We start from the raw sequence: 56,474 nt of genomic DNA on the forward strand, positions 1-56,474 counted from the left end.
GGAACCGGACGGCCGTCGTCCACCGGGCAGGAGCCGGAGGCGGTGCCCTCCCTCCCCGCGCCGGAGAAGGTAGTTGCCGGTGGCCGCTGACACCCTCACCGCCGACATCCTCGGCTCCGAAGCCTCCGAAGGCGCGGGAGTCCCCGGAGCCCCCGAAACCGCCGGCGCCCTCACCGCGGACCGGGCGCGACCGTCCCGGCGCGCCGCGCGCCTGCGTCTCCTCCTCACCCCCGCCGCCGTGTGCGCCGTACTGGCCGCCCTGTACGCCTGGGTGAGCGCCCAGGACCTCGACTCCATCGAACAGCGCAGCCTCAACCCGTCGGTGATCCTCACCAAGGCCGCGGAGCACCTGGAGATGACCCTCGCCGCGACGGCGCTCGTGGTGGTCATCGCGATCCCGCTGGGCATCGTCGCCTCCCGCTCCCGCAACCGGATCGCCACGCCGGTCATCCTCACCGCCGCCAACCTCGGCCAGGCGGTGCCGTGCATCGGGCTCCTCGTCCTGTGCACCTTCCTGATGGGGGTGGGCTTCCAGACCGCGCTGGTCGGGCTGGTGGCGTACTCCGTCCTGCCGGTCCTGCGCAACACGATGGTCGGGGTCCAGCAGGTGGACCCGGCGCTCGTCGAGGCCGCCCGCGGGATGGGCATGACCAGGGGCCAGGTGCTACGCCGGGTGGAGCTCAGGCTCGCCGTGCCCGCGATCCTCGCCGGGTTGCGCACCGCGCTCGTACTGACCGTCGGCGTCGCCACGCTCGGCGCGTTCGTCGCCGCGGGCGGCTTCGGCGAGCTGATCATCAACGGCCTCAAGCTGAACCGCATGCCCGTGACCGTGGTCGGCGGTGTGCTGACCGCGTGCATCGCCTTCCTCATCGACTGGCTCGGCGCGCTCGCCGAGAACGTGCTCAGGCCCCGGGGCCTCTGACCCGGGCTCCGACCTGAGCTCCGACCCGGGCCGCCGCGCGTCCCGCCCCCGGCTCGCCGGGCGGCCCGAACCCTGAACGCCGTGCCGCCCCTGATCATCGGGCGGCCCGGACCACCGTGCCGCCCGTGGCCCCGGGCGGCGGGCCCCCGATCCCTCCTGGCATCCCCGACACGAGACCGAAGAGGTGTCCTTTCCGTGCGTTCCCATTCCCTCCGCAAGACGGTTCCCCTCCGCAGGACGGCCGCCGCGCTCGCCGCCGCGGCGCTGGCCCTCACCGCCGTGAGCGGCTGCGGCTCCGCCGAGGCCGTCGAGACCGCCAGCGCGGGCGACGAGCTCGCCGGAGCGAAGTTCGTCGTCGGCTCCAAGGACTTCACCGAGAACATCGTCCTCGGCAAGATCGCGGTGCAGGTGCTGAAGGCGCACGGGGCCGAGATCGTCGACAAGACCAACCTCGGCGGCACCGTCCCCAACCGCAAGGCCCTGGAGTCCAAGGCGATCGACATGTACTGGGACTACTCCGGCACCGGGTGGATCGAGCACCTGAGGAACGCCGAGCCCATCCAGGACTCGGCCGAGCAGTTCAAGGCCACCGCGGCCGCCGATCTCGCCAAGAACGGGATCCACTGGATCGGCCCGACCCCGCTGAACAACACCTACGCCCTGGCGATCCGCTCGGAGAAGGCCCAGGAGCTGGGCGTCAAGACGCTCTCCGACGTTGCCGAGCTGGCGAAGACCAAGCCGGAGGAGGTCACGCTGTGCATCGAGACGGAGTTCTCCACCCGCGACGACGGCCTGCCGGGGCTGTCCAAGGCCTACGGCATGGACATCCCGAAGAACCGGGTCAGCCTGCTGGACACCGGCGTCGTCTACACCGAGACGGACAAGGGCCAGACCTGCAACTTCGGTGAGGTGTTCACCACCGACGGGCGCATCGCCTCGCTCGGCCTCACCGTGCTGGAGGACGACAAGAAGTTCTTCCCGGTCTACAACGCCGCCGTGACGCTGCGGGAGGACACCTACAAGAAGTACCCGGCGCTGGAGAAGGTGCTCCAGCCGGTGATCGACAAGCTGGACGACGCCACGATGCAGCAGCTCAACGCCAAGGTCGACGTCGAGGGCCAGGAGCCCGGCAAGGTCTCCGCCGACTGGCTCGACCAGCAGGGCTTCCTCGGCAGCAAGGCCTGACGGCGCGGGGCCCCGGCGCGGGCCCGGCGGCACGGCCCGGCGGGCCCGCGCCGCGGGCCGTGACGACGTCGGCGGTACGGCGGGCCGCCCCGCCGTACCGGCAGGCCCGCCGTACCGGCACGGCCGCCCCTCAGCAGGTGTGGTGGCCCGAGATGATGTCGCGCAGCGCGCGGATCGCGTCGTCCAGCCGTTCCGGGGTGCCCTCGGCGGCGGGCTCCGGCTCGGCGGGGACGCGCCGCCGGCGGATGGCCTCGGCGATCTCCTCCAGGGAGTCGGCCAGGGCCCGTACCGCCTCCGGGGGCGGCGGGGGCGCGCCGTGCTCGGCGCGCGCCACGGTGGCGGCCGTGGTGTCGGCCACCTTCTCCAGCGCGGTCATCGCGGGCATCCAGGTGGTGATCCGCCTGCTGACCGTGGGCGGCTCGGTCACCGCGCGCTGGAAGACGACCCGCAGGTCCGACATGGCCTCGTACGCCTTGCGGCGGTACACCGGCCGGTCGGGGTTGCCGGGGTCGAAGGCGCCGCGCAGGTAGCGCGCGGTGGCCGACACCGCGTCGGCGAAGGGCCCCCGGACCGGGGCGTGCCAGCTTCCCGGCCACGGCAGGTAGCCCAGCAGCAGCACGATCACGCACCCGGCGACGGTGTCCACCAGGCGGACCTCCGCCAGCCGCGGGCCGCCCCGGGTCAGCAGGTCCACCAGGAGCAGCACCAGCGGCGCCTGGAAGGTCGACATCAGCCCCCAGTTGCGCTGCAGGCCGTACGGTATGAGCGCGGCGAACACCGCGATCGGGACGAGGATCAGCGGGCCGTACGGGACCACCAGGAGCACCGCGACGCCGACGAAGGTGCCGGCGAACGTGCCGAGAGCCCGCTGCAGTGCCCGCGCGAACACCGACCCGAAGTCGGGCTTGAGGACCAGCGCGACGGTCAGCACCATCCAGTAGGACCGCTCGAACAGGCCGAACTCGCTGATCGCGGTGGCCACGCCCATGCACAGGGCGAGCCGGACGGCGTACTTGCGGGTGAAGTGGCCGTACCACATCTTCGCCCAGGCGTTGCGGAACCGCTCGCCGTAGCCGACCGGCCGGTACGGCAACTGCTCGGTCTCGACGTCACCGCCGGAGGCCAGCTCCACGGCCCCGTCCACGGCGGAGTTCAGCGCCCGCAGCGCGGGGGACTCGCCGGGGAGACGCGGCGGCGGGTGCGGCGCGCGTCCCTCGTCCAGCGCCGCGGTGATCTCCTCGACGGCGGCGGCCGTCCCCTCCGGCGGATCGCGTCCCTCCTGGCCGAGGGAGATCAGCGCGTTGCGGATCAGCGACGCCTGGTTCAGCAGCGCGATCAGCCGGGTCTGCCCGGGGTCCTGGCCGGCGGAGGCGGAGCGGGCGCCGAAGACGGCGTCGTAGCCGCTCTCCAGCGCGGTGTCGAACGCGGCCAGGGCGTCGGCGTCGCGGTCGTCGATCAGCCGGTCGAGCGACCGGTAGACCGTGACGGTCGCGCTCTCCTCCGGGTTCCGGGAACGCAGCGGCCAGTCGGCCACGCCGAGCACGGTCACCCAGGCCACGCCGAGCAGGAACTGCGCGGCCCCGAGGAGGGGACCGCCGGGCAGCGGGATACCGGTGCTGATCACTGCCATCACCACGAGTTGCAGTCCCGCCAGCGACCCCTTGGCCCCGATCGTGCTGATCAGCGCCGAGACCACCGAGACCACCACGATCACCGGGACCGTCCACCAGCCGTGGCCGCGCACCATCGCGCCGATGGCGTAGCCCGCCGCCCCGCCGAGGCCGACCAGGCCGATCCGGGCGACCCTCTCCCGGTACGGCCCGCCCCGGTTGGCCAGGCCCGGCCCCATGGCCCCCATGGAGGGCAGCAGGCCCAGCGTGAGATTCCCGGCGACGAGGGCCACGAGGAGCGGGACGGTCACCGCGAGGGCCATGCGGACCATCGGCCACCAGGCGGGTTTCGCCGGGGCGGGCCGTACGGTCTCCACCAGCCAGCCCGGCGCCGCGTCGGCCAGCCGGTCGGCGGCGGAGCGGAACGGGCTGGGCATCGTCGGCAACCGTCGGCGGCCGGGCTCGCGGCGCGCTCAGCGCACCAGCTTGTCGAGCCGGATCGGCAGGTCGCGGACCCGGACGCCGGTGGCGTGGTGGACGGCGTTGGCGACGGCGGCGGCGGTGCCGACGATGCCGATCTCCCCGATGCCCTTGGCGCCCAGCGGGTTGAGGTGCGGGTCGTCCTCCTCTATCCAGTACGCCTGGACGTCGGGCAGGTCCATGGCGGTCGGGACGTGGTACTGGGCGAGGTCGTGGTTGAGGTAGTCGCCGAACTCGCGGTCCATGACGCTCTCCTCCAGCAGGGCCATCGACATGCCCATGGTCATGCCGCCGACGAACTGTGAGCGCGCGGTGACGGGGTTGACGATCCGGCCGGCGGCGAACACCCCGAGCAGCCGCAGCACCCGTGCCTCCCCGGTGTCGAGGTCCACGCCCACCTCGGCGAACTGGGCGCCGAAGGCGTGCCGGGCGTACTCCGGCTGCTCGCCCACCTCCTCCGCGGTGTCGGCGGTCGCCTCCAGTCCTTCGGCGGGCACGTCGCCGCCGCGCAGGTCGAGCTCCTCCAGCAGGGCCTCGCAGGCCCGCACCACGGCCGTCCCCCAGGAGGCGGTGCCCGCCGAGCCGCCGGCCAGCGAGGCGGCGGGCAGCGCGGTGTCGCCGACCTCCACCCGTACCCGGTCCGGGGTGACGCGCAGCGCGTCGGCGGCGACCTGCGTCAGGATCGTCCGGGCGCCGGTGCCGATGTCGGCGGCGGCGATCCGCACGGAGAACCGGCCGTCCGGCTCGCACCGGGCACTCGCCCGCGAGGGGCGCCGGTAGACCGGGTAGGTGGACGCCGCCACGCCGGTGCCGACGAGCATCCGGCCGCGGGTCCGGGCCGCGGGCGTGGGGTCGCGGTCGGCCCAGCCGAACCGGCGGGCGCCCTCGCGCAGGCAGCCCACCAGGTTGCGGGAGCTGAACGGCAGGCCGCTCTCCGGCTCGGCGGCGGGCTCGTTGCGGATCCGCAGCTCGACCGGGTCGATCCCGCAGGCGACGGCCAGCTCGTCCATGGCCGACTCCAGCGCGAACATGCCCGGCGCCTCGCCGGGGGCGCGCATCCAGGCCGGGGTCGGCACGTCGAGCCGGACCAGGCGGTGCGCGGTGCGCCGGTCGGGCGCGGCGTACATCACGCGGGTCGGGGTGGTGGTCTGCTCGGCGAACTCGCGGAGCCGGGAGCTCTGCTCGAACGCCTCGTGCACGATCACGGTCAGCCGCCCGCCGGTGTCCGCGCCGAGCCGTACCCGCTGGATCGTCGGGGTGCGGTAGCCGGTCACCGCGAACATCTGCTGCCGGGTCACCGCGAGCTTGACCGGGCGGCCGGTGTGCTTGGCGGCGAGCGCGGCGAGCACCACGGGCGGCAGCGCGGCGCCCTTGGAGCCGAAGCCGCCGCCCACGTGCGGGGAGATGACGCGGACGTTCTCCGGCGGCATGCCGAACAGCGGGGCGATCGTCTCGCGCAGCGCGGACACCCCCTGCGTGGAGTCGTGGAGGGTGAGGCCGTCACCGCTCCAGACGGCGACCGTGGCGTGCGGCTCCATCGGGTTGTTGTGCTCGGCCGGGGTGCGGTACGTCGCGTCGACGAGGACCGGCGCCGCGGCGAGCGCCGCGTCCGGGTCGCCCAGCTCGGTGTCGGCGGGGTAGCCGGCGTTGACGCGGTCGGGCCGGTACATCTCCGGGTGGTCGGCGCGCAGCTCGACGTCGTGCGGCTCGGCGTCGTAGTCGATCCGCAGCAGCCGGGCCGCCTCCCGGGCGCACTGGAGCGTCTCGGCCACCACGACCGCGACGTACTGGCCGCGGTAGGCCACCCGGTCCGACTGCAGCACCGCCAGCTCGGCGTTGTCGGCCGGGGCCAGGCGGGGGGCGTTGCCGTGCCAGATGGCGGCGATCACCCCGGGGAGCCGGACGACGGCGTCGACGTCGGCCGCGAGGACCGTGCCGCGGGCGACGCTCGCCTGCACCGGCACGGCGTAGGCGAGGTCGTCCGGGAAGTTCTCGTAGGCGTATCGGGCCAGGCCCGTCACCTTCTCGACGCCCTCGACGCGTTCCAGCGCCGCGCCGACGTACGGCCTGGCCTCGGTCTTCACGGCGTCTCCAGGGGTCGCGGCGCGCCGGCCGCGCCGGTCGCGGCGGCCGGGGCGTCTCCGGGGCGTACGGCGGTCACGGTGTCTCCACGGGCTCGGACTCCGCGAACCCCGCGGGCTCAGCGGGCTCCGCGAGGTCGGCGAGGGTGCGGACCAGGACGTTGCGCAGCAGCGGCGCCTTGAAGGCGTTGCCCGGCAGCGGGCTGGAGCGGGCCAGCTCGGCGTCGGCCGCCCGGGCGAACTCCTCCGGGGTGGCCGCCGCGCCGCGCAGCGCCGCCTCGGCGGCCTCGGCCCGCCACGGCACGTGGGCCACGCCGCCCAGCGCGATGCGGCAGTCGCGCACCACCCCGCCGGCCACGTCCAGCGCGGCCGCCACCGACACCACCGCGAACGCGAAGGACGCCCGGTCGCGCACCTTGCGGTAGCGCGAGCGCGCCGCGAACGGCAGGTGGGGCACCTCGACCGCGGTGATCAGTTCGCCGGGCGCCAGGACGGTGTCGCGGTCCGGCTCGTCGCCGGGCAGCCGGTGCAGGCCCGGCATCGGCACCGTACGGGCGCCGTCGGGGCCCTCCACGTGGACGAGGGCGTCCAGCGCGGCCAGCGCGACGGCCATGTCGGAGGGGTGGGTGGCCACGCAGTGCTCCGAGTGGCCGAGGATCGCGAGGTTGCGGTGGTCGCCCGTGCGGGCCGGGCACCCGGAGCCGGGCAGCCGCTTGTTGCAGGGCTTGGTCACGTCCTGGAAGTAGGGGCAGCGGGTGCGCTGCAACAGGTTGCCGGCGACCGTGGCCATGTTGCGGATCTGCCCGGAGGCCCCCTCCAGCACGGCGCGGGCGAGCAGCGGCTGGGCCCGCCGGACGAGCGGGTCGGCGGCGAGGTCGCCGTTGCGCACTCCCGCGCCGATCAGCAGGCCGCCGCCGGTCTCCTCGATCGCGCGGGAGGAGATCCGGGTGACGTCCACCAGGGTCCGCGGCGTGGCGACGCCGAGCCGCATCAGGTCCACCAGGTTCGTTCCGCCGCCGAGGTAGACGGCGTCCGGCCGCCCGGCGGCGGCCACCGCGGACCGCACGTCGGCGGGCCGCTCGTAGGTGAAAGGTCTCACCGCGCCACCCGCTCCGCCGCGCCGTACGGCGGCGCCACCCGCGCCGTCCGGTCCGTCACCGCGCCACCTGGCCGACGGCCGCGACGATGCCGGGGTAGGCGCCGCACCGGCACAGGTTGCCGCTCATCCGCTCGCGGATCTCCGTCTCGTCCAGCCGCGGCGGGGCCGACAGGCCGGGGGTGACCGCGCTCGGCCACCCTTCGGCGGCCTCGGCCAGCGCGCCGACCGCCGAGCAGAGCTGCCCGGGGGTGCAGTAGCCGCACTGGAAGGCGTCGTTCTCGACGAAGGCGGCCTGCAGCGGGTGCAGGGCGTCGCCGTCGGCGAGCCCCTCCACCGTGACGATCTCCACGTCGTCCGCGGTCACCGTGAGCGTCAGGCACGACAGCGCGCGCCGGCCGTCCACCAGCACCGTGCAGGCGCCGCACTGGCCGTGGTCGCAGCCCTTCTTCGCGCCGGTCAGCCCGAGGCTCTCGCGCAGCGTGTCCAGCAGCGTCTCGCGGGTGTCCACGGTGACCGGGCGGGGGACGCCGTTCACCGACAGGCGGAGGTCGGCCGTGACGGGGTCGGGCACCCCGCCCGCCCCCGTGATGTCTGTTTCGCCGTTCACGGGCGCTCCCCTACCCCGTCGCTCGTCGGCCATATCTCCCGGGCGGACGCTTGACGGTTCCTTGACCGTTCCGCCCCTCCCCCGCCGTGGATCCCGGTCCGGGAGGCGGATGCCGGGGTGCTCCGCCGAGGTCGTCGCGTTCCACGTACCCCGGCGGCCTCGCGGGCCGTGGGATTCCAGGAGGGTCTCGCACCCGGCTTCCCCGATCCGTCCGCGCGGTTTCCCGGAATGATCGCCTGGGCGCTCCACGGAGCGGGCGCCCGGATCGTCGCCGGGAAGAGCGCCGCGAATCCCCTCCGGAGATATTCGCCATCTTGAAGCTTTTTACCCCGCCTTTTGAGTTAATTACCGACATCATGCTTGTTTCTACCCTGTTCCCTAATGACGCGCGTTTAGCGTGATCGTCAGGGGGGCGAAGAAAAACGGTGAGATTTGGACACATCTGGTCATTGCGCGTCCGGATGACGCTGCTGGCGAGCGTCATCATGACAGCGCTGTGCGGGGGAATCTGCGCGCTGATCCTGATCGGTGTGCACGACCGCGTCGTCAACGACCTGTCCGACCGGCTCCTCCTGTACAACATGCGGGTGGTCCGCCTCGTCGAGAAGGGCCAGGTTCCCCCGGTGCTCTCCAGCCGGAAGTCCATTTTCCTCCAGGTGGTCGACCCCGGCGGCCGGGTCACGGCGGCCAGCCCGCAGCTGGCCGGCAGGCCCAGGCTGACCGACCTCGTACCCCCGGACGACAGCTCGCGGGTGGAACGGAAGATCTGCGACGCCCCCGGGTTCCCGGACACCTGCCTGCGCGTCGTGGCCGTCCGGATCGCCGCCGCCGGCGGCGAATGGATCGTCTACGGCGCCGGCCCCACCACCCCGTGGTACGTCAGCCGCTCGCTGCTGCTCAGCCTCCTGGCCGGGTCGGGACTGGTGGTCGGGGCCACGATCGTCGGGGCCTACCGCACCGTCAGCAAGACCCTCCTCCCGGTGGAGGACATCTGCACCGAGCTGGCCGAGATCACCTCCTCCGACCTGGGACGCCGGGTGCCCGTGCCCCCGCACCGGGACGAGATCCACAAGCTGGCGGTGACGGTGAACCAGACCCTGGACCGGCTGGAGGCCGCCGTCGAGCGGGAGCGGCGGTTCGCCTCCGACGCCTCGCACGACCTGCGCAGCCCCATCACCGCGATGCGCACGCAGGTGGAGGAGGCGCTGCTGCACCCGGAGGAGAGCGACTGGCCCTCCGTGGCCGGGGCGGTGCTGGCCAGCCTCGGGCGGCTGCAGGCGATCGTCACCGACCTGCTGGTGCTCTCCCGCCTCGAAGCGGGCGCGGGCGGCCCCCACGCGCGCGTCGACCTGGGAGAGCTGGTCGGCTCCGAGCTGGCGCGCCATGTCCACCGGACGCCCGTCGAGACGCGCCTGGAGCCGGGTGTGCTGGTCGACGCCGACCGCATGCAGCTCGTCCGGCTGCTCACCAACCTCGTGGACAACGCCGACCGGCACGCCGAGTCGGCGATCGTCGTGACGGTGCGGTCCGAGGACGGGCGGAGCGTGCTGGAGGTGCTCGACGACGGCCCCGGGATCCCGCCGGAGCAGCGGGAGTACGTGTTCCGGCGCTTCGCCCGGCTCGACGCCGCGCGCAGCAAGGACAAGGGCGGGACCGGGCTCGGCCTGGCGATCTGCCGGGAGATCGCCGAACGGCACGGCGGGACGCTGACGATCCGCGACTCCGGGAAGGGCGCGCGGTTCGTGGCGAGCTTCCCCGCCTGCCCCGCCGGTCAGTAGACCGAGACGTGGACGTGGTCGAAGTGGTTGGCGGTGACGCCGCCGCGGTTGGACATCGCGCGCCAGCTCCCGGTCCGGGTCTGCCAGATGCGCTGCCGGTAGATGATGTACATGATGCCGAGCCGCCGGGCGTTCTTGATCGCCCAGGCGGCGATCTCGTCGCCGCGCCCGGCCTCGGCCGCCGACGGCATGGCGCCCCCGCCGCTGAGCATGAAGTCGCAGGCGCGGCCGAGGGGGTGCTCGCCGCCGCCCGCGATGCCGCCGTCGACCCGGAAGCAGCCGATCCCGAAGCGCGAGCCGAACCGCTGGGCCACGAGCTGCCGGGTCAGCCGCATCCGCGGGGTGATGTTGTCGGGGCCCGACGGGAGCTGGGGGACCCACGTGCCGTCGGCCCGGCGGACGCCCGGGGTGGGGTAGAGCAGGTCGATCCGGTCCTTGATCTTCTCGATCAGCTTCTCCGCCCGGTCCTTCTCGTCGTCGAGCTTGGCCATGCTCGCCTTCAGCTCGGCCCCGCGGGTCTTGGCCTCGTCCCGGGCCCGGCGGTGGTCGTCGCGGACCTGGACGAACACCCGGAGTTTGGCGTCCTGCTCGGCGACGATCTGCTCGACGAGCGTCAGGCGGTTCAGCATGGCGGCGGGGTCGCCCGAGCCCATCATCGCGGAGACGCCCTCCGTCCCGCTGCTCCGGTACCGCGCGGCGGCCAGCAGGCGGATCTCCCGCGCGGCCCGGTCGAGGTCGCCCTGTGCCCGGCCCAGGCGGTCCCGGGCCGCCTTCTCGGTCTTCTGGACCTTCTGCAGCTCGACGCGGGAGTCGTAGTAACGGGCGATCAGGGACTCGGACTGCTTCTGCATGTCCGCCAGCTCCTTGCGGAGCTGCTTGGCGGTCGGCTTGGGCTCGGCGAGGCCGGCTCCGGCCGGGCCGAGGCACAGCGTCGCGGCGGTGATCGAAGCGACCAGGCCCCGGACCGCGCCCCGCCGCCGGACATCGCGGGACACAGCCGCCACCTCGCTCCCCTTCCCTGAACCCCCGGGCATCGGCCACGGCCCGGCGGCCGGGCGACACCCCCACGCCCGGCGGGCGATCGGAAAGGATGCTCCCGCAATTACGGTGCTTGCGGCAAATCTTGCATTACGGTCGTCCGTTGCGGGGGCCGGGAACGCCAGGTCACTCGGGCGCGGGCACCACGACGACCGGGCAGCGGGCGTGGTGCAGCGCCCCGTGGCCGACCGAGCCGAGCACCGCCGACCCCAGCCTTCCCAGCCCGCGCGAGCCGACCACCAGCAGGTCGGCCGTCTCCGACGCCTCCCGCAACGCGACGACCGGATGCTCGCACACGACCGACCTGATCACCGGGACGTGCGGGTACCGCTCCAGCCACGGGGCGAGCGCCCGCTCCGCCGTCTTCTCCGCCCCGGCGGAGACCTCCTCCAGCAACGGCGTGTAGACCATCGTGTACGGTCCCATCACCGGTGCCTCCCAGGCGTGCACCGCGCGCACCCGGGCCCCGCGCCGCGCCGCCTCCTCGAAGGCGTACTCCAGCGCCGCCTGCGAGGGCGGGGACCCGTCGAAGCCGACCGCGACCTCGCCGCTCCCGCGCTCCGTCTCGCCCTGGACGACCACGACCGGCACGGCCACGCGGCCCGCCAGCCGCTGCGGGACGGACCCCAGCAGCAGCTCGCGGAAGCCGCCCCGCCCGCGTTGGCCGAGCACGAGCTGCGCCGCGTCCCCGGACGCGCGGCGCAGCACCTCGGCCGCGGGCCCGCCCTCCAGCCTCTCCTCCACCTCCAGCCCCGGGACGCGGTCACGCGCCAGGTCGACCGCGTCCGCCAGCACCCGGCGGCACTGCTCCGACACCGCCGCGCCGTACTGGGACTCGGAGAACACCGGGAGGTCGTAATCCATCCCCTCGCAGGCGTGCACGACCCGCAGGACGGCGCCGCGCCGTACCGCGTCGTCGGCGGCCCACCCGACCGCCGCCTGGGACGGGGACGAGCCGTCGGTCCCCACCACGACCACGTCCGTCGCCATGTCACCCCTCCTCGCGACCGTCCTCACCTCGTCTTGTGCCCGCCGACCGTCACCCCGGCCCAAAGAGCCGGTCATCGATCATCTCCGGGACGGATTCCCCGGCCCGCCGCGCGGGGAATGACGGGGAGGACGCGGCGCGCGGGCGCCCGCCGCATGCTCGCCGGTCCCGCGCGGAGGGACGGAAGGACGCGAACGGAGGGCACCATGGCCGGGCACGTGACGGTTCCGGAGGAGATGGACGCCTGGGTGGTCGCCAGGCCCGGGCCGATCGCCTCGGGCCCCCTGGAGCGGGTCCGCCTGCCGGTCCCCCGGCCGGGGCCGGGCGAGGTGCTGGTCGAGGTGGAGGCGTGCGCCGTCTGCCGCACCGACCTGCACCTCGCCGAGGGCGACCTGCCCCCGCGGCGCCCGCGGACCGTCCCCGGCCACGAGGTGGTGGGCCGGGTGGCGGCCCGGGGTCCGGGCACCGTACGGCTCGCCGCCGGGGAGCGGGTGGGCGTGGCCTGGCTCCGCTCGACCTGCGGGCGCTGCCGCCACTGCCTGCGCGGCGCGGAGAACCTGTGCCCGTACTCCGCCTACACCGGCTGGGACGCCGACGGCGGCTACGCCCGCTACCTGACCGTCCCGGAGGACTACGCCTACCGGCTGCCCGAGGACGGCGCGGCCGAGAAGCTGGCGCCGCTGCTGTGCGCCGGGATCATCGGCTACCGCGCCCTGGCCCGCAGCGAGCTGCCGCGCGGCGGGCGCCTGGGCGTCTACGGCTTCGGCGCCTCGGCCCACCTGACCGCGCAGATCGCCATCGCCCAGGGGGCCACCGTGCACGTCCTGACCCGCTCGGCCAGGGCCCGGGAGCTGGCCCTGGAGCTGGGGGCGGCCTCCGCGGGCGGCGCGGCGGACGCCCCGCCCGAACCGCTGGACGCCGCGATCCTGTTCGCCCCGGCGGGCGAGCTGGTGCCCGTCGCCCTGGAGGCCCTGGACCGGGGCGGCACCCTGGCCGTGGCGGGCATCCACCTCAGCGACGTGCCGGTGCTCGACTACCGGCGGCACCTGTTCCAGGAGCGGACGCTGCGCAGCGTCACCGCCAACACCCGGGCCGACGGCCGGGCGTTCCTGGAGATCGCCGTGGCCCATCCGCCGAAGGTGACGACCGTGCCCTACCCGTTCGGCGCGGCCGGCCGGGCGCTGGCCGACCTGGCCGCCGACCGCGTCGAGGGCGCCGCCGTACTGCTGATGTGACCGGCACGCGCCCGGCATCCGGCGGGCACCGCCCGCCGTGCCCCGTCCGGGAGTACGGCGGGAGCATGACGGGAGTACGGCGGGCCGCGCGGCGGGTCCCTCAGCCGGCCTGCGGGGCGGCCGACAGCTCGGTGAACAGGTCCTCCCACATCGGCATGATCACCTCGGGGACGTAGTCGCGGGCCGTGCGGGCGGCCTCGGCGCCCAGCCGCAGGCGCAGCTCCCGGTCCCCGATGACGCGGATCAGCGTCCCGGCCAGCGCGTCGACGTCCTTGGGCGGGACCAGCAGCCCGTCCACCCCGTCGGTCAGCACGTCGCGCGGACCGGTCGGGCAGTCGAACGCGACGACCGGCAGCGCGTGGGACATCGCCTCGATCATCACCATCGGCAGGCCCTCGAACCGGGAGCTGAGCGCGTACACCGAGGCTTGAGCCAGTTTCTCGTCCAGCCTGGGGGTGCGGCCCATCAGCTCGACGTTGCCGTCGAGGCCGAGCTCGCCGATGAGCGCGCTCAGCTCGGTCTTCTTCGGGCCGGTGCCGTAGATGTGCAGCCGCCAGCCGGGGAAGCGCCGCACGACCTGGGCGAACGCCGGGATGAGCAGGTCGAGGCCCTTCTGCTTGACGAGCCGGCCGGCCGCGACCACGATCGGGTTCTCCTGGGCGGAGGGCGTCCGGCGCAGGGTGTGGATCGCGTTGGGGATGCGGACGACCGGCGTGCCGGGCAGCAGGCGCCGGTAGGTGTCGCGGTCGGTGCCGGTGAGCACCGCGACCGCGTCCAGCCCGCCGTAGTGGCGGGCGATCTGCCGGCGCACGCTCTCGCGGTAGGTGGCGAAGTTCATGTGCTCCTGGGCGACGCGGACCACGCCGCTCGGGCCGCGCCGGGCGGAGATGAGGTTCAGCGCCGGGCGGGTGGTGACCAGGACGCCGCCGTCGAGGGCGGAGACGTAGTCGATGACGGCCTTCTCCACGCGCTCGGTGAAGTAGCCCGCGGCGAACTCCCCGCGCGGGACGACCTTGCCGCGCACCCTCCGCCAGATCCGGCGGCCCACCGAGTCGGCGTGCACGCCGCCGCGCTGGTCGACCAGCGTGGTGACCTCCACGCGCCGGTCGATGGGGAACTGGTGCGTGGCGCGGCGCCGTACCACGCTGACGATCTCGACGTCGTGGCCGGCCGCGGCCATGGCGTTGGCCTGGTTGACCACCGTCCGGATCGTGCCGCCCATGCCGTAGGCGTGCAGGAGCATGTAGCGGATCCTCACCGGCTCTCGTCCCCGCCGAGGTAACCCCAGGTGCGGCACATCGGGCGGAGTTCCTCGGGGATCTCCTCCGCCCGGGGCAGGGCGCGTCCCTCCTGGACCTTCCCGGACCGGATCTTGTCCTTCCAGTCGCCGAGCCCCTTCTGGACGACCGCCTGCTCGCCGTAGGCGAGCATTCCCGGCTCCCACGGGAGGCCCAGGAAGTCGCAGATCCGGCGGGTCTCGGCCTCGGGGCCGGCGGTCAGGTCCTCGTAGCGGACGGTCAGGCCGGTCAGGTCTCCTCTGGCACGTTCCACGGCCTTCATGTAGCGCAGCGCGTCGAGCGCGGCATCGTGCGGGGTGCGCCGGTCGGGGCTCGCCTCGTGCCAGGAGGTCGCGATGGAGGCGGGGTGGCGCAGCAGGAAGACGAACCGGGCGTCGGGCCAGCAGGTGGCGATGCGCCGGTGGGCGAAGGCGTTGGCCGGGGTCTTGTCCACGATGTGGGCCTTGCCGCTGCGGACCAGCTCGCGGTGGAGGACCCGGTCCCACAGCAGGTGCTCCAGGTCGGCCTGGTTGTGGCCGAGGGCCTCCATCGCGCGTGTGGCGAGCGGGGTGGTGAGCCCGACGGACAGCCGCCGCACGTGCAGCTCGTGCGGGGCGTGCAGCATCGGGTGGGCGTTGAGCATCGCGCGCAGCAGGGTGGAGCCCGACCGGACCGGCGAGAGGATGAAGATCGGGGCGGTGAGCAGCCGGTCGGTCTCCGGGTCGGCGGGGGGCCGGACGAGGTCGGCCGCCGCCACGGCGGGCGCCCGTCCCGTGCCCTTCGCCACCGGCCCGGCCCCGGATTTCGCTCCGGGTCCCGTCTTCGCGACGCGAGTGATCTGGAACCCGGTCAGCTCCCTCACCGCGGCGTTGGCCTTGCGTTTCCAGTTCATGTCATGGAAACTACCGAGCTTTCCTGGCAGTGACCTGGGATTTCCTGACGGTTACCTGGGAGTCCCCTGAGAGTGTCCGGGCCTTCCGCCGGGCGGAGGCGGCCCCTTCCGCCGGGTGGGGACGGCCCCATCCGCCGGCCCGAGGACGGGCCAGAGCGAGCCGGGGACGGGCGGGCGGAGGCCGGTCGGCGGGCGGCGGGCGGCGGCCGGACGGGGGCGGGCATGCGGCGGCGGCCCCGCTCCCCGCCCGGATGGGCGTGGGGAGCGGGGCCGCCGGCGGTTCTCACCGTCCCGCACCGTTGCGGGGGTGGAGGCGTTTACCGGACGCCGCGCCTGCGGTACAGGCTGACGGTCAGGATGACGCCGATCGCCGCGACGGCCACCTGGAGGAGCAGCTCGATCCAGTCGACGCCCGAGGTGTGGGCGACGCCGAGGGCTCCGGCGATGGCGGTACCGATGAAGGCGGCGACGATGCCGATCACGATGGTCAGCCAGATCGGGATGTGCTGCTTGCCCGGAACGGCGAGACGGCCGAGAGCACCGACGATGGCCCCGATGACGATGGCGGTGATGATTCCAGTAACAGTCATGTTCGCACTTCCTTTTGCTCGGCTGCCGATCGTCTGCCCCGGCGCGGGAGGACAACACATAACAGAACAATTACGGTGCGATGGGACGGGGGAACGTCCAGCTCAGGACCCATTTCGGCGATCACGGAAAAGGCCGTGGAGGCCCGGGACGGCCTTCGTCAGAGGGCCCCGGGCGAGTGACGGAAGGGCCGGGAGAAGCCAGGGGGAAGGCCGTGAAAGGCCGCGGGAAGGCCGCGGTAAGGCGCGGGGAGAACGCCCGGAGAGCGCGAGGAGAACGCGGGCCGAACCGGGGTGACGCCCGGCGGACGGCCTCACCGAGGCCCTCCCCATGGATAAGCGTGAACCTTTATTGACGGATAAAGCCGTGTGACAAGTGGTTCAGGCGGATATTCCGTTACTTATCGGGCAAGACTGCTCGGTTTCGGAGCGGGAGGGCGGGCCGTACGGCTTCGAGAAGGGGCGTGCATGGCGGACCCGAGGAGGCTCCCCGGTCTCACCGCCGAGCTGGCCGCGGAGTTCGCCGGCACGGCGATCCTGATCCTGTTCGGGGTGGGCGTCGTGGCGCAGGTCGTCGCCGCCGACATCGGAAACCACGACAGCATCTCCTGGGCGTGGGGCCTGGGCGTCACCTTCGGCGTCTACACCGCCGGCCGGATCAGCGGCGCGCACCTCAACCCGGCCGTCACCGTCGCGCTCGCCGCGTTCAAGGGCTTCTCCTGGCGCAAGGTGCTGCCGTACTGCGTGGCGCAGATCGCCGGGGCGTTCGTCGCCGCGCTGGTCGTGCGGTGGAACTACACCGAGTTGCTGCACGCCGCCGACCCGGGACTGACCATCAAGACGCAGGGCGTCTTCTCCACCCTGCCCGGCAACGGCTCGCTGCCCGTCGGCCTCTGGGGCGCCTTCCGCGACCAGGTGATCGGCACCGCGATCCTGCTGTTCCTCATCTTCGCCGTCATCGACGAGCTGAACACCCCGCCCGGCGCGAACCTGGCCCCCCTCGTCATCGGGCTGATCGTGGTGGCGATCGGCATGGCCTGGGGCGCCGACGCCGGCTACGCCATCAACCCCGCCCGCGACTTCGGACCGCGCCTGGCCTCCTTCCTCACCGGCTACGGGACCGCCTGGCAGGACCAGTACGGCCGGCTCTACTTCTGGGTGCCGATCGTGGGCCCGCTGATCGGCGGCGTCCTGGGCGGCGCCCTGTACGAGGTCCTCGTCGGCCGGTTCCTGCGGGCCGGGGAGAAACCGGAACCCGGCAGGCTGCCTCCCGAACCACCCTCCCCCGGAGAGAGGTCACCGGCACCGTGAAGGAGGGACACCCATGGCGGACTTCGTCGGAGCAGTCGACCAGGGGACCACGAGCACCCGATTCATGATCTTCGACCACGGCGGCAACGAGATCGCCCGCCACCAGCTCGAACACGAGCAGATCCTGCCCCGCGCGGGCTGGGTCGAGCACAATCCGGTGGAGATCTGGGAACGCACCCGCTCGGTGATCGAGACCACGCTGTCCAGATCCCTCGTGACCGCCTCCGACCTCGTCGCCCTGGGGATCACCAACCAGCGCGAGACCACGGTGGTGTGGAACCGGCGCACCGGCCGGCCGTACCACAACGCGATCGTCTGGCAGGACACCCGCACCGACCGCATCGCCTCGGCCCTGGACCGCGACGGCCGCGGCGACGTCATCCGCCGCAAGGCCGGCCTGCCCCCGGCCACCTACTTCTCCGGCGGGAAGATCCAGTGGATCCTGGAGAACGTCGACGGGGTCCGCCGGGCAGCCGAGGACGGCGAGGCGATCTTCGGCAACACCGACACCTGGCTGCTGTGGAACCTCACCGGCGGAAGGGACGGCGGCGTCCACGTCACCGACCCCACCAACGCCAGCCGCACCATGCTCATGGACCTCGAAACGCTGGAGTGGGACGACGAACTGCTGTCGTTCTTCGGCATCCCCCGCGCCATGCTGCCCGCCATCCGGCCCTCCTCCGACCCCACCCTGTACGGCGTCACCCGGCCGACCGGTCCCCTCGGCCGCGAGGTGCCCCTGTCCGGTGACCTCGGCGACCAGCAGGCCGCGACCGTCGGCCAGGTCTGCTTCTCCCCGGGGGAGGCCAAGAACACCTACGGCACCGGCAACTTCCTGCTGCTCAACACCGGCCACGAACCGGTCCGCTCCAAGAACGGCCTGCTGACCACCGTCTGCTACCGCTTCGGGGCGGACCGGCCGGTGTACGCGCTGGAGGGGTCGATCGCGGTGACCGGCTCGGCGGTGCAGTGGCTGCGCGACCAGCTCGGCATCATCTCCGGGGCCGCCGAGAGCGAGGCGCTGGCCCGCCAGGTGCCGGACAACGGCGGCATCTACTTCGTGCCGGCGTTCTCCGGCCTGTTCGCCCCCTACTGGCGCTCCGACGCCCGCGGCGCGATCGTCGGGCTGTCGCGGTACAACACCAACGCCCACCTGGCCCGGGCCACACTGGAGGCGATCTGCTACCAGAGCCGCGACGTGGTCGAGGCGATGCGGCAGGACTCCGGCGTCACCCTGGACGTGCTGCGGGTCGACGGCGGCGTCACCGCCAACGACCTGTGCATGCAGATCCAGGCCGACGTGCTCGGCGTGCCCGTCTCCAAGCCGGTCGTCGCCGAGACCACCGCCCTGGGCGCCGCCTACGCCGCCGGCCTGGCGATGGGCTTCTGGAAGTCCACCGACGGGCTGCGGCAGAACTGGAACGAGGAGCGGCGCTGGGAGCCGAGATGGAGCGACGAGCAGCGCGAGCACGGATACACGTGCTGGAAGAAGGCCGTGGAGCGCACGTTCGGCTGGGTGGACGTCGACTGACCGCGCGCCCCGCCGTACCCCGGCCGGGCACGCCGCCGGACGCGCCGCCCGCCACGGCCGGACCACCCGGTCCGGGAGGTCCGGGAGGTCCGGGAACAACGCCCGCCCCGCGCAGGCGGGGCGACGACACGGGAGGTGCCCGTTGAACGAGCCGGCATTGGGACCGCTGTACCGGGAGTCGGCGCTGCGGCGGATGGGTGAGAAAGAGTACGACGTGCTGGTCATCGGCGGTGGGATCGTCGGCGCGGGAACCGCGCTCGACGCCGCGTCGCGTGGCCTGACGGTCGCGCTGATCGAGGCGGACGACTGGGCGGCCGGCAGCTCCAGCAGGTCCAGCAAGCTGATCCACGGGGGCCTGCGCTACCTGGAGCAGTTCGAGTTCGGGCTGGTGCGGGAGGCGCTGAAGGAACGCCACCTGCTGCTGACCCGGCTGGCGCCGCACCTCGTCTGGCCGGTGCCGTTCCTCTACCCGCTCACGCACCGCCTCTGGGAGCGGTTCTACGTCGGCGCGGGCATGACCCTCTACGACTTCCTGGGCGGGCTGCGCACCGTCATGCCCCGGCACCGGCACCTGACCCGCCGCGGCGCCCTGCGGGAGGCCCCTGCCCTGCGCCCCGACTCGCTGGTCGGGGCCCTGCAGTACTTCGACGCCCACACCGACGACGCGCGGCTGGCGGTGGCGATCGTGCGGACGGCCGCCCGGTACGGCGCCGCCGTCGCCAACCGGGTGCGCGCCACCGGTCTGCTCCGCGACGGCGAACGCGTCGTGGGAGCGCACGTGACGGACCTGGAGAGCGGCTCGGGGATGGACATCCGCGCCCGCGTGGTGATCGGCGCCACCGGGGTCTGGACCGACGAGATGCTGCGGCTGGCCGGGGCCGGGAAGAGCGCCACCGTGCGGCCGTCGAAGGGGGTCCACCTGGTGGTCCGCCGCGACCGGCTCGACCTGCGCACGGCGCTGATCCTGCGGACCGAGAAGAGCGTGCTGTTCGTGATCCCCTGGGACGACTACTGGATCATCGGCACCACCGACACGCCGTGGACCTTGGCCCGGGACCACCCGGTGGCCAACCATGCCGACATCGACTACATCCTCGACCACGTCAACGCGGTGCTGACCACCCCCCTGGGCCACGACGACGTCGAGGGCGTCTACGCCGGGCTGCGGCCGCTGATCTCCGGCGCCGCGACCGGCACGGAGAAGCTCTCGCGCGAGCACCTGGTCGCCAACCCGGTGCCGGGCCTGGTGACGGTCAGCGGCGGCAAGTACACCACCTACCGCGTCATGGCCAGGGACGCCGTCGACTCCGCCGCCGACGAGCTGGGTCCCGGCGTGCCGGAGTCGGTCACCGAGCGGCTGCCGCTGCTGGGCGCGACCGGCTACGAGGCCGTGTGGAACGGCCGCCGCAACCTCGCCGAACGGTACGGGCTCAGCGTGAGCCGGATGGAGCGGCTGCTGCGCCGCTACGGGTCGGGCGTCGAGGAGCTGCTGGAGATCGTCGGGGCCGAGCCGATGCTCGGGGAGCCGCTGTTCGCGGCGCCGGACTACCTGCGGGCCGAGATCGTCTACGCGGCGTCGCACGAGCAGGCGCTGCACCTTTCGGACGTGCTGGCCCGCCGCACCCACGTCGCCATCGAGCAGCGGGACCGGGGCCTGGCGGTCGCGCCCCAGGCGGCGGCCCTCGTCGCGCCGGTGCTGGGCTGGAACGCGGAGACGATCCGGCACGAGACCGAGGAGTACCACCGGCTGGTCCACGCCGAGCTGGCCGCCGAGAGGCAGCCGGACGACGAGCACGCCGAGGAGGCCCTGCTCTCCTCCCGCTGACATCCGCGCCGCGGGACGGTGGAACGGCGGGGCGGGGATGGCGTACGGTCCTGTCATGTGCCGGAGCATCAAGACCCTTCGTGAGCCGTACGCCAGCGACGTGACGGACGAGGACGTGCGCGCCGCCGCGCTGCAGTACGTCCGCAAGATCTCCGGGTTCCGGGCCCCGTCGGCACGCAACGCCGAGGTCTTCGACCGGGCCGTGGAGACCGTCGCCGCCGCGACCCAGGCCCTGCTGGACGAACTGCACCTCAACCGGCCGGCCACGCGGCAGCCGGGCGCCTGACGCCCGGCCGGCTCCCCCGGTGGGCCGCGTGAACCAGGCGGGGCCCGCGCGGGTCGGGCAGAGTCCCGGCCGGCTCGGGCGGGGTCCCGCGCGGGTCAGGTCGGGTCGACCGGCTCGCCCTCGCGGGGCCGTACGAGGTCGCGCAGGCTCTCCGGGACGGGCGTGCCGGCGGGGAGGGAGTCCTGCCCCGGTGACGCGGCGCCCGTCGGCGCGGAGCCCTTCGCCGCGACGCTCTTCGACACGGCGCCCGCCATCCGGTCGAAGAAGCGCAGCATCTCGACCGGGAAGGGCATCACCAGCGTGGAGTTGCGCTCCGCCGCGACCTCCACGACGGTCTGCAGCAGGCGCAACTGCATGGCCCCCGGGGTGTCGTGCATGATGCCCGCCGCGTCGGCGAGCTTCCTGGACGCCTGGAACTCCCCGTCCGCCGTGATGACGCGGGCCCGGCGCTCACGCTCGGCCTCGGCCTGGCGCGACATCGACCGCTTCATGGTCTCGGGAAGCTGCACGTCCTTGATCTCCACACGGTCGATGTGGATGCCCCAGCCGATCGCCGGGCTGTCGATCATCAGCTCCAGCCCCTCGTGCAGGCGCTCGCGGTTGCACAGCAGGTCGTCCAGCTCGCTCTTGCCGATGATCGAGCGCAGCGACGTCTGGGCCACCTGGCCGACGGCGAACAGGTAGTCCTCCACCTCGATGGCCGCCTTCATGGGGTCCACGACCCGGAAATAGACGACCGCGTCCACCTTGACCGAGACGTTGTCGCGGGTGATGCCCTCCTGGGCGGGCACCGGCATCGTGACGATCTGGACGTTGACCTTCTTCATCCGGTCCACGACCGGGATGAGGATCGCCAGGCCCGGACGGCGCGGGGCCGGCAGCGCCCTGCCGAACCGGAAGACGATGCCCCGCTCGACCTGGTTGACCACGCGGGCTCCACCCAGCACGACCCAGGCGATAAGGAAACCAATGATCCCGTACAAGATGTCGAAGAACATCTCACACCCCCCTTTTCTTCAGCATTCGCCTGGCTTTTCACCGGCAAGTAGGGCCGAAGGTCCCGAAGGCGTAAGGACCTTTCCGGGCGGGTCCAAGGTCCCTTCCCCGCGGGCCGGGCAGGGGTGACGCTGTGGCATAGGGGGTGTTCGCCATGGAAGCCAAGCAGTGGAACGTGCAGATCTCCATCAGTGAGGACGACAACGACGACGTCACCACGGCCAGGGCCGTGCTGTTCACCGACCGCGGCAAGCGGCACGAGGGCGTCGCGCACGCGCGGCGCAACCCCGTCGACCAGCCGGTGCCGGATATCGGCGACGAGCTGGCGGCGGGCCGCGCGCTGTCCACCCTGGCCGCCCAGCTCATCCAGGACGGTGCCCAGGACGTCGCCCAGACGGCGGGTTCCGCCCGCGAGTACGGGGGTTAGGGCGTGTTTTAGAAGTAGGTTGATGTGCTGGCTGGCCGTCCCGGATAGGTGCGGGCGGCCATCCAGATGGTTGGGTCCTGGGCGATCTCGCCGCGGTCATGGCTGGTCATCACCTCGTGTCCGTGACGCTGAGTGTCCCGTCGGACGACCTCGTGACCGCCGTCGTCGGTGACCGCGGCCGAGGCGGACCACGAGGGGTCATCCTCGCCCGGCTGAATGACCACGAAGGTGTTGCCCGTTGTGTTCAGGTCGCCGGTCAGCACGAACAGGGCCTCTTCGGAGGGGTCGTCGATGTGGTCGCCGTTCTCGCTGTCAGCGCGGTAGTACGTGGCGGTCACCGATGCTCTCCCCGGGTTGGATCAACCGCTGCCCGGGTCGGCGTGACAGCCGGCCGAATGTCCGGGAAGGTCACAGCCGGTCATTGATCACGGCGATGTGGATGGTCGCCTCATGGCGGACGGCGAGCTTGTCATGGCGGGTGGCCACCGCCCGATGGCGCTTGAGCCGGTTGATCCCGCACTCGACCGCGTGGCGCGGTGCGTGGTCGCCGCGTTCGAACAGCGGGGGGCGCCCATCCCGACGACCACGTCGCTTGCGGTGGTTCCGCTGGTCGGCCGGTTCGGGAATCGTCGCGCGGATACCGCGCCGGCGTTGATGGGTGCGATTGGCGCGGGAGGAGTAGGCCTTGTCGGCCCGTACCCGCATCGGCCCGGTACGAGGACGGCCGCCACCCGGGCGGGACACCCCGATGGCCTCCAACACGGTGATGAACTGCGGGCTGCCCCCGCGCTGCCCGGCGGTGACGAGCAGGGACAGCGCCTTGTGGCCCTGCTCGCACGCCAGATGAATCTTGGTGGTCGGCCCGTCGCGGGAACGGCCCAGGGCGTGGTCGTCGGGCTCGGTCCGCACCCCGCCCGGCGGCTGTTTTTGCGCGGCCCCGTCGCGGCGGGCGCCGGTACGCACCCGCCGGCGGATCCCGTCGATCAACCGCCGTCGGCACCCGGCCGGACGCCCCGTCTCCGCCACGGGCAGCAACGGTTCCAGTACCGCCCACTGCTCGTCCGTTGAATCTCCACGCCCCACGCCCGGAGATCATCTCGGCGAACAGCCTCGCTTGGAGCCGACTTCTGAAACACGCCCTGGACGACGGCCGATCACGTGCCTTCCCCCGCGAGGGGGAGGTGGCCACGGCCACGAGTTCCTAGCGTGATCCGCATGACCAGAACCATCCGGACATTCGGCGCGCTCCTGTCGATCGCCGTGACCGCCGTGGGGATCCTGTGGTGGACGACTCCTACGAGTTACCCGTTCGGCGCGGCCGACCGCATCAAAGTGTCGCTCACACACCTGCTCGAGCACGACGTGACCGGCCCGATGACCGTGGCCGCCGGAATCGTGGGCCTGGTGGTGATCTTCGGGCCAGGGCCGCTCGTGCGCGCCGGCGCGGTCGCCGAGCTGCTCTTCTTCGGCGTGGTGCTCTCCGACGCCGGCATCATGATCGTCCTCGCCTACGGCATGGCGATCCTGGGACCCGTGGCCCTGCTCGTCGTCGTGGTCATGGCGGCCGCGCGCAGGAAGGCGTTCGGCCTGGTGGGCATCACCGCGCTGGCCGTTCTGGTGGTGGCGGACACGATCACCGGGTTCGGCGCGCTGAGCCTGGTGGGACGCTATCTGGGCAATGTCGCGGGGAGCTTCGCCTCGTTCGGCGGACGGCTTAGCTGGACGCTGGCCAACGCCGCGGCCTGCGCGGTGTGGGCGGTGATCACGATGAAGGCGTTCAGGACGGGCGAACCGCCGCGCTGGATCAGACCCGAGTCCGCCGACAAATGGGGACGTATCGTCACGATCGGGGCGGCGATGTGCCCGCTTCCGTACGCGTTGTACCGGCTGACCTGGCTGACCCCGTGGCCCACCGACTCCGACATCACCGGGCCGCTCAGCGCCGACACACGGCTCCAGGGACTGCTTCTCGCGTTCGCCGCGTTGGCGGGCGCCGTACTGACCATCGGGCTGATCAGCAGGTGGGGCGAGGTGTTCCCACGCTGGGTGCCGATCTTCTACGGGCGTCCCGTCCCGGTACGGCTGCCGGTCATCGTCGGAGGGACGGTCGCGGGCATCTGCTGCCTGGCCTCGCCGGGGCTCGTGATCGACTCCGTCATGCGCGGCCAGCCCGTCGCGCTGCTGCTCTGGCCGTACCCGCTGTGGGGTGCGCTGCTCGCCGCTGCCGTCCTGGCCTACTGGCTGCGCCACCGGTCCGCACCGGAAAGATTCCGTGTCGGACCTTCCTGATACATCCAGATCTCAGATCGTGGGCCCGTCGGTTTGTCCTTCGTGCAGGCCTCGCTAGAGAAGGGTGTCATCTGCGGTCTCGCGACCGTGAGGGCGAGCACCGTCCATGTCCGGACCACGCGGTCCGGACTGCGTGCCGTCGTGTCAGGTGGAAGCGTTGCCGGACCGGCCCCTGGCCCAGCGGGGCGTTGACCATCTCCTGAAGCCGGTCGCGTCCGACGGTGCCGAGCGCACCGGTCAGGGCTTGGGCGAGCTTGCCGAACGGGTCGTCCATCGGCGACTCCTGCACCTTCCCGGCCAGTGATCCCCCGGACGGGGGAAGAACACCGGCGATGCCCCTGGCACTATGGCAGCTGACTGAGGAGCCGCACAGATGCCAGCACAGGGAACGCCGTCGTCCAAAGGCCAGGAGATCCAGCGGACGTTCGACAGGATCACTGACTACTACGACCTGATGAATCGCCTCATGACTCTGGGACGGCATGCCGCCTGGTGCCGGGAGATCGCGGCGGGCGCGAGAGTCCCGTCAGGTGGCAGCATGCTCGACATCGCCACCGGGACCGGCGTCATCGCGCTCGCCGCGTTGGAGAGATATCCGAACTCGACCGTCCACGCCGTCGATTTCTCGGAGCGGATGCTGGCGGCGGCGGCGAGCAAACCGGGGGCCTCCGCCATCACGTGGCAGCAGGCGGACGCCAACGACCTGCCCTTCGGCGACGAGTCCTTCGACGCCGTCACGCACGGCTATCTCCTGCGGAACGTGGAGAATGTCGAGCGCGTGCTCGAAGAGCAGTACCGGGTGCTCAAACCCGGAGGCCGGGTCGTCATGCTGGAGACCTGCCCGCCGCGCGGACCGCTCCGTTACCCGGTGGAGCTGGGGGTCCGGATCGTGATTCCCCTCCTCGGCCAGGTGGTCGCCCGCGATCGGAAGTCGTACGCCTATCTGCAGGAATCCACGCTCGGCTTCATGACTCCGCAGGAGGTCTCCGAGGTCCTCCGCCGGGTCGGCTTCAGCTCCATCGCGTGGAAGAAAAGGTTCCTCGGCACCCACATGATCATATCGGCGGAAAAACGGTAAGTCTTCGGACATGACCCTTGGTCGATATCGGCTGTGCGGGTCCCTTGGACATCCGGCCCGCCGTGCGCACGACAGCCAGGCGCCACGAGTGCACCAGGAGAACGCGAGAGATTCACAGGATCACTCTCGATGCCAGCGGCTCTTCGCCGCCTCCGCGACGCCAGTGCTGACGAGGCCGAGCTCGTAGGCGAGAACGGCCGCCTGGGTGCGGTCGCGGGCGCCGAGCTTGTTCAGGAGGTTGCCGACGTGCGTCTTGACCGTCTCCTTGGTGACGTGCAGCGCCGAGGCGATCTCCGCGTTGCTCTGCCCGAGCGCGATGTGCCGCAGCACGTCCAGCTCGCGCGGTGTCAACTCGACCGGCACGCGCTGCCGAGCGGTGCCCACATGCGGCGAGGCGATGCGGCGCAGCGCGTCGGGGAAGAGCACCGCGTCGCGCCGGTACACCAGGCGGACCGCCTCCACCAGTTCGCCGGCGGGCGAGCGTTTGAGCACGTAGCCGGCGGCACCCGCGCGCAGGGCCCCCCAGACGAGCTGGTCGCTCTCGAACGTGGTGACCATGATGACGCGCGTCTTCGGGGAGCGGCGGGCGAGCTCCCGGGTCGCGGCCAGACCGTCCATGCCGGGCATGCGGATGTCCATCAGCACGACGTCCGCGCCGGTGCCGGCCGCGACCGCCGCACGGCCGTCGGCGGCCTCAGCCGTGACGTCGATGTCGTCGTGGAGGGAGAGCACGGTTGCCCAACCCGAGCGGATCAGCTTCTCGTCGTCGGCCAGGACGACCCGGATCACAGCGGCAGACTCGCCCGGACGCGCCATGTTCCACCCACCTCCTCCCAGGTGCACGTCCCGCCTGCGAGCCGGGCCCGCATGCGCATGCCGGTCAGGCCGCGCCCCGGCTCCCCGGGCGTGCTCAGGGTTGCGTTGTCCATGGTCAGGGTCACTTCGGTGCCGACGGCGACGCCGAGCATGACCGGGCCTTGCCCGTGGCGCAGGGCGTTGGTGAGCGCCTCCCTGGCGATCGCGAAGGCGGCCCGCGAGGTCGCGGGGGACACCTTGCCGAGGTGGTCGACGCTGACCCGGACGTCGAGGCCGCGGGTGAGCGTGCCGAGCGCCTCCAAGGTGGGCGCCTGGCCCGCCGTGCCGTCGTCGAGCACGCTGAGCAGCACGTCGAGCTCCTGCTGAGCGTTGCGGGCGGTAGTTGCCAGATGTCCGAGCGACTGCGCGGCGAGCGCGGGGGCGGCGCGCTGCAGCGCCACCTCGGCCGCCATGGCCTGCACCAGGACGACGCTGAGGGCGTGGCCGACGGAGTCGTGCAGTTCCAGGGCGAGTGACTGGCGGCGGCCGAGCTCGTCGATCAAGCGGGACGGCTCGGAGTGCAGCAGCCGGCGCGCGGCCCAGCGCTGGCCGAAACCCGTGGCCACCATCGCGGCCAGCGCGACAACGACGAGCAGCAGCACCTCGGTCACCTTGCCGGGGTCCACGCGCCACGCCCACGGGAGCAGCCCGGGAGACAGCGCCAGCACGGTCGCGCTGAGCGTCGCGCCGACGTACAAGTGCAGGCTGGTCAGGGCCACCAGGTAGAGGCGGTCACCGCGCTCGGACACGACGACGTCGAGCAGATCCGACAGCGCGGTCACCTCCAGGCGCCGCGTCAGCGGCATCATCGCGAGCAGCACCGAGGCGGGCAGGCACGCCGCCCACAGCCCCAGCAGTCGTCCCGGCGTCAGCTCCGTCAGGATCAGCAAGCCGAGCCCCGCAGCGACCGGAGTCAGCAGCGCGGCGCCGAGTAGCTGGTAGACCCCGGCCCGCACGGCCTGGGCGAGATGGCGCTTCACGCGACTGACGTTAGCCGACGTCTCCAGGGGTGCACTCCCCCGCCGGAGGGAGGTGACGCGGACCGGTCGTTCCTGGCGTGAGCGCCATGACGAGGACTGATCACTCACGTGGCGCCGCACCCTGCTCCCCGTGACCGCCGGAACCGCGGAATCGCCGGCGACCGGCGGGCGGCTGCACAGCCAGGGCTGTCGGAGCGGTCGAGCCGGATGTCATTGGAACCCCGCCCCTGCTCGATCGCATCGCGGCCGGCTGCACGGAAGGCCGGTCCGCGCCCGCTTCGGCGACATCCGCCTGCGGCTGCCCGACCCGGCCTACGACGGGTAGCTCACCCTGGACATCGGCGGCCGCGAGATGCGCGTGATGAACCTCGGCCCCGCCCACACCGGCGCAGACTCCGTCGTGCACCTGCCCGACACGGGCGTGCTCTTCGCGGGCGACCTGCTGTTCATCGGCTGCACGCCGATCGTGTGGAGCGGCCCGATCGCCAACTGGATCGCCGCCTGCGACGCGATGCTCGCCACCGGCGCCGAGACGATCGTCCCCGGCCACGGCCCGGTCCCCGACCCCGACGGGATCCGCGCGGTGCGCGGCTACCTGGCCCACGTGGTGGAGCAGGCCGACGCTGCATACGCCCGCGGCCTGTCCTTCACCGAGGCGGTGCGGGCCGTGGACCTGATCACCGTGTTGGAGGCCATCGGGGTGTCCCGCCCGGGTGGCGGCCGTCCTCGTACCGGGCCGGTGCGGGTACGGGCCGACAAGGCCTACTCCTCCCGCGCCAATCGCACCCATCAACGCCGGCGCGGTATCCGCGCGACGATTCCCGAACCGGCCGACCAGCGGAACCACCGCAAGCGACGTGGTCGTCGGGATGGGCGCCCCCCGCTGTTCGAACGCGGCGACCACGCACCGCGCCACGCGGTCGAGTGCGGGATCAACCGGCTCAAGCGCCATCGGGCGGTGGCCACCCGCCATGACAAGCTCGCCGTCCGCCATGAGGCGACCATCCACATCGCCGTGATCAATGACCGGCTGTGACCTTCCCGGACATTCGGCCGGCTGTCACGCCGACCCGGGCAGCGGTTGATCCAACCCGGGGAGAGCATCGGTGACCGCCACGTACTACCGCGCTGACAGCGAGAACGGCGACCACATCGACGACCCCTCCGGACGCCCGGCGGGGCCGCCGTGTGGTCCACATCACAGCGGTGAAGAGTGTGTGCCCGGGACATGTCCGGGAGGTTCCGGCGGATCTACCGTGCGCTGAAAGGACCGGTGAACCCGGTTGTAAAAGGAGCACGTCATGGCCGGATCCCCCTCATCCCCCCGACTCCGCCCGTCGCCGCCCTCCGCCGTCCTCACCGCCGCCGCGACCGCGCTGCTCGCGCTGCTCGGCCTGCTCGGCGTGTCCCTCACCGGGCCGCCCGCGCGGGCGGCGTCGCTGACCCAGGTCGGCTCGTTCGGTTCGAACCCCGGCAGCCTCGCCATGTACGCCTACCGGCCCGACGGCCTGCCCTCCGGCCGGCCGCTGGTCGTGGCCCTGCACGGCTGCACGCAGGACGCGAACGGCTACTTCACGAACTCCGGCTGGCGCAAGTACGCCGACCAGTGGGGCTTCGCCCTCGTCCTGCCGCAGACCGGCACTTCCAACAACTCCTCGAAGTGCTTCAACTGGTTCGAGCCCGGCGACACCGGCCGGGGCCAGGGCGAGGCCGCCTCGATCCGCGCCATGGTCGCCCACGCGGTCACCGCCTACGGCACCGACCCCGCCCGGGTCTACGTCACCGGCCTGTCGGCGGGCGGCGCCATGGCCGCGGTGATGCTCGCGACCTACCCCGACGTCTTCAGGGCCGGGTCGATCGGGGCCGGGCTCGCCTACCGCTGCGCCACCAGCCTGGTCCAGGCCACCTCCTGCCAGTACAACGCCACGAGCAGGACCCCCCAGCAGTGGGGCGACCTGGTCCGGGCCGCCTACGGCGGCTACTCCGGCCCCTACCCCCGCGTCGCCGTATGGCAGGGCACGTCCGACCACACGGTCACCCCGGCCAACGGCGCCCAGCTGCGCGACCAGTGGACGAACGTGCGGGGCGTCTCCCAGACCCCGGCCTCCACGTCGAGCCTCCCCGGCGGCACGTCGATGAAGGTGTACGGCAACGACGACGTGCGCCTGTACGAGATATCCGGGATGGGCCACGGCCTGCCGGTCGACCCGGGCGGCGGCCCCGACCAGTGCGGCGGCACCGCGGCGTACTTCCTCGACACCATCTGCTCGGCCTACCACGACGCGCGGTTCTTCGGCCTGGACGGCGGCGGCGGACCGACCGCGACCCCGACCGCGACCCCGACGGTCACGCCCACCGCCACCCCCACCGCCACCCCGACCGCCACGCCGACGACCGCCCCGGTCTGCGTGACGGCGAGCAACTACGCCCACACCACGGCGGGCCGCGCCTACGCCTCCGGCGGATACACCTACGCCAAGGGGTCCGACGACCCCATGGGGCTGTGGAACACCTTCACCACCCACACGCTGAAGCAGACCGGTCCCGACCACTGGGTCCTGGCCGACGGCCGGTGCTGACCCGCGCGGGGTCGCGGGTCCCGGTTCGCCGGAACCCGCGACCCCGCCGTACCGGCGCCCGTGCCGCCGCGATTACCCCCCGACGCCCATGTTCGGGTAAACAGAGAGTGATCCGCCTTCCTTCCGCGAAGGTCTCCGCGCGACGCGCGGTCACGTGATCGTTGAGTGCCGGGGCGGCGTCCCCCACGGCGTCCCCGCGCCGGCCGCCCCCTCCGGGACGCTCCGGCCGCCTTTCTCCGATCACGTCGGCACCTGTCCGCCACCCCATCGGAAAGCCGCCCCATGAGCAACGACAGCACCGGCACGCCCGCCGAATTCGTGGTCGACTTCGACCTGTCCTCCCACGAGACGCGGCGACGAGCCGCGGTCGTCACCGCGCTCGGGGTGGCCTGGGATCCGCCGGCGGTTATGCGCGCCGAGCAGGAGGCCCACGACCTCCTCTACTCCGGCCTCGACCCGCAGCAGCAGGAGATCTACGACATGCTCGTGGCGGCCGGGGTCCTCCCCGGAGGAGAGGCCGGCCGTGCTGCCCATTGATCCCTGCGCCGACCTGGGCCGCCGGGCCTGGGTTCCCTGCCCCGGATGCGGCGACCACCGGGACTGCGCCGACTGCGGCGCGGGTCGCAACTGCGCCGACCACTGGCGCTACCTCCTGGGCGTCACCGGCAGCCGCCTGCACCTGCAGTGCCCCGGCTGCACCCATCTGTGGGTGCACGAGACCGGCTTCGGCGCGGGCGGCCCGCGCCCGTTCTGATCGGTGGCGCACGGCCGTATCGGATTCCCCGCCCGGTTCGCCCGGCCGTCGGCGGCTCCGGTGGCGGTGATGCCGACCCCCGTTGGTGCCGGCGGTCAGGAAGGCTCCGCGGGCATGGGCCCCAGGGCCCCGATCACGGCGTCGATCGCGGTGGCCAGACGTTCGGGGTCGTGTCCGGCGCGCTCCCGCACCCGCAGCCCCAGCACCGTGGTGAACAGCAGTTCCACGGCGGCGTCTAGGTCGAGGCCGGTGGTCGGCTCGCCGTTGCGGCGGCCCTCGCACAGCAGTGATCGCAGTGCCTGCCGGGTGACGTCGAAGGCGGCCTCGGTCCGCTGACGGACCTGGTCGTCGGTGGCGCCGAGTTCGGTGGCCGTGTTGACCACGAAGCAGCCCCGGCCGGGTTCGCCGTCGGCCGGGCAGGTGACCAGCCACAGCATCCAGTCCCGCAGCACCTGCCGGATCGGACGGCCATCGGTGTCCAGCCGCTGCTCGGCCTGGACGGACTCGGTGGCCCGGTAGTGGTCGAGCGCCCGCAGGAACAGCGTGTGCTTGTCGGTGAACGTCCGGTACAGGCTGCTGGGCGTGAGCCCGAGCTCGTCACCCAGATCACGCACCGAGGTCGCGTTGTAACCGCGCCGCCAGAACAGATCGGTCGCTCTGGTCACCGCGTCCTGCTCGTCGAACTGCCGGGGCCGTCCCATGCCGCCACTCTACCCGACTTGTGGAGCGATCGTTCCCATACTAGGGTTCGCCAACGTATGGGAGCGATCGCTCCCAAAAGAGTCGAGGGAGTATCGGTGATGACCACAGACCAGTCCGTCATCCGAACGGGCGGCCGGCGGGACCCGGAGAGGAGTCGCTGGCCGGCGGTCACCGCGGTGGCCCTGGGAACGTTCCTGCTGGTGACCGCCGAGCAACTGCCGATCGGCCTGCTGACCGCCGTGGGATCGGCCCTGTCGGTCTCCGAGGGGACGGCCGGGCTGATGGTGACGGTGCCCAGCCTGATCGCCGCGGTCGCGGCACCGCTGGTTCCGGTGCTCGTCGGCGGAATGGACCGGCGGCTCCTCCTGCTCGGCCTGATGGGGCTGATGACGCTCGCCAATGTGGCCTCGGCCATGGCGCCGGGTTTCGCCGTCCTCGTGGCCTCCCGGGTGCTGGTCGGGGTGGCGATCGGGGGCTTCTGGGCCATCGCCAGCGGTCTGGCCGTCCGGCTCGTGGCCCCCGCGAACGTGCCACGGGCCACCGCGATCATCTTCGGTGGCGTCGGAGCCGCGAACGTCTTCGGCGTTCCGCTCGGCACGCTGCTCGGTGAGTTCTCCGGCTGGCGCGTCGCCTTCGCGACGCTGAGCGGCCTGGCGCTCGTCGTGCTGCTCGCGCTGCTGGCCGTACTGCCGCCACTGGCCGCCTCCCAGCCCGTCCGTCCGCGGCTCCTGGCCGGGCAGTTCCGCAACCCGGGTGTACGCGTCGGCATCCTCGCGACGTTCCTCATCGTGACCGGCCACTTCTCGGCCTACACCTTCGTGAGCCCGGTGCTCCAGAAGCTGTCGGGGATCGATGAACGACTCGTCGGTCCGTTGCTGTTCGGGTTCGGCGTGGCGGGCATGGTCGGCAACTTCGTCGCCGGTGCCGCGCTGGCGCGCCGTCCGCACCGGACCGTGCTGGTCATCGCCGTCACCCTGGCGGCCGCGATGCCGCTCTACCTGCTGCTGGGCCGGGGGGTGATCGGCGGGGCCGTACTGCTGATCGCCTGGGGCCTGGCCTTCGGCGGCGTGTCGGTCGGCCTGCAGACGTGGATGATCAAGGTCGCGCCACAGGCCGTGGAAGCGGCCTCCTCCCTCTGGGTGGCGGTGTTCAACCTGTCGATCGGCCTCGGCGCGCTGGTCGGCGGCGTCATCGTGGACTCCCTCACCCTCCAGGCCGTTCTGTGGCTCGGCGGCGCCTGCGCCCTGGCGGCCGCGCTGGCGGTCTGGAGCGCCCGCGCCGACGAGAACCTGCGATGACAGCGGCCCTCACGCCACGCGGCGGCGGCTCCGCTCCGGCGTGGTCCGGTCACCGGGCACGCCCCCGGCCCGGTGCGGGGCCGTCCGCCCCGGGGCCGCCCGTGTCGGGGCCGTCCCACCGGGCAGACCTGCCGGTGCGGGGCGGCGACCGACGGGAGAGGCCGATGATGTTCGTGGGGACCTCCGGCTGGCAGTACGCCGACTGGCGCGGTGAGCTGTACCCTCCGGGGCTGCCCCAGCGGCTCTGGCTGGAGCGCTACGGCGAGTGCTTCGCCACCGTCGAGAACAACAACTGTTTCTACCGGCTCCCGGCCCGCGAGACGTTCGAGGACTGGGCGGCGCGCACCCCCGCCGGATTCGTCATGGCCGTCAAGGCGAGCCGCTTCCTCACCCACGTCAAACGGCTCAAGGACCCCGAGGAGCCGGTCGGGCGCATGCTGGCGGCGGCCGGCGGCCTGGGCGACAGGCTCGGCCCCGTCCTGCTGCAGCTCCCGCCCACGCTGCGGGCCGACCCCGGGCGGCTCGACGCGTGCCTGCGGGCCTTCCCCGGCGGGGTGCGCGTCGCCGTCGAGCCGCGCCACCCGTCCTGGTGGGCCGAGCCCGTCCGCGAGGTGCTGTCGGCGCACGGCGCGGCGCTGTGCTGGGCCGACCGGCTGGGCCGTCCCGTCTCCCCGCTGTGGCGCACCGCCGACTGGGGGTATCTGCGCTTCCACGAGGGACGCGCCCTCCCCCGGCCGTCCTACGGCGACGCCGCGCTCCGCTCCTGGCTGCGCCGCCTGGACCGGGAATGGGGTCGCGACCGCGACGTCTACGTGTACTTCAACAACGACTCCGGAGGGGCCGCCGTACGGAACGCGATACGTTACGCCGCGCTCGCGCGGGCCGAGGGCCGGCCGGTGAGCCGCACCCCCGGCGCCGTCCGCGACATCCCGGCCGAGGCGCGGGGCGACGCCACCGAATACGGTGGGGGTGTATATGACGGCACCGGAAACGGGAGAGATCATGGCCATGGCCGCGGGTGACGGCATCGACATCGAGAAGGTCCGCCTGGACACGCCGGGCTGCGCGTCCGTCGCGCACCTCAACAACGCGGGGGCGGCGCTGCCACCGGCCCCGGTGCTCGACGCGGTGACCGAGCACCTGCGACTGGAGGCCCGCACCGGCGGTTACGAGGCCAACGACCTGGCCCGGGAGCTGACCGAGGGGTTCTACGACGCGGTGGCCGGGCTGGTCGGCGCCCACCGCGACGAGATCGCCTACGTGGAGAACGCCACCCGCGCCTGGGACATGGCGTTCTACGCGGTCCCGTTCGCCGCCGGCGACCGGATCCTCACCACCACCAGCGAGTACGCCAGCAACGCCATCGCCTTCCACCAGGTGGCGAAGGCGCGCGGGGTGAGCGTGGAGGTGCTGCCCGACGACGGGGACGGGCAGCTGTCCCTCGACGCGCTCGCCGCGGAACTGGCCCGGGGCCGGGTGCGGCTCGTCGCGATCAACCACGTTCCGACCCACAACGGCCTGGTCAACCCGGCCGCCGAGGTGGGCCGCCTGTGCCGGGAGACGGGCGTGCTGTTCCTGCTGGACGCCTGCCAGTCGGTGGGCCAGCTCGCCGTGGACGTCGGGGAGATCGGCTGCGACATGCTGTCGACGACCGGCCGCAAGTTCCTGCGCGGCCCGCGCGGGACCGGGTTCCTGTACGTGCGGCGCGACCTCCTCCGGGAGCTGGAGCCGCCCTTCCTCGACCTGCACTCGGCCGTCTGGACCGCCCCGGACCGCTACGAGATCCGCGACGACGCCCGCCGGTTCGAGACATGGGAACGCTACGTCGCGGGCCAGATCGGGCTGGGCGTCGCCGCCGGATACGCCGCCGCCCTGGGCGTGCGGGCCATCGAGGAGCGGGTGACCGGCCTGGCCGCCCGCCTGCGCGAGGAGCTCGCGGCGACGCCCGGCGTGACGGTGCTGGACCGCGGCGCCCGCCGCTGCGGCATCGTCACCTTCACCGTCGCGGGCCGCGAGTCCGCCGAGATGAAGGGCGTCCTGCGGGAGCGCGGGATCAACGTCAGCGTCACCGACCACACCCACCAGCGTCTCGACCCGAACGCCGTCCCCGCCGCGGTGCGCGCCTCGGCGCACTACTACAACACCGACGAGGAACTGGGCCTCCTGGTCTCCGCCGTCCGGGAGCTCGCACCGCGACGTTGAGCACCCTCCGTGTCGGGGACGTCACAGCGGGGATAACCGGGAGGAGTCCGCCGATCCCGGCGCCGTGACGTTCCAGGGGGAGATATGGCTGCTCGAAGTGCCGGACCCGCCGCCGTGACGATGGCGGCGCTGCTGACGGCGACCCTGCTCGGCGGGTGCGGCGGCGACCGGCGGCCGGCCGCCCCGCCGCCCGAGGTCCCGGTGGTCGCCACCTCGCCTGCGGCGGCCCCTCCGCCGCACGCGGGCCCCGACCTCGCGTACGAAGGGGAGTGCCCCACGGGGGCCAACGCCAGGCCGCTCGCCAAGACGCGCTTCGCGCTGCACGCGGGCCTCGCGCTGGGGGCGTTCCACCGCTACATCTACCGGCCGCTGCGCAGCGGCGGGTTCAAGGCCGGGGCGGAGAAGCGCAAGCGCACCTTCGCGAAGGCGGCGGTGGCGGGCCTGTTCACCATCCACGAGCTGAAGGTGGCCCGCGGCTTCGCGCTCGCCAACCCGAGCCTGTGCCGGAGCGTCAAGGCGGTGAGCGACCGCTTCGACGCGCTGACCGCCAAGCTGCGCAACGGCACGGCCACCGAGGCCGACGTGACCTCGGGCAGGCAGGCGTTCAGCCAGCTCCAGCAGGGCGCCGCGCGGAACGGCTACGACTTCAAGGAGAAGAACGTCACCGTACCCGGCGCGAGCTGACCGGCCCGGCGCTCCCGCGGCGTCGCGGGAGCGCCGTACGGGTACGGCGGGGCCGCGCGAGTTGCGGCCCGGCGGGGTTGCGGGCCCCGATCGGGGGAAACGGTTCCGCCGAGGGCGCGAGCGCCCGATCCCCCTACCCCCGCGGGAGCTGACACGATGCCGAGCCGACGACCGGCCAGGGGACGCCGGACCGGAACGAACCGGACCGGGAGGAGGAAGGGCCGGCGCGGCGGAGGGTTCGGGTGGACCGACCTGTTCCTGTGGGGCGTGGCCGCCGTGCTCGCCTACGCCGCGCTGCGCAGCGCGCTGCCGTTCGCCCGGTCGCACCTGCCGTGGTTCGTGGCGTCGGCCGTCGCCGTGCTCGCCGCGGCGGCGGCCGTGCCGATCGTCCGGGCCCGGACGGTCGCCGCGCGGCAGCGCCGGTGGTTCGAGGCCAACCTGGAGCTGGAACGGGTCGACCGGCTGACCGGCCCGGAGTTCGAGACGCTCACCGCCGGGCTGCTGCGCCGGGACGGTTTCCGCCAGATCCGGGAGCTGGGCGGCTCCGGCGACCGGGGCGTGGACCTCACCGCCGTCGGCCCGGACGGCCGGCGCTACGCCTTCCAGTGCAAGCGCTACGCCGGCAGCGTCGGCGCCCCGGAGGTCCGCAACTTCCTGGGCGCCCTGGCCCACGCGTTCGCCGGGCACACCGGTGTGCTGGTCACCTCCGGGCGGCTGACCCGCCAGGCCCTCGCCGAGGCCGGGGAGGCGGGCCTGATCCTCGTCGAGCGCGACCGGCTGGCCGGCTGGCTGCGGGGCGAGCCCCTCCCCCACGAGCCTCTCCGGTCCGGCTGATCCGCGCCACCGCGGCGGCCGGGGGCCGTCCCCCGGCCGCGTGGAGCGTCCCTCGCGACGGACTCCGGGGACGCTCCGGGCGAGCGGCCCCCGCCCTCCCGGAGCGTCCGGAGCACGGGGGCGCCCGGTCAGGAGCGCAGCTCGGGGAAGTCCTCGTCGCGCCACTCCGCGGGCCGCCCGCCCCCGGGCAGGGCCTCCTCCTCCAGGCCGCGCAGCTCGACCCGGCGGATCTTGCCCGACACCGTCTTCGGCAGCTCGGCGAACTCCAGGCGGCGCACCCGCTGGTACGGCGGCAGCCTCTCGCGGGCGTGGCGCAGGATGGCCAGCGCGGTTCCGCGGTCCGGCTCCCACCCGGCCGCCAGGGCGACGTACGCCTTGGGCACCGCCAGCCGCAGCTCGTCCGGCGCGGGCACCACGGCCGCCTCCGCCACCGCGGGGTGCTCGACGAGCACGCTCTCCAGCTCGAACGGGGAGATCTTGTAGTCGGAGGACTTGAACACGTCGTCGGTGCGGCCGACGTAGAAGACGTAGCCGTCGGCGTCGCGGGTGGCGACGTCACCCGTGTGGTAGTGGCCGCCGGCGGTGGCCCGGGCGTGGCGCTCGTCGTCGCCGCGGTAGCCGGTCATCAGTGAGACGGGCCGGCGGCCGAGGTCGATGCAGATCTCCCCCTCGTCGCCGGGCCGCCCGGTGACCGGGTCGATCAGCACCACCGGCACGCCGGGCAGGGGCAGCCCCATCGAGCCCGGTTTGACCGGCATACCGGGGATGTTGCCGACCGACAGAGTGGTCTCGGTCTGGCCGAAGCCGTCACGCAGGGTCAGCCCCCAGTGGCGGCGGACCTGCTCGATCACCTCGGGGTTGAGCGGCTCGCCCGCCGAGACGACCTCCCGCAGCCGGCCGGGACCACCGGACAAATCAGCCTTTATCAGCATCCGCCATACCGTGGGCGGGGCGCAGAACGTCGTCACCCCCGCATCGCGGATCCGCTCCAGCAGCGCCCGCGGGTCGAACCGCCGGTAGTCGCAGACGAAGATCGTGGCCTCGGCGATCCAGGGCGCGAAGAAACAGCTCCAGGCGTGTTTGGCCCAGCCCGGCGAGCTGATGTTGAGGTGCACGTCGCCGGGGCGCAGGCCGATCCAGTAGGCCGTTGTCAGGTGGCCCACCGGGTAGGAGACCTGGCTGTGCTCGACCAGCTTGGGCCTGCTGGTGGTGCCGGAGGTGAAGTACAGCAGCAACGGGTCGTCCGGCGAGGTGCCCGGGTGCGGTGCGGGCGGCGCCGGGGCGGCGTGGGCCTCGGAGTAGTCCGCCCAGCCCGCCGGGGCGCCGCCCACGCCGATCCTCGTGTAGTCGCCGTCCACCCCGTCGAACTTGGCGGCGTCGGCGGCGTTGGCGACGACGTGCCGCACGCCGCCCCGCTCCACACGGTCGGGCAGGTCGGCCGGGCCGAGGGCGGTGGTGGCCGGGAGGATCACCGCCCCGAGCTTCATCACCGCCAGCATCGACTCCCACAGCTCCACCTGGTTGCCGAGCATCAGCAGGACCCGGTCGCCCCGGGAGACGCCGTGGGCCGCCAGGAACGCCGCGACCGCGTCGGAGCGGCGGGCCATCTCGTCGAACGTGAGGCGGGTCTCCGAGCCGTCCTCCCGGCTCACCCACAGGGCCGTGCGGTCGTTGCCCCGGGCGATCGCGTCGAACCAGTCCACGGCCCAATTGAAGGGGCCCTCGAAGCGAGGCCAGGCGAACCGCGCGACCGCCCCGGCGTGGTCGCCACCCGCGCCCAGCAGTCCGTCGCGGGCCCTGCGGTAGATCTCGGTGTTGCCGGTGGCGCCCATGGCGGCGGCTCCTCTCGACGGTCGCCCATCGGTGATCACCACACGGTACGCCCGCGCCGCCGCCTCCGGCAGCCCTCCACCGGCCGCCGTCCGGCGGCGGCACGGGCGTACGACCCTGGAAAAAGACCGATTCCCTATATTCCGCAGGACCGAAAAAGGATTTCCGGCAGACTTCCCGATAACCTTCCGTATTCCAATTCCGGTGCGTTATAGAAGTAAGTACCCCCGGCGACATATGGAGTGATGAATTCGTGACGGGACGGCCGCTTCAGCTGGACGGCCTTTCCTGGGAGCACGGAGGAAGGCCCCGCACCCTGAACCCGGGTCTCCTGTCGGTCGCGGCGGGCCGGGTCGGGGTCGTGCTGGCGGAGGACGCCGGTGACGCGGACGCCTTCGCCGACCTGCTGCTGGGCCGGGCGTGGCCGATCCGTGGCCGGATACTGAGCGGGAAAGAGGAGGTCACCTCACTGTCCTCCCGGGAACGCGGAATCGCCCTGGTGCCGGCCGGGGGCGGGTTGCTGCCCCACCTGACGATCGAGCAGAACATCGTTTTCGGGTTGCGCGGCCGCGACGAAAAGGGACACCGGTACGGAAGGGACTTCCTGCGGGGACAGGTGCGTTTCATCACCGACCGGCTCGACCTGGGCGTGCCGCTCGACCGCCGGCCGTACGACCTGTCCGCGGACCAGCGGCTCTGGGTGGCGCTCGCCCGCGCGATGTGCTACTGGCGGCGGCCGAACGCGGTGCTGGTGGAGGACCGCGCCGGCCACCCGCCCTGCCACTCGGTGGTGGGCAGGAGCCTGGCCGCCCTCCCGCACCTGCCGGTCCTGGTGGTCGGCGACGAGGACGACCGGATCGAGACACTGGGCACCCCCTCGGCCCGATGGGAGGTCGTCGATGCGGATGAACCGTAGGCGGGCCCTGGCCGCGCTGTCCGGACTGGCCGCGGCAGGGCTGACCGGCTGCTCCGCCGAGCGGCCCCTGCGGGTCGCGGTGGTGTGGAGCGGCTGGGAGCTGGCCCGCTTCCGCCGGGTCCTGGAGGGCGAGCCGGTGACCGTTTACTCGGCGGGGAACGACATCGCGGCGCTGCTGCGGAAACCGGTGGCCCCGGCCGCGACCCCCGACGTGGCGATCGTGCCGCAGCCCGGCCTGATCCGCGACCCGGAGATCCGCTCCCGGCTGCAACCGCTCACCTCGCAGGACCCGTCGTTCTGGCGGGACCTGGTGACCGGCCCGGGCGACGGGCAGGCCAAGGGCGTCTGGTTCAAGGTCGCGCACAAGTCGCTCGTGTGGTATCGGCCGGAGGCCGTGGCGTCGCCGCCCACCGGCTGGGAGGCGTGGTGGGCGCTGTGCCGGGACCGCGCCGCCTCGGGCCGCCCGCCGCTCTCCGTGCCCGCGGCCGACGGGTGGGCCCTCACCGACTGGTTCGAGAACGTCCTCCTCGGCCACGCCCCCGACCTGTACGGCAGGCTGCACCTGCTGGACCCGGCGGACTGGGGGGACGAGCGGGTGGCGCAGGCGTTCATCCGGCTGGCGTGTCTGTGGTCCATCCCCGGCCTGGTCCCCGGCGGCGGGCGGCGGGCGCTGGTCACCCAGTTCCACGACGCGATCCTCGACGTCTTCCGGTACGGCCGCGCCGACATGGTGGCCGGCCCCGACTTCGCCTGGCCGGTCATCGACCGCTACCGCTCCCCGGGCCGGGAGGCCCGCTGGTTCCGCTTCCCCTGCTCGGCTGGAGAACGGCCGCCCCTGCTGGTCGGCGGGGACGCCGTGGTCGCACTGGCCTCCTCCGAGGAGCGGGGCGAGCGGTTCGTTGCGCGGCTCACCGGCGGGGAGATGCGCGAACGGCTGGCCCCCTGGGCCAGGGCCGGTGGGTTCCTGTCCCTCGGCGCCGGCCTGCGCGACGACGACTACCCCGCGCCGGTGCGGCCGCTGGCGCGCGAGCTCCGTGAGCTCCGCGGACTCGCGGAGTCCGGGAAGCCCGGCGCCCAGGCGACCGGCCGCTCGATCGCGTTCGACCTGTCCGACCAGCTCGGCGGCGCCCTGGCCGGCGGGGACGGACAGGGGCTCTGGCGCATCCTGACCGACCTGTTCGCCGCGGTCGCGGTGGATCCCTGTCCGCCCGGCAAGGCCGAGGAGGCCGCGCGGACCGCGCACGCCGCAGCGGTGGAAGCGGCGGCCTCGCGGGCGGACGGGTCATGAGCCGCGACGACGCCTTCCTCTTCGAGGCGGCCCCGTACCACGACATGCGCGCGCCGGCGAAGTCACCCGGCCGCGGGCGGTGGAAGGCGTGGCTGCTGTTGCTGCCCGCCGCCGGGCTGGTGGTCGCCGGCCTGCTCGTCCCGCTGGCCGCGACCGTGGTGACGAGCCTCACCGGGAAGGGCGGCCTGGACGCCTACCGGGACGTCGTGAACGACGCGCAGGTCCGGACGGCCCTGCGGAACAACGCCGACTGGCTGGGGCTCGCACTGGTGGTCTGCGCGCTCGGGCTGGGCCTCGCCTGGCTCGCCCGGGGTGTGGGACCGCGCCTGCGGAGGCTGCTGGTGGTCGCGCTGACGCTGCCCACGGTGACGTCCCCGCTGACCGCGGGCGTGATCTTCCGGATGATCTTCGCTCCCGACCCAGGCCTGGGCACGGTGAACGCCCTGCTGCCCGAGCCGGTGCTCTTCACCGGCCGCGGCTGGATCTGGCTGGTGCTGGGCCTGGCGTTCGCCTGGCAGTGGACGGGGCTGGCGTTCCTCGTCTTCCACGTGGGCCTGGCCAACCTTCCCGAGGACCTGCTGCGGGTGGCCGGGGCCTTCGGCGCGGGGCCGCTGCGGCGCCTGCGCGCGGTGACGGCGCCCGCGCTGTTCCCCACGGCGGCGGTGGCGCTGCTGATCGTCCTCACCGCCGCGGCCCGGGTGTTCGACCTGGTCCTGGTGGGGGCGCCGGGTTCGGTCCAGCCGGAGGTGGACGTCGCCGGGCTGCTGTGGTGGCGCCGCCGTACCGTCCTCGGGGACGAGCGGGCGGCGGCGCTGGCGGTCCTGCTGACCGTGACGGCCGTCGCGGTGGCGCTGGTCGTGCTGGGGCGGCTGCGCCAGGACTGGCCCCATGCCGAGCGTCCGTGGCGGTGGCCGCCGCAGCCCGCGCCGGGCGGCCCCCGCGGGCCGCGGCGGACGGCGGCCGGGGCGGGAGACGCCCGATGGCCGCGGCGGGTGGCGGCCGGGGCGGTCACCGGCCTCTGGGCGTTCCCCTTCGTCGTCCTGCTGCTCACCTCGTTCCGGTCGCCGGACGCCGTGGCCACCTCCGGGTGGTGGACCGGCGGCTACGGGGCCGGCTCGTACGGCGAGGCGCTCGACGGCGGCTTCTTCGCGGACGCGCTGTGGGCCACGGCGCAGCGCGGGCTGCTGGCCGCCCTCCTCGTCGTGGTACCGGCGGTGATGGCCGCCTACGCCCTGACCCACGCGGCCCTCCCCCGCCGCGCGCGGCGGGCCGCCACCGCGGCGGCGGTCGTGCTGGCCGTCCTGCCGCCGCAGGCGCTGGCCGCGCCGCTGGGGTGGGCGCTGGGCGGGGTGCTGGGCAGCACGCTCGCCCTCAGCCCGGTGCACGCCGCGCTGCTGCTGCCCCTGGGGGTGCTGCTGCTGCGCAACGCGTTCATGTCGGTGCCGCGGCCTCCGGTGACCCGGCCGGTGGCGCCGCGCCGCACCGCGCGACGCTCGGCGCTGGCGCGGGTGGTGGGCGAGGCGGCCCCCGCGGTGGCGACGGTGGCGGTGCTGTCGTTCGTGCTGGTCTGGAACGACCTGGTCGTCAGCCTGCTGCTCAACTGGCCGGCCGCCGACCAGGCGCCGCTGACCATGCGGCAGGCGTCCCGGTACTTCACGACCTCGGCCGGGGAACTCGCCGCGCAGGGGGTGCTGATGACGGCGGTGCCCGCGGTGTTGCTGCTGGTGACCGGCGGGTGGCTGGTGCGGGGGCTGACGCAGGGGGTCCGCCGATGAGGCCGCGCGGGGCGCCGCGGCCCCGGGACAGGGCGCCGGCGGACAGGGTGATGGAGTTCTTCGGGTGGTTCGGCGGGGCCACCGTCATCGAGATCTTCTTCAACACCTTCCTGGACGTGGTCCCCCGGTGGGTGGCGTTCGCCGGGGGGATGGCGCTGTACGGCGTGGTGTCCGTCGCGCGGCGGCTGCGCCGGCCCAAGCCGCTCCCGTCGCCGAAGGCGCAGCCCCGGGGCCTCCCCGCGCCCGTCGAGCCGCTGTTCGGACGGGACGCGGAGATCGCCGAGGTGACCGGCCGGGCGGGGGAGCACCGGACGGTCGTCGTGCGGGGGGTGGCCGGGATCGGAACCAGCGCCCTGGCCGTCGCCGCCGGGTGGGCCCTGGTGCCCGACCCCGAGCGCCAGCACTACGTGGACCTGCGGGGACAGAACCGGTCCAGTCCGGAGAGCAGGCGAAGCGTGGCCGAGCGCGTGCTGCGCACGCTCGGCCGTCCGCTGGAGACGGCGACGAGCCTGGAGGCGGCGGCGCGGGAGGTGGCCGCCGCCCTCCGGGACCCCGGCCACCTGCTGCTCCTCGACAACGTCTCCCGGTGGCGGCAGGTCGGCTGGCTTCCGCGCGACGTACCGGAAAGCATGATCATCATCGCGGGCGCCCTCGACGCGGACGCGGACGACCCGCTCCCGGGGGACGTGGCGGTCGTCCGGCTCGGCCCCCTGGAACCCGCCGACGGCGTGGCGCTGCTGCGCTCGATGGTCCCGGACGCGTGGATCGAGGCCGACCCGGCGGCGACGCGGGAGCTGGCCGTCCGGTTCCTGGGCACCCCCGAGACCGCGGTCGGGATCGGCCGCTGGCTCGTCGACAACCCGATGGTCCCGATCGCGACACTGGTGACCGACCTGGCGGGGCAGGGAGCCCACGACCTCGCCCTCCAGCGAGTGCTCGGCATGCGGGTGGCGCGGATGAACGCGGCGGCGCGGCGGTTGCTGGCGCTGCTGGCGCACGCGCCGGTCGCCGAGCTCGGCATCGACGAGATCGTCGCGCTCACCGGCCGGCCGGAACGCGACGCCGCCCAGGCCATGGAGGAGCTGTGCCGGCACGGCCTGGTGGACAAGGTGCGGGAGTCGCGGTACCGGGTGACGGACGCCGCCCGCCCCGCCGTACGGGCGCCGGAGGGCCGGGAGCGGGCGGCGTGGCAGGACCTGGCCGAACACCTCGCCGACCGGGCCGACTCCTTCGTCGAACGGCTTCCCGCGAAGGACGCCCGCGACTGGTTCGCCCTGGAGGACAGAACGCTGCTGCAGATGCTGGGAGAGTACCGGCCCAACCGGGGCAAGGGCGGTCCCCTGTGGCGGATCGCCGACGCCCTGGAGGCGTGGTTCGCCTTCGAGCAGCGCACCGAGGAGCGGCGGGAGACCGCCCTGGCCCTGGCGAAGGCGGCATCGGACCTGGGGAACCAGGCGGTCCAGGCGACCGCCGAGCTGCGGCTGTGCCTGATCGCCCTGATGCTCGGTGACCCCGGCGCCGCCGAGCGGCATCTCGGCCGGGCCGAACGGCTGCTGAGGGACCCGGATTCCTGGCCCGCCCAGCTGCACCTGGCGCGCGCGGTGACGCTGCTGGCCAGGGGCGACGAGTACACCGCGGTGGAGTCGTCACTGGTGCGGTACGGCCAGGCCCTGCCCGGCGGGGACGTCACCGGCCGGGCGGTCCTGCGGCTCGACATGGCCGTCCTGCACGTGCGCTGGGGACAGGTCTGCGACTCCCAGGGGCGGAGGAAGGAGGCGCGGCACCTGTACGAGGGGGCGGAGGAGCTGCTCATGCGGGCCCTCGGCGGCCCCGCGTCCGCGGGTGACACGCACGTCGAGGCGCACGTCGAGGCGCACGTCCGGGAGGTCCTCGCGCTCGTCCACCGGTACCAGGGTCAGGAGGACGAGGCACTGGAGGGCTGGGCGAGGGCCGCCGAGCTGTACGAACGGTCCGGCGACGGGTCCGGCCGGCTCCGCTGCCAGGTGCACCGGGCGGCGGCGCTCCCCGGGAAACGGCATGAGGAGGCCGCCGGGCTGCTGCGTTCGGCGCTGCGGCGGCTGCCGCCGACCGGGGTCACCACCGCGCTGGCGAACCTGCACCTCGCCCGGCTCGACCCCGCGGGAGCGCCCGAGCGGCGCGGGGCGGGGCTGGCGGCGCTGGCGCCGTGGGACGGGATCTCCGAGCCGCTCCAGGTGGCCGAGATCCGTCGGCGGCTGGAGCGCCTGCCGTCCTCTCCCTGAGAGGCGGCGTCCCGGGGAGGGGCCGCCGGTGCGGGGAGGGGCCCCCGGTGCGGGGGTCCGCGAAGCCCGGCGAGGACGGAGGCGACGGCGCCGGGCGGGGCCGTTTCCGGCCACCCGTGAAACATTCCGGCCTGGCGTGGCAAGTAGGGGTGACCGACCGGACGGGTCCGCCTCCGGACCCGCCGTACCCCGACCAGCCGAGGAGAACGACGATGGACACGCTGAAGGCCGTAGGGCGGGCCGTCGCACCGGCGGCCCCGGAGAGACCCGCCGGAGCGCGGCGGCCCGGGACGCGCCCTCGACGGCGTGTCAAGGGTTGACGGGCATCGCGACGAGAACCGGAAACCGTCTGGACGCCGATGTCGTTCGCCTCCCCCCTGTTCCTGTGGTTCTTCATGCCGGCCACGCTGCTGGCCTACCTGCTGTTCCCGCCGCGCCACCGCAACGCGGTCGTCGCCGTGGCCAGCCTGATCTTCTACGCCTGGGGCGCCGGAACGCACACCCCGCTGCTGCTGTCGGCCATCGCCGTCAACTACGGGGCCGGACTCGCGCTCGGCGGGGCGCGGCTGCGGGGTCGGCCCCGGGCCCGCCGCGGTCAGAGCGCCCTGAGGAACCGGGCGGCGATGGGTGCGGCCACCGCGCCGCCGCCACCGCCGTGCCGGACGAACACCGCGAAGGCCACCGAGTCGCGGTAGCCGACGAACCAGGCGTGCGACGCCCCGTCGCCCACCTCGGCGGTGCCCGTCTTGCCGGCGGTGCCGGGGGGCAGGCCGGCCCGCGCGGCGGTGCCCTCGGTGACCACGGCCGCCATCATCGCGCGCAGCGCGGTGGCCACGCCGTCGTCGAGCGGGACGGCGGCCGGCAGGTCGGGGTCCGGCCGGTCCGTCATGACGGCGGGCCGCCACACGCCGCTCGCCGCGGCGGCGGCGACCTCCGCCATGCACAGCGGGCTGGCCAGCACCGAGTTCTGGCCGATGGCGTCGGTGGTGAGCTCGTCCTGGGTCTCGCCCCGGCCGATCCGGCACGTGCTCAGGCCGGGCTTGACCCGGAAGCCGAACCGGTCGGCGGCCTCGGCGGCCAGCCGTCCGCCGCCCAGCCGCTCGTAGGTCTGCTGGGCGAACGTCGTGTTGCACGAGAACGCGAAGGCCGCGGTGAGGGTCACCGTGCCGTGGTCGGCGCCGCCGTCGTTGCTGAAGCCCTTGCCGTTGGGGACGGTGTAGGCCGCCGGGCACGGCAGCGGCGTGTCCGGGGTGAGGCCGGCGCGCAGCAGCGCGGCGGCGGTGACGATCTTGAAGGTCGAGCCGGGCGGGTAGAGGCCGGTGAACGCGGCCTGGCCTTCGTCCAGGGTGTCGGCCACCGCGAGCACCTGGCGGCTCCGGACGTCGAGGGCCACGATCGCGGCGGGCCCGCCGACGCCGTCCAGGGCGCGGGCCGCGGCGGCCTGCACCGGCCGGGAGATCGTGCTGCGCCTGCCGTCCAGCGGGGGCACCGGGGCGGCCAGCAGCTCGCGGCCCGAGGGCCGCTCCACCAGGGCGGGCACCGTCACCGTGCCCTCCAGCCCGGAGACGTAGCGGTCGGCCCTGCTGTGCCTGGGGAACGGCTCGCCCTCCCGGGTGAGGGTGGCGGGCCGGCGGAACGTGGTCTCGGTGCGCTGGACGGAGCCGCCGTCCCTGAGCGACGGGTGCATCGTCTCGGGGGTCCACAGCACTTTCCAGGTGTCGTCCCGCCGCGCCAGGTGAAGCACCGAGGCGAACTCCCAGGGGTCGTCGAAGCCCTCCATCCGCCGGACCCCGTGGAAGGCGAACTCGGCCGCCGCCGCGTCCTCGCGCAACGTCTCACCGAGGGTGAGGGACAGCGAGGAGACCCGCAGGTCGCGGTCGAAGTCCAGGTGCCGCCCGGCGAAGTCGGCCGGCGGGTCGGCGACCAGGGCCGCCATCGCGGTCAGGTTCCCGGCCTGCCACGCCTCGACGTACCGCGCGGCCGCCGCCTCGGGGGTCGCCGGGGCCGGGGTGGGAGTGGGGGACACGAGTGGCCCGGTGGGCGCCTGGCCGGGCGGCTCCTCGTCGGTGAGGGTGATCTCCCTCGTCGGGCCCGGCGTCCGCCCCGGGGAGGCTCGCCCGGCGTCCGGCGCGGTCAGCAGGCCGTACACGCTGACGACGACGATCGTCACCGCCGTGCCGATCAGTGCCAGGAGCCGTTTCCTGCGCATGCCTCACCCCCTGGGGTTTCCAGGGGTGTATATCACCGGTGATCTCCCTGGGTCACCCGAACGCGCATGAAACGGGCGTTCACCCCTCGATCCGGCCCGGCGCCCGGCCGGGGCGGGATCAGCGCGCGGGGGCGGCCGCGCGGGCGGCGGCGACGAACTCGCGGATGAGCCCGGCGTCCTTCACCCCCGGCGCGGTCTCCACCCCGCTCGACACGTCCACCCCCCACGGCCGGGCGGCGTCGACCGCCTCGGCCACGTTCGCCGGGTCCAGGCCGCCGGCCAGCATCCACTGTCCGGTGGTCCGCCCGCGCACCGCGGCCCAGTCCCACGGTTCCCCGGAGCCGGGCCTGGGGGCGTCCACGATGAGCAGGTCCTCGCCGAAGGCGCCGCAGCGCGGGTCGGCGCTCGCCGACCCGGCGCGGACCAGGGTGAGCCCGAGGTCCCGCAGCGCGGCGAAGTCCTCGCGCGGATGGTCGCCGTGCAGCTGTACGGCGCGCACCCCCGCCTCCAGCGCGGCGGCCCGCATCTCGTCCGGGGTCTCCCCGGCGAAGACCGCCACGGTCAGCACGTGCGGCGGCACCGCCGCGGCCAGCTCCCGCGCCAGGGCGGGGGTGATCCGCCGGGGGCTCCGGGTGAGGACGAAGCCGACCGCGTCCGCGCCCGCCTCGACGGCGGCCGTCACATGCCCGGGCTCACGCAGCCCGCAGATCTTCACGTACACCCTCGGCACCCTAGTACAGCGACGACGCCCGGCGGCGAGGGGCGGACGCCGGACCCGACCGCGGCGCGCGGCCTCCCGGAGACCCCGCCCCGCGGTGAGGGACGGACTCCGGACCCGACCGCGGCGCACGGCCCCCCGGGCCGTGAGACCGGATCCGGTGTCCGGTTCGCGAGGTGCGGGCCGATCGGCCGGGGACGGCGAGGATGAACGTCCCTCGCCCCGGGGACCTTCGTCGCTGCCCCCGGCCCGCCCCGGGGCGGCACGATTGAGCCGGACACGAGGAGGTCAGCGATGACGATGCAGGTGAAGGACATCATGGGCAAGGTGGCCATCGCCGTCCGGCAGGACGCGCCGTTCGCCGAACTGGTCGCCACCATGCAGCGGTTCAAGGTCGGCGCGGTGACGGTGATCGACGCCGACCGGCGGCCGGTGGGCGTGGTGTCGGACGATGACCTCCTGCTCAAGGAGACGACCGGCAACCGGTACGGCGCGGCCCTGTTCGAGGGCCGCGAGCAGCGCCGGGAGCGGCGCAAGGCCGCGGGCACCGTCGCGGGCGCGATCATGACCAGCCCGGCGATCACCGTCACGATCGGCACGCCGGTGCGGGACGCGGCCCGGCTGATGCACACCGCCAGGATCAAGCAGCTCCCGGTGATCGACCCGGTGACCGGCAGGATGGTGGGGACCGTCCACCAGCGCGACCTGCTGAAGGTCTTCCTGCGACCGTCGCAGGACGTCCGGCTGGAGGTCGAGGACGTTCTGGCCGGGCTCGGCGTGCCGGTCGAGGACGTCACCGTGGAGGTCGAGGCGGGCGTGGTCACGCTGACCGGCCAGGTCCCCCGCAGCTCGCAGGTCACCGCGGCCTCCGCCGCCATCCACGAGGTGGACGGGGTGGTGGACGTCAGGGGCGACCTGACCTACCAGACGGACGACCTGCTGCTCGTCCCGCCGATGTACTAGAAGCCGATGCCGGCCGGAACCGGCCCCCAGGCCGTACGCCTGGCCGCCGAGCGGGATCGGCCTGTTCAGGCCGGGCTTCCCACGACGTTCCGGCCGGACCGCCTACCGGGACTCCTCGCGCTCCTTCGGGTCGCGCACACTGGACAGGAAGGCCCTGGTCCGCTGGTGGCCCGGGTTGGCCAGGAGTTCGCGGGGCCGGCCCCGTTCGACGACCACGCCGTCGGCGAAGAAGGTCAGCCAGTCGCCGACCTCCCTGGCGAAGGCGATCTCGTGGGTGACCACGACCATCGTCATCCCCTCGACGGCCAGGCCCTTCATGACCTCCAGCACCTCGTCGACCAGCTCCGGGTCCAGGGCGGAGGTGGGTTCGTCGAACAGCATCAGCGCCGGGTTCATCGCCAGCGCCCTGGCGATGGCCACCCGCTGCTGCTGGCCGCCGGAGAGCTGGTGGGGCCGCTTGTGCGCGTGGTCGGCCAGGCCCACCCGGTCCAGGTGCTCCATGGCCAGCGTCCGCGCCCGGTCCGCGGGGGTGCCCAGGACGTGGACGGGGCCGCAGGCGACGTTCTCCAGTGCGCTGTGGTGGGCGAACAGGTTGAAGCGCTGGAACACCATGCCGATGTTCCTGCGGAAGGCGGCGAACTCCTTGGGCGTCCAGGGGTGGTACCTGCCGCCGCGCAGGGTGTGGCCGACCTCCTCGCCGAGCACCCGCAGGCTGCCGCCGAGCACCGGCTCCAGGCCGTTGAGGCACCGCAGGAACGTGGACTTGCCCGAGCCCGACGGGCCGATGATGCAGCTCACCTCGCCGGAGGCGACGGTGAAGTCGACGCCGTTGAGCACCTGCACGTCGCCGTAGCTCATCCGGACGCCCGAGGCCTGCACGATCTGCTCGTCCGCCGCGTTCATGCGGCCGCCTTCGGCAGGATCCTGGCGGCCAGGCCGCCGCCGCGCACCAGCCGTACGGCCTCGGAGCCGAAGCGGCGCTCCAGCCTGCCCTGCAGGAAGGTCGCCACGGCGGTCATGAGCATGTACCAGAGGCTCGCCACGATCAGCAGCTCCATGATCAGGTTGTTCGCCTTGTAGATCTGGCTGGCGTTGGTCATCAGGTCGTGCCCGGCGACCACGTAGACCAGCGAGGTGGTCTTCAGCATGGAGATGAACTCGTTGCCGGTGGGCGGGATGATGATGCGCAGCGCCTGCGGCAGCACGATGACCCGCATCCGCTTGGCCGGCGTCATGCCCAGTGCGTACGCCGCCTCGGTCTGGCCCTGGTCGACGGCCTGGATCCCGGCGCGCACGGTCTCGGCGAAGTAGGCGGCGAGGTTCAGCCCCAGCCCCAGCATGGCCGAGGTGAAGCCGGTCATCACCTGGTTGGTGTCCCACTTGACGCCGATCATGGTGAACGGGATCTTGAGCACCAGCTCGGGGAACAGGAACGCCAGGTTGTACCAGAAGATGAGCTGCACGAGCACCGGCGTGCCGCGGAAGAACCAGATGTAGAACGAGGCCAGTCCGCTCAGCACCGGGTTGTGCGCCAGCCGCATGATCGCGACCAGCACGCCCAGGACCAGTCCGAGGGCCGTGGCCAGGACCGAGATCTCGATGGTGACCCAGACCCCGCTCAGGATCCGCTCGTGGAACAGGTACTCGGCGACCTTGCCCCATTCCAGGTTCGGGTTGGCCACCATGAGGTAGGCCAGCCGGGCCGCGACCGCCAGCGCGACCACCGCGGCCAGCCAGCGGCCCCAGTGCCAGGTCCGCGCGACGGGGATCGGCCTGCCCGACGCGTCGGTGATCGGTTCGGTCCGCATGGTCACTTACCGCCGTTGACCACGGCGGACTGGACGGCCAGCTTGTCGAGGTTCCACGCCGCGAGCAGCTTGCCGTACTCCCCGCTCTGGATGAGCGAGTCCAGCGCGCCCTTGACGGACTCGATGAGCTCCTTGTTGTCCGGCTTCATCCCGATGCCCCACGGGCTCTCGGTGCCTTCGAGGGTGATCGCCTCCATGGCGAGCTTGGGGTCCGCGGCCTTGTAGGCGGCCACCACGTAGTCGGTGATGAGGGCCTGCGCGCGGCCGTTGCCCACCTGGAGCATGGCCTCCGTGTCGCCGGGGAACTTCAGGATGTCCACCGCGGCCTTGCCGTCCTTCTTGCAGTCGGCGTCGTACTTCTCGGCCAGCTCCATCGAGGAGCCGTTGTCGACGACGGAGACCGTCTTGCCGCACAGGTCCTTCGGCCCGTTGACGCCGGCCGGGTTGCCGGCCTTGACCAGCAGTCCCGAGCCCGCCTGCACGTAGTCGACGAAGGTGACCTGGCCCTGCCGCTCGGGGTTGTCGGTCATAGAGGAGATGACGAAGTCGTAGCGGCCGGTGAGCACACCGGGGATCTGCGAGTTGAACTCCTCGTCGGTGATGGTCACCTTGACGCCGAGCTTCCTGGCGATGGCCCTGGACAGGGCGGGGTCGAACCCGATCGGGGTCTTGCCGTCGCTGGCGAACAGCTCCATCGGCGGGTAGCCGATGGAGGAGACGACCTTCAGGCCGTCGGACTTCAGTTTCGCCGGCGCCTTGGCGGCGAGGTCCTTGTCGGGGGTGATGGCGTTGATGACGTCGGCCGCCTTCTCCTCGGCGGGGGCCTGGTCGAGGACGACGTCCGGCGCGGCGGCCGGCGCCGTGGCGGACGCGCCGTCGTCGAGGGACTGGGCGCCGCAGGCCGCGGTGGCGGCCAGCAGCGCGCCGGCGGCGAGCGTGGTGAGGATCCGGGTCTTCAAGGGGGTGCTCCTTCAGGAGTGCTGCCAGCGGACTTCGCCGCCGACGACGGTGGTCATGACCTTGGTACGCAGCACGGCGGCCGGCGACTCCACGAAGGGATCGGTGTCCACCGCGATGAAGTCGGCGAGCTTGCCGGGTGCGAGTACGCCCTTGTGGTCCTCCTCGCCCGCGGCGTAGGCCGCGCCGAGGGTGTGGGCGGTGATGGCCTCGCCCATGCTCAGCCGCTGCTCGGGCTGCCAGCCGCCGGCGGGCGTGCCGTCGACGCGGGTACGGGTCACCGCGGCGTACAGCGCGGCGAAGGGGTTGGGGTGCTCGACCGGGGCGTCGGAGCCGAAGGCCAGCGCGACGCCGACGTTCAGCATCCCGCGCCAGGCGTAGGAGGCCAGCTCGTGCCCGGCCAGCAGGGTGTCGACCAGGTCGATGTCGCTGGTGCAGTGCACGGGCTGCATCGAGGCGACGATGCCCAGCCTGGCCATCCTGGCCAGGTCCGCGGTCCGCAGGTGCTGGGCGTGCTCGATGCGGTGCCGCAGCCCGGCCGTACGGCCGACGGCCTCGTAGGCGTCGATGACCAGGTGGTTGGCCTGGTCCCCGATGGCGTGCGTGGCCACCGCGATGCCGGCCCCGGCGGCAGTGCCGAACAGTCTGACCAGGTCCTCGTACGGCGTGACCGCGATGCCCACGTTGCCCTGCTCGCCGGCGAAGGACTCGCCCATGTGGCAGGTGTGCGAGCCCAGCGCCCCGTCGCTGAAGATCTTCACGGGTCCGGTGCGGAACCAGTCGTCGCCCTGCCCGGTGCGGCGCCCCTCGGCGATGGCCGCCTCCAGATGGGTCATCGGGATCGCCTTGTGCACGCGGATCTTCAGCTCACCGGCGTCGCGCAGCTCCAGGTAGGCGGCCCGGCAGTCCTCGCCGTCGATGTCGTGCACGCTGGTCAGGCCGAGCGCGAGCAGTTCCTCCTGCGCGGCGCGGAGCTGGTCGCGCAGGTCGGCGGAGACCATGAGGTTGCGCAGCGGGTAGGAGGCCGACTCGCGCAGGATGCCGGTGGGCTCGCCGCTCGCGTCCCTGACGATCTCACCGCCCACCGGGTCGGGGGTGCCGGCGTCGATGCCGGCCAGCCGCAGGGCCGCGGAGTTGGCCCACACCGTGTGGCCGTCCACGCTGGGCAGCGCGACCGGCAGCTCGGGGCAGACCGAGTCCAGCGCGTACCGGTCGGGCTGGGTCGGCGGGTCCCAGGTGTTGCTGTTCCACCGGCCGCCGAACAGCCAGGCGCCCGGCCGCAGTCGCGCCGCGTGCGCGGCCACCTTGGTCAGCGCCTCGTCCAGGGAGCGCACGTCGCGCAGGTCCACCGCGTCCAGGCTCTGGGCGTACTGCGCGGTGTGGATGTGGGCGTCGTAGAGGCCGGGGAGCACCGCGGCGCCCTCCAGGTCGATCAGCTCCGCTCCCCCGCCCGCGGCCTCGCGCACCTCGGCCTCTCCGCCGACGGCCAGTAGCCGCTCACCGTCCACGGCCATGGCCTGGGCCAACGGGTTGCCGCTGTCTCCTGTGCGGATGGCGGCGTTGCGGTACACGCGGATGCTCATATGACTCTCTAGGGTTCGGCTCGATTGACGGTGGCCATCACTGTAGGAGTGGCGGAAAGAAGGCGGAAGCGCTATAAACACGACATTCAGCACCTCTGAGCACAAGGAACTCTAATGCTGAAGCCGGAACACCTGCGTACTCTCCGTGAAGTCGTTGAGCTGGGGTCCTTCGCCGCCGCCGCCAACCGGCTCGGTTACACCGCGTCGGCCGTCTCCCAGCAGATGGCCGCGCTGGAACGTGAGATCGGCGTCAGGCTGTTCACCCGCTCCGCCCACAGCGCGCTGCCCACCAGCGCCGCCGAGGTGCTGGCCAGGCACGCGGAGACCGTGCTCATCGACATGGAGCGCATGGTCGCCACCGTGCAGGCCGTGCACCGGAACAGCGAGCGGCAGATCCGCCTGGGCGTCTTCCCCAGCTTCACCGACGTGCTGACCGGCGTGCTGCGGCGGATGGAGCCCGAGGAACGCGCCGGCATCAGGGTCTCCGTCGCCGAGTCCTCCCAGCTCATCCCGCGCCTGGGCGCCGGCGGCGAGATGGACGCGGCGATCATCTACCAGGTGGGGAACTCCGGCCTGTCGTGGCCGTCCGCGCTGGGCCGGCGCTGGATCGCCGAGGACCGCTACAAGCTCGTCCTCCCGCGCAGCTGGCCCGACCTGGCGCCCTACCGGGCCGAGCACCTCGTCGACCTGCCGTGGATCATGCACCACCCGGCGACCAGCGACGCCGCCATCTTCGAGGGCCTGTTCGCCCACTGGGGGCTGCACCCCCGGGTGGCCTGCCATTCCGACGACTTCAAGATCACCATAGCCATGATCGGGGCGGGGATGGGTGCGGCGCTCGTCCCCGAACTCGCGCTGCGCGGGCACGGCCCCGACATCGTGATCGCCGACGTGCCGTGGCTGAACATCAGCCGCAGCATCTTCACCCTCGTCCATCCCGGCCGCGAGACCGCCCGGCTGCAGTCCCTGCTGGACGCGCTGACGCTCTGACCGGCCTCGCGCACTCGACTGGGCACGGCGGATCTGCCAGCATGTGCCGGATCACGGACGCGGCCGGTGACGGACCCGGCGCGCCGACCGTCACCGACCGGCCTCCCCTGTGGCCGGAGCGGGCGTTAGGAGATCCTTGACTGTGGAACACGAGGCGGCGATCGCCAGGTCCGCCGAGGCCATACGCCTCCACCGCGGGCACAACATCCTCATCGAGGCCGGCGCCGAGCCGGTCATCGACCGGCTCGCACGTCGCGACCGGCCGGTGCCCGCCACGCCACCCGAGCTGTGGGCCTGGACGTTCGTGGTCAAGGACATGATCGACGTCGCCGGGCTCCCCACCACCCGGGGGTCCGCCCTGTACGGGAGCGAGGAGGCGCTGACCACCGCGCCGTGCGTCGAACTGCTGGAGCGCGCCGGGGCCCTCCTGGTCGGCAAGGCCAACCAGCACGAGTTCGCCTGGGGCGTCACGAGCGAGAACCCGCACTGGGGCGATGTGCGCAACCCGCGCCACGAGCACCTGGCTCCCGGCGGGTCGAGCGGCGGCACGGCCGCGGCGCTCGCCGCCGGGATCGCCCGGTTCGGCCTCGGCACCGACACCGGCGGCTCGGTGCGGATCCCGGCGGCCTGCTGCGGCGTGGTCGGCCTGCGCCCGAGGGCCGGCGTCGTCTCCTCCGAGGGGGTCGCGCCCCTCGCCCCGATGTTCGACGTGGTCGGGCCGATGACCACCTCGGTCGCCGACTGCGCGCGCGTGTGGCGGGTGCTCTCCGGAGAGGCCGTCGAGCCGCCGCGCTCGCTGTCGGGGCTGGTCGTCGGCGTCGCCGAGGGATGCGCGCAGGCCGGGGAGTTCGCGGATCTGGGCGCCGAGGTCCGCGAGATCGCCCTGCCGTACGGGATCCTGTCCCCGTACTGGACGATCGTGGGCGCGCAGGCCCGGCGCACCCACGAGGCCACCTACCCGGCGAACGCCGCGAGCTACAGCGCCGGCGTGCGGCGGAAGCTGGACGACGCCGGCGGGATCGGCCATCGGGAGTACCGCCGGGCGGTGGAGGAGCTTTCCGCCGTCCGGGCCGGATTCTCGGCGGAGATGGCCGGCGTCGACGTCCTGATCATGCCGACGCTCGGCGGCCCCGCGCCGCGGGCCGGCTGCGACGAGGCCGCCGTCCGCGGCGAGGTCGGCCGGATCACCTCCGTCGTGTCCGCGCTCGGCCTGCCCGCGCTGGCCATCGGAGACCTGCAGCTGGTGGGGCGCGGCGAGGCCGACGTGCTGCGGGCCGGCCTGTGCTGGGAGGCCCGCGGAGGCGCGATCCCCGCGCCGCGCTGAACGTCAGACGCCCGGCGACAGGCTCCACGGGTCGACCGGGACGACGCCCGTGCAGCGGCCGGAGGGGTCGAGGAGCCGCCCGTAGAGCTTCGACTGCCGCAGGACGATCTGCCGGTCGGCGATGCTCGCGTACGGGAAGCGCTCCTCAAGGCGCACCACCAGCGGGTGCAGGTCGGAGACCCCGTGCAGGCCGACGGTGAGGAGCATGTTGCGGGCGCCCGCGAGCGCCGCGCACGTCCGCGTCTCCGGCCAGTCGAGCAGCGCCCGGCCCGTCTCCTCCAGCAGGCCGTCCGGCATCCGCAGCCACAGCACCGCCGAGGAGTGCCAGCCCGCGTGCGAGCGCGCCAGATCGCAGCGGAAGTCGATGTCGCCGGTCGCGACCAGGCGTGACAGCCTGCGCTGCACCGTGCGCTCGGACTTGCCGACGGCCTGCGCGAGATCGGAGTAGCCGGCGCGGCCGTCGGCGAGCAGGGCCTTGAACAGCAGCCGGTCGATCTCGTCCATCTGCCTGGTGGACTCCGCCGGCCCCGGCCGCCTGGCCAGCGCGCCCGCGGACCGCGGCGGCAGCACCCGCAGCCGCCAGCGGCACGAGGCCTCGAAGACGCGCGTGGCGACATGGGTGCGCACCTTCGCCACGCCGGGCACCCGCGGCAGGTCTGTGAGCAGGTAGTCCGCCAGCGCCGGCATCGACGCGGCGACGGCGATCACGAACAGGTCGTGATCGGCGGCGACGTGCTGCACGGTGATGAGGTGGCCCGCCGCCGCGAGCGTGCCGGCGACCTCGACCGCCGCCCCGGCCTCGCAGTCGATCTCCAGGAAGGCCATGCTCATCGCGTGCATCTGGCGCTGCCCCAGGGCGACGGTGGTCCACGCCTCCCCCGCGCTGTTCAGCCGCTGCCAGCGCCGTGCCGCCGTCACCGGGTCCGCGCGGGTCGCCGCCCCGACCTCCACCCAGCTCGCTCGCGGGTTGATCTGGAGGGCGTCGATGAGTTCGAGGTCGGTCTCCGACAGCAGCCGCCGGGGCTCGATGCCGGAATCCTGCATGATCGATCCTTCAGTGTCACATTGCTGCATTTAGAGACCGAATGCACCTTATACCTCGATCCTTGTGCGGGTAGCCGTCCCGGGCCCGCCCCGGGCCCACCCCCCGCTCACCCCGGCTCACCGCATGGAAGAGGACGCCTCCAGATGACTCAGCTCCACGATCGCGCCCCGGTACCGGCCGGAGGGGCGGGTCACCGGGGGCACCCGGTGAGCAGGACCCGGCTGGTCGGCGTCCTCGGCGGCATGGGCCCGGCGGCCACCGTCGACTTCTACGGCAAGCTCGTGGAGGAGACGGCGGCCACCTGTGACCAGGGACACGTGCCCGTCGTCATCTGGGGCGACCCCCGCGTCCCCGACCGTTCCCTGAGCCTGCTCGGCGGCGGCGAGGACCCGACCCC

At 73.4% G+C, this 56,474-nt stretch carries 53 protein-coding genes (2 of these 53 only partly in view); 30 read left to right on the plus strand and 23 right to left on the minus strand.

The features are described 5' to 3' along the window. From HDA43_RS00830 to HDA43_RS00840, 3 genes are all read left to right on the plus strand, one after another. On the plus strand, positions 1–90 hold the final stretch of the coding sequence (locus HDA43_RS00830) for an ABC transporter ATP-binding protein (protein ID WP_179817828.1). It extends 948 nt beyond the left edge of the window; the window shows 90 of its 1,038 coding nt (coding positions 949–1,038); its start codon lies beyond the left edge, outside the window; its stop codon occupies positions 88–90. Further along, positions 80–922, plus strand: coding sequence for an ABC transporter permease (locus tag HDA43_RS00835; protein ID WP_218911544.1), 843 nt, complete (start codon positions 80–82; stop codon positions 920–922). Before HDA43_RS00830 ends, HDA43_RS00835 begins: the two co-directional genes overlap by 11 nt. Before the next feature lie 195 nt (positions 923–1,117). Then, positions 1,118–2,107 carry a glycine betaine ABC transporter substrate-binding protein gene (locus HDA43_RS00840; protein ID WP_179817829.1) on the plus strand — a complete coding sequence of 330 codons (990 nt, stop codon included), beginning with the start codon at positions 1,118–1,120 and terminating at the stop codon, positions 2,105–2,107. 130 nt (positions 2,108–2,237) lie between these two features. Here HDA43_RS00840 and HDA43_RS00845 read toward each other — a convergent pair whose 3' ends face one another. The 4 genes from HDA43_RS00845 to HDA43_RS00860 all read right to left on the minus strand — a co-directional run bounded on the left by HDA43_RS00845 (position 2,238) and on the right by HDA43_RS00860 (position 7,984). Beyond that, entirely contained in the window at positions 2,238–4,154 is a 1,917-nt protein-coding gene (locus tag HDA43_RS00845) for an FUSC family protein (protein ID WP_179817830.1), read from the minus strand. Between the two features lie 36 nt (positions 4,155–4,190). Further along, on the minus strand, positions 4,191–6,281 hold the full coding sequence (locus HDA43_RS00850) for a xanthine dehydrogenase family protein molybdopterin-binding subunit (RefSeq protein WP_312872873.1): 2,091 nt from the start codon (positions 6,279–6,281) through the stop codon (positions 4,191–4,193). A gap of 73 nt (positions 6,282–6,354) precedes the next feature. Further along, positions 6,355–7,377, minus strand: coding sequence for an FAD binding domain-containing protein (locus HDA43_RS00855; protein WP_179817831.1), 1,023 nt, complete (start codon positions 7,375–7,377; stop codon positions 6,355–6,357). A gap of 55 nt (positions 7,378–7,432) precedes the next feature. Then, the gene (locus tag HDA43_RS00860; RefSeq protein WP_312872874.1) at positions 7,433–7,984 is read right to left on the minus strand and encodes a (2Fe-2S)-binding protein; all 552 of its coding nucleotides are present in this window, start codon (positions 7,982–7,984) and stop codon (positions 7,433–7,435) included. Positions 7,985–8,409: 425 nt separating this feature from the next. On the opposite strand from HDA43_RS00860, the gene HDA43_RS00865 reads away from it, so the two are divergent. Then, on the plus strand, positions 8,410–9,762 hold the full coding sequence (locus tag HDA43_RS00865) for a HAMP domain-containing sensor histidine kinase (RefSeq protein ID WP_312872875.1): 1,353 nt from the start codon (positions 8,410–8,412) through the stop codon (positions 9,760–9,762). Here the strand turns inward: HDA43_RS00865 and HDA43_RS00870 are convergent. Together HDA43_RS00870 and HDA43_RS00875 are read right to left on the minus strand one after the other, a co-directional pair. Beyond that, complete coding sequence (locus HDA43_RS00870; RefSeq protein ID WP_312872876.1) at positions 9,756–10,757, minus strand: coiled-coil domain-containing protein; 1,002 nt, start codon at positions 10,755–10,757, stop codon at positions 9,756–9,758. The two genes, HDA43_RS00865 and HDA43_RS00870, sit on opposite strands and share 7 nt — an antisense overlap. Before the next feature lie 169 nt (positions 10,758–10,926). Continuing rightward, a complete protein-coding gene (locus HDA43_RS00875; RefSeq protein WP_179817834.1) occupies positions 10,927–11,790 on the minus strand; it encodes a universal stress protein in 864 nt (287 codons plus the stop codon). Positions 11,791–11,994: 204 nt separating this feature from the next. On the opposite strand from HDA43_RS00875, the gene HDA43_RS00880 reads away from it, so the two are divergent. Continuing rightward, positions 11,995–13,023 carry a zinc-binding alcohol dehydrogenase family protein gene (locus HDA43_RS00880; RefSeq protein WP_376770445.1) on the plus strand — a complete coding sequence of 343 codons (1,029 nt, stop codon included), beginning with the start codon at positions 11,995–11,997 and terminating at the stop codon, positions 13,021–13,023. A gap of 100 nt (positions 13,024–13,123) precedes the next feature. Here the strand turns inward: HDA43_RS00880 and HDA43_RS00885 are convergent, their stop codons facing one another. The 3 genes from HDA43_RS00885 to HDA43_RS00895 all read right to left on the minus strand — a co-directional run bounded on the left by HDA43_RS00885 (position 13,124) and on the right by HDA43_RS00895 (position 15,782). Next, entirely contained in the window at positions 13,124–14,281 is a 1,158-nt protein-coding gene (locus HDA43_RS00885; RefSeq protein WP_179817835.1) for a glycosyltransferase family 4 protein, read from the minus strand. Then, the gene (locus HDA43_RS00890) at positions 14,278–15,192 is read right to left on the minus strand and encodes a sulfotransferase family protein (RefSeq protein WP_179817836.1); all 915 of its coding nucleotides are present in this window, start codon (positions 15,190–15,192) and stop codon (positions 14,278–14,280) included. The genes HDA43_RS00885 and HDA43_RS00890 overlap by 4 nt, the downstream gene beginning before the upstream one ends. Before the next feature lie 317 nt (positions 15,193–15,509). Beyond that, positions 15,510–15,782 (minus strand): GlsB/YeaQ/YmgE family stress response membrane protein, encoded by a 273-nt coding sequence (locus HDA43_RS00895; RefSeq protein ID WP_179817837.1) that lies wholly within the window; start codon positions 15,780–15,782, stop codon positions 15,510–15,512. Between the two features lie 465 nt (positions 15,783–16,247). Between HDA43_RS00895 and HDA43_RS00900 the strand changes: the two genes are divergently transcribed. From HDA43_RS00900 to HDA43_RS00915, 4 genes are all read left to right on the plus strand, one after another. Then, on the plus strand, positions 16,248–17,090 hold the full coding sequence (locus tag HDA43_RS00900; protein WP_179817838.1) for an MIP/aquaporin family protein: 843 nt from the start codon (positions 16,248–16,250) through the stop codon (positions 17,088–17,090). A 13-nt stretch (positions 17,091–17,103) separates the two neighbouring features. Then, on the plus strand, positions 17,104–18,621 hold the full coding sequence (glpK, locus tag HDA43_RS00905) for a glycerol kinase GlpK (RefSeq protein ID WP_179817839.1): 1,518 nt from the start codon (positions 17,104–17,106) through the stop codon (positions 18,619–18,621). A gap of 142 nt (positions 18,622–18,763) precedes the next feature. Then, entirely contained in the window at positions 18,764–20,446 is a 1,683-nt protein-coding gene (locus HDA43_RS00910) for a glycerol-3-phosphate dehydrogenase/oxidase (RefSeq protein WP_376770446.1), read from the plus strand. A gap of 55 nt (positions 20,447–20,501) precedes the next feature. Beyond that, on the plus strand, positions 20,502–20,732 hold the full coding sequence (locus HDA43_RS00915) for a DUF2277 domain-containing protein (protein ID WP_179817840.1): 231 nt from the start codon (positions 20,502–20,504) through the stop codon (positions 20,730–20,732). A 95-nt stretch (positions 20,733–20,827) separates the two neighbouring features. On the opposite strand, the gene HDA43_RS00920 is transcribed toward HDA43_RS00915, so the two are convergent. Beyond that, entirely contained in the window at positions 20,828–21,730 is a 903-nt protein-coding gene (locus HDA43_RS00920) for a slipin family protein (RefSeq protein WP_179817841.1), read from the minus strand. A gap of 152 nt (positions 21,731–21,882) precedes the next feature. On the opposite strand from HDA43_RS00920, the gene HDA43_RS00925 reads away from it, so the two are divergent. After that, complete coding sequence (locus tag HDA43_RS00925; RefSeq protein WP_179817842.1) at positions 21,883–22,155, plus strand: DUF1876 domain-containing protein; 273 nt, start codon at positions 21,883–21,885, stop codon at positions 22,153–22,155. Positions 22,156–22,163: 8 nt separating this feature from the next. Here HDA43_RS00925 and HDA43_RS00930 read toward each other — a convergent pair whose 3' ends face one another. Next, positions 22,164–22,493 carry a hypothetical protein gene (locus HDA43_RS00930; protein ID WP_179817843.1) on the minus strand — a complete coding sequence of 110 codons (330 nt, stop codon included), beginning with the start codon at positions 22,491–22,493 and terminating at the stop codon, positions 22,164–22,166. A 70-nt stretch (positions 22,494–22,563) separates the two neighbouring features. Beyond that, positions 22,564–23,238, minus strand: coding sequence for a transposase (locus HDA43_RS00935; protein WP_179817844.1), 675 nt, complete (start codon positions 23,236–23,238; stop codon positions 22,564–22,566). A gap of 132 nt (positions 23,239–23,370) precedes the next feature. Here HDA43_RS00935 and HDA43_RS00940 point away from each other — a divergent pair, with 132 nt between their 5' ends. Then, entirely contained in the window at positions 23,371–24,444 is a 1,074-nt protein-coding gene (locus tag HDA43_RS00940; RefSeq protein WP_179817845.1) for a hypothetical protein, read from the plus strand. A gap of 373 nt (positions 24,445–24,817) precedes the next feature. Next, on the plus strand, positions 24,818–25,522 hold the full coding sequence (locus HDA43_RS00945; RefSeq protein WP_179817846.1) for a ubiquinone/menaquinone biosynthesis methyltransferase: 705 nt from the start codon (positions 24,818–24,820) through the stop codon (positions 25,520–25,522). Positions 25,523–25,642: 120 nt separating this feature from the next. Here the strand turns inward: HDA43_RS00945 and HDA43_RS00950 are convergent, their stop codons facing one another. Together HDA43_RS00950 and HDA43_RS36235 are read right to left on the minus strand one after the other, a co-directional pair. Further along, a complete protein-coding gene (locus HDA43_RS00950) occupies positions 25,643–26,311 on the minus strand; it encodes a response regulator transcription factor (RefSeq protein WP_312872880.1) in 669 nt (222 codons plus the stop codon). Then, the gene (locus tag HDA43_RS36235; protein WP_179817848.1) at positions 26,308–27,357 is read right to left on the minus strand and encodes a sensor histidine kinase; all 1,050 of its coding nucleotides are present in this window, start codon (positions 27,355–27,357) and stop codon (positions 26,308–26,310) included. The genes HDA43_RS00950 and HDA43_RS36235 overlap by 4 nt, the downstream gene beginning before the upstream one ends. A gap of 337 nt (positions 27,358–27,694) precedes the next feature. Between HDA43_RS36235 and HDA43_RS36600 the strand changes: the two genes are divergently transcribed. The 4 genes from HDA43_RS36600 (at position 27,695) to HDA43_RS00980 (ending at position 30,690) form a co-directional block, all read left to right on the plus strand. Beyond that, entirely contained in the window at positions 27,695–28,393 is a 699-nt protein-coding gene (locus tag HDA43_RS36600; RefSeq protein ID WP_376770486.1) for an MBL fold metallo-hydrolase, read from the plus strand. Positions 28,394–28,658: 265 nt separating this feature from the next. Continuing rightward, a complete protein-coding gene (locus tag HDA43_RS00970) occupies positions 28,659–29,936 on the plus strand; it encodes an extracellular catalytic domain type 1 short-chain-length polyhydroxyalkanoate depolymerase (RefSeq protein ID WP_179817849.1) in 1,278 nt (425 codons plus the stop codon). A gap of 282 nt (positions 29,937–30,218) precedes the next feature. Continuing rightward, positions 30,219–30,473 carry a DUF6400 family protein gene (locus HDA43_RS00975; RefSeq protein ID WP_179817850.1) on the plus strand — a complete coding sequence of 85 codons (255 nt, stop codon included), beginning with the start codon at positions 30,219–30,221 and terminating at the stop codon, positions 30,471–30,473. Beyond that, positions 30,460–30,690, plus strand: coding sequence for a hypothetical protein (locus HDA43_RS00980; protein ID WP_179817851.1), 231 nt, complete (start codon positions 30,460–30,462; stop codon positions 30,688–30,690). The genes HDA43_RS00975 and HDA43_RS00980 overlap by 14 nt, the downstream gene beginning before the upstream one ends. Positions 30,691–30,785: 95 nt before the next feature. Here HDA43_RS00980 and HDA43_RS00985 read toward each other — a convergent pair whose 3' ends face one another. Beyond that, a complete protein-coding gene (locus HDA43_RS00985) occupies positions 30,786–31,391 on the minus strand; it encodes a TetR/AcrR family transcriptional regulator (RefSeq protein WP_179817852.1) in 606 nt (201 codons plus the stop codon). A 99-nt stretch (positions 31,392–31,490) separates the two neighbouring features. Between HDA43_RS00985 and HDA43_RS00990 the strand changes: the two genes are divergently transcribed. From HDA43_RS00990 to HDA43_RS01010, 5 genes are all read left to right on the plus strand, one after another. After that, complete coding sequence (locus tag HDA43_RS00990; RefSeq protein WP_179817853.1) at positions 31,491–32,690, plus strand: MFS transporter; 1,200 nt, start codon at positions 31,491–31,493, stop codon at positions 32,688–32,690. Positions 32,691–32,854: 164 nt separating this feature from the next. Further along, positions 32,855–33,712: a DUF72 domain-containing protein gene (locus HDA43_RS00995; RefSeq protein WP_179817854.1), complete on the plus strand. Its 858-nt coding sequence runs from the start codon at positions 32,855–32,857 to the stop codon at positions 33,710–33,712. Next, a complete protein-coding gene (locus HDA43_RS01000) occupies positions 33,666–34,892 on the plus strand; it encodes an aminotransferase class V-fold PLP-dependent enzyme (protein ID WP_246423876.1) in 1,227 nt (408 codons plus the stop codon). Before HDA43_RS00995 ends, HDA43_RS01000 begins: the two co-directional genes overlap by 47 nt. A gap of 84 nt (positions 34,893–34,976) precedes the next feature. Beyond that, positions 34,977–35,576, plus strand: a complete 600-nt coding sequence (locus HDA43_RS01005; RefSeq protein ID WP_179817855.1) for a hypothetical protein — start codon at positions 34,977–34,979, stop codon at positions 35,574–35,576. 156 nt (positions 35,577–35,732) lie between these two features. Next, the gene (locus HDA43_RS01010) at positions 35,733–36,410 is read left to right on the plus strand and encodes a restriction endonuclease (RefSeq protein ID WP_179817856.1); all 678 of its coding nucleotides are present in this window, start codon (positions 35,733–35,735) and stop codon (positions 36,408–36,410) included. A 128-nt stretch (positions 36,411–36,538) separates the two neighbouring features. Here the strand turns inward: HDA43_RS01010 and HDA43_RS01015 are convergent, their stop codons facing one another. After that, positions 36,539–38,242: an AMP-binding protein gene (locus tag HDA43_RS01015; protein WP_179817857.1), complete on the minus strand. Its 1,704-nt coding sequence runs from the start codon at positions 38,240–38,242 to the stop codon at positions 36,539–36,541. A gap of 251 nt (positions 38,243–38,493) precedes the next feature. Between HDA43_RS01015 and HDA43_RS01020 the strand changes: the two genes are divergently transcribed. The 5 genes from HDA43_RS01020 (at position 38,494) to HDA43_RS01040 (ending at position 45,175) form a co-directional block, all read left to right on the plus strand. Then, entirely contained in the window at positions 38,494–39,156 is a 663-nt protein-coding gene (locus HDA43_RS01020) for a P-loop NTPase family protein (protein ID WP_179817858.1), read from the plus strand. Then, on the plus strand, positions 39,140–40,444 hold the full coding sequence (locus HDA43_RS01025) for a hypothetical protein (RefSeq protein WP_179817859.1): 1,305 nt from the start codon (positions 39,140–39,142) through the stop codon (positions 40,442–40,444). The genes HDA43_RS01020 and HDA43_RS01025 overlap by 17 nt, the downstream gene beginning before the upstream one ends. Then, positions 40,441–42,219, plus strand: coding sequence for an ABC transporter permease subunit (locus HDA43_RS01030; RefSeq protein WP_179817860.1), 1,779 nt, complete (start codon positions 40,441–40,443; stop codon positions 42,217–42,219). The genes HDA43_RS01025 and HDA43_RS01030 overlap by 4 nt, the downstream gene beginning before the upstream one ends. 50 nt (positions 42,220–42,269) lie before the next feature. Further along, complete coding sequence (locus HDA43_RS01035; protein ID WP_179817861.1) at positions 42,270–44,480, plus strand: tetratricopeptide repeat protein; 2,211 nt, start codon at positions 42,270–42,272, stop codon at positions 44,478–44,480. 359 nt (positions 44,481–44,839) lie between these two features. Continuing rightward, a complete protein-coding gene (locus tag HDA43_RS01040) occupies positions 44,840–45,175 on the plus strand; it encodes a hypothetical protein (protein ID WP_179817862.1) in 336 nt (111 codons plus the stop codon). On the opposite strand, the gene HDA43_RS01045 is transcribed toward HDA43_RS01040, so the two are convergent. Both HDA43_RS01045 and HDA43_RS01050 read right to left on the minus strand, forming a co-directional pair. Continuing rightward, positions 45,076–46,689 carry a penicillin-binding transpeptidase domain-containing protein gene (locus HDA43_RS01045; protein ID WP_179817863.1) on the minus strand — a complete coding sequence of 538 codons (1,614 nt, stop codon included), beginning with the start codon at positions 46,687–46,689 and terminating at the stop codon, positions 45,076–45,078. The genes HDA43_RS01040 and HDA43_RS01045 overlap by 100 nt on opposite strands. A 118-nt stretch (positions 46,690–46,807) precedes the next feature. Beyond that, on the minus strand, positions 46,808–47,410 hold the full coding sequence (locus HDA43_RS01050) for a phosphoribosylanthranilate isomerase (RefSeq protein ID WP_179817864.1): 603 nt from the start codon (positions 47,408–47,410) through the stop codon (positions 46,808–46,810). A gap of 291 nt (positions 47,411–47,701) precedes the next feature. On the opposite strand from HDA43_RS01050, the gene HDA43_RS01055 reads away from it, so the two are divergent. After that, complete coding sequence (locus HDA43_RS01055) at positions 47,702–48,370, plus strand: CBS domain-containing protein (protein WP_246423877.1); 669 nt, start codon at positions 47,702–47,704, stop codon at positions 48,368–48,370. A 102-nt stretch (positions 48,371–48,472) separates the two neighbouring features. Here the strand turns inward: HDA43_RS01055 and HDA43_RS01060 are convergent, their stop codons facing one another. The 4 genes from HDA43_RS01060 to HDA43_RS01075 are packed head-to-tail and all read right to left on the minus strand — an operon-like array spanning position 48,473 to position 52,718. Further along, positions 48,473–49,273: an amino acid ABC transporter ATP-binding protein gene (locus HDA43_RS01060; RefSeq protein ID WP_179817865.1), complete on the minus strand. Its 801-nt coding sequence runs from the start codon at positions 49,271–49,273 to the stop codon at positions 48,473–48,475. Continuing rightward, on the minus strand, positions 49,270–50,178 hold the full coding sequence (locus HDA43_RS01065) for an amino acid ABC transporter permease (RefSeq protein WP_218911548.1): 909 nt from the start codon (positions 50,176–50,178) through the stop codon (positions 49,270–49,272). Before HDA43_RS01065 ends, HDA43_RS01060 begins: the two co-directional genes overlap by 4 nt. A 2-nt stretch (positions 50,179–50,180) precedes the next feature. Continuing rightward, the gene (locus tag HDA43_RS01070; RefSeq protein ID WP_179817867.1) at positions 50,181–51,137 is read right to left on the minus strand and encodes an ABC transporter substrate-binding protein; all 957 of its coding nucleotides are present in this window, start codon (positions 51,135–51,137) and stop codon (positions 50,181–50,183) included. Positions 51,138–51,149: 12 nt separating this feature from the next. Continuing rightward, positions 51,150–52,718, minus strand: a complete 1,569-nt coding sequence (locus tag HDA43_RS01075) for an amidohydrolase (RefSeq protein ID WP_179817868.1) — start codon at positions 52,716–52,718, stop codon at positions 51,150–51,152. A gap of 114 nt (positions 52,719–52,832) precedes the next feature. On the opposite strand from HDA43_RS01075, the gene HDA43_RS01080 reads away from it, so the two are divergent. Further along, on the plus strand, positions 52,833–53,708 hold the full coding sequence (locus HDA43_RS01080) for a LysR family transcriptional regulator (protein WP_179817869.1): 876 nt from the start codon (positions 52,833–52,835) through the stop codon (positions 53,706–53,708). A gap of 142 nt (positions 53,709–53,850) precedes the next feature. After that, on the plus strand, positions 53,851–55,032 hold the full coding sequence (locus HDA43_RS01085; RefSeq protein ID WP_312873373.1) for an amidase: 1,182 nt from the start codon (positions 53,851–53,853) through the stop codon (positions 55,030–55,032). Between the two features lie 3 nt (positions 55,033–55,035). Here the strand turns inward: HDA43_RS01085 and HDA43_RS01090 are convergent, their stop codons facing one another. Beyond that, positions 55,036–56,076: an Lrp/AsnC family transcriptional regulator gene (locus tag HDA43_RS01090; RefSeq protein WP_179817870.1), complete on the minus strand. Its 1,041-nt coding sequence runs from the start codon at positions 56,074–56,076 to the stop codon at positions 55,036–55,038. Between the two features lie 207 nt (positions 56,077–56,283). Between HDA43_RS01090 and cuyB the strand changes: the two genes are divergently transcribed. Continuing rightward, on the plus strand, positions 56,284–56,474 hold the start of the coding sequence (gene cuyB, locus HDA43_RS01095) for a cysteate racemase (protein WP_218911549.1). 604 nt of this gene lie beyond the right edge of the window; 191 of the gene's 795 nt are visible here — the first part of the coding sequence; the start codon lies at positions 56,284–56,286; the stop codon falls past the right edge of the window.

Source organism: Streptosporangium sandarakinum (assembly GCF_013409935.1).
In the GTDB taxonomy this organism is placed as follows: Bacteria; Actinomycetota; Actinomycetes; order Streptosporangiales; family Streptosporangiaceae; genus Streptosporangium; species Streptosporangium nondiastaticum.

Bases quoted from the DNA above. Each gene is read 5' to 3' on its own strand.
- HDA43_RS00845 (WP_179817830.1), bottom strand. From the start codon at position 4,154: ATGCCCAGCCCGTTCCGCTCCGCCGCCGACCGGCTGGCCGACGCGGCG.
- HDA43_RS00875 (WP_179817834.1), bottom strand. From the start codon at position 11,790: ATGGCGACGGACGTGGTCGTGGTGGGGACCGACGGCTCGTCCCCGTCC.
- HDA43_RS00880 (WP_376770445.1), top strand. From the start codon at position 11,995: ATGGCCGGGCACGTGACGGTTCCGGAGGAGATGGACGCCTGGGTGGTC.
- HDA43_RS00890 (WP_179817836.1), bottom strand. From the start codon at position 15,192: ATGAACTGGAAACGCAAGGCCAACGCCGCGGTGAGGGAGCTGACCGGG.
- HDA43_RS00895 (WP_179817837.1), bottom strand. From the start codon at position 15,782: ATGACTGTTACTGGAATCATCACCGCCATCGTCATCGGGGCCATCGTC.
- HDA43_RS00900 (WP_179817838.1), top strand. From the start codon at position 16,248: ATGGCGGACCCGAGGAGGCTCCCCGGTCTCACCGCCGAGCTGGCCGCG.
- glpK (WP_179817839.1), top strand. From the start codon at position 17,104: ATGGCGGACTTCGTCGGAGCAGTCGACCAGGGGACCACGAGCACCCGA.
- HDA43_RS00915 (WP_179817840.1), top strand. From the start codon at position 20,502: ATGTGCCGGAGCATCAAGACCCTTCGTGAGCCGTACGCCAGCGACGTG.
- HDA43_RS00920 (WP_179817841.1), bottom strand. From the start codon at position 21,730: ATGTTCTTCGACATCTTGTACGGGATCATTGGTTTCCTTATCGCCTGG.
- HDA43_RS00925 (WP_179817842.1), top strand. From the start codon at position 21,883: ATGGAAGCCAAGCAGTGGAACGTGCAGATCTCCATCAGTGAGGACGAC.
- HDA43_RS00940 (WP_179817845.1), top strand. From the start codon at position 23,371: ATGACCAGAACCATCCGGACATTCGGCGCGCTCCTGTCGATCGCCGTG.
- HDA43_RS00945 (WP_179817846.1), top strand. From the start codon at position 24,818: ATGCCAGCACAGGGAACGCCGTCGTCCAAAGGCCAGGAGATCCAGCGG.
- HDA43_RS00970 (WP_179817849.1), top strand. From the start codon at position 28,659: ATGGCCGGATCCCCCTCATCCCCCCGACTCCGCCCGTCGCCGCCCTCC.
- HDA43_RS00975 (WP_179817850.1), top strand. From the start codon at position 30,219: ATGAGCAACGACAGCACCGGCACGCCCGCCGAATTCGTGGTCGACTTC.
- HDA43_RS00985 (WP_179817852.1), bottom strand. From the start codon at position 31,391: ATGGGACGGCCCCGGCAGTTCGACGAGCAGGACGCGGTGACCAGAGCG.
- HDA43_RS00990 (WP_179817853.1), top strand. From the start codon at position 31,491: ATGACCACAGACCAGTCCGTCATCCGAACGGGCGGCCGGCGGGACCCG.
- HDA43_RS00995 (WP_179817854.1), top strand. From the start codon at position 32,855: ATGATGTTCGTGGGGACCTCCGGCTGGCAGTACGCCGACTGGCGCGGT.
- HDA43_RS01000 (WP_246423876.1), top strand. From the start codon at position 33,666: ATGACGGCACCGGAAACGGGAGAGATCATGGCCATGGCCGCGGGTGAC.
- HDA43_RS01005 (WP_179817855.1), top strand. From the start codon at position 34,977: ATGGCTGCTCGAAGTGCCGGACCCGCCGCCGTGACGATGGCGGCGCTG.
- HDA43_RS01010 (WP_179817856.1), top strand. From the start codon at position 35,733: ATGCCGAGCCGACGACCGGCCAGGGGACGCCGGACCGGAACGAACCGG.
- HDA43_RS01015 (WP_179817857.1), bottom strand. From the start codon at position 38,242: ATGGGCGCCACCGGCAACACCGAGATCTACCGCAGGGCCCGCGACGGA.
- HDA43_RS01025 (WP_179817859.1), top strand. From the start codon at position 39,140: ATGCGGATGAACCGTAGGCGGGCCCTGGCCGCGCTGTCCGGACTGGCC.
- HDA43_RS01030 (WP_179817860.1), top strand. From the start codon at position 40,441: ATGAGCCGCGACGACGCCTTCCTCTTCGAGGCGGCCCCGTACCACGAC.
- HDA43_RS01035 (WP_179817861.1), top strand. From the start codon at position 42,270: ATGGAGTTCTTCGGGTGGTTCGGCGGGGCCACCGTCATCGAGATCTTC.
- HDA43_RS01040 (WP_179817862.1), top strand. From the start codon at position 44,840: ATGTCGTTCGCCTCCCCCCTGTTCCTGTGGTTCTTCATGCCGGCCACG.
- HDA43_RS01045 (WP_179817863.1), bottom strand. From the start codon at position 46,689: ATGCGCAGGAAACGGCTCCTGGCACTGATCGGCACGGCGGTGACGATC.
- HDA43_RS01055 (WP_246423877.1), top strand. From the start codon at position 47,702: ATGACGATGCAGGTGAAGGACATCATGGGCAAGGTGGCCATCGCCGTC.
- HDA43_RS01060 (WP_179817865.1), bottom strand. From the start codon at position 49,273: ATGAACGCGGCGGACGAGCAGATCGTGCAGGCCTCGGGCGTCCGGATG.
- HDA43_RS01065 (WP_218911548.1), bottom strand. From the start codon at position 50,178: ATGCGGACCGAACCGATCACCGACGCGTCGGGCAGGCCGATCCCCGTC.
- HDA43_RS01075 (WP_179817868.1), bottom strand. From the start codon at position 52,718: ATGAGCATCCGCGTGTACCGCAACGCCGCCATCCGCACAGGAGACAGC.
- HDA43_RS01080 (WP_179817869.1), top strand. From the start codon at position 52,833: ATGCTGAAGCCGGAACACCTGCGTACTCTCCGTGAAGTCGTTGAGCTG.
- HDA43_RS01090 (WP_179817870.1), bottom strand. From the start codon at position 56,076: ATGCAGGATTCCGGCATCGAGCCCCGGCGGCTGCTGTCGGAGACCGAC.